At 66.3% G+C, this 57,671-nt stretch carries 50 protein-coding genes and 1 pseudogene (1 of these 51 only partly in view); 22 read left to right on the forward strand and 29 right to left on the reverse strand.

Annotated features, from left to right (window positions below; translation table 11 throughout):
* Positions 1–165: 165 nt before the first annotated feature.
* From ASG77_RS10190 to ASG77_RS10200, 3 genes are all read right to left on the reverse strand, one after another.
* Entirely contained in the window at positions 166–1,569 is a 1,404-nt protein-coding gene (locus tag ASG77_RS10190; RefSeq protein ID WP_056344691.1) for a GAF domain-containing protein, read from the reverse strand.
* 140 nt (positions 1,570–1,709) lie between these two features.
* A complete protein-coding gene (locus ASG77_RS10195) occupies positions 1,710–3,164 on the reverse strand; it encodes an FAD-dependent oxidoreductase (protein WP_056344694.1) in 1,455 nt (484 codons plus the stop codon).
* Between the two features lie 80 nt (positions 3,165–3,244).
* Entirely contained in the window at positions 3,245–4,240 is a 996-nt protein-coding gene (locus ASG77_RS10200) for a DNA topoisomerase IB (protein WP_056344697.1), read from the reverse strand.
* Between the two features lie 93 nt (positions 4,241–4,333).
* On the opposite strand from ASG77_RS10200, the gene rarD reads away from it, so the two are divergent.
* Entirely contained in the window at positions 4,334–5,320 is a 987-nt protein-coding gene (gene rarD / locus ASG77_RS10205) for an EamA family transporter RarD (RefSeq protein WP_056344699.1), read from the forward strand.
* 108 nt (positions 5,321–5,428) lie between these two features.
* Here the strand turns inward: rarD and gabT are convergent, their stop codons facing one another.
* Complete coding sequence (gene gabT / locus ASG77_RS10210; RefSeq protein ID WP_056344703.1) at positions 5,429–6,799, reverse strand: 4-aminobutyrate--2-oxoglutarate transaminase; 1,371 nt, start codon at positions 6,797–6,799, stop codon at positions 5,429–5,431.
* 93 nt (positions 6,800–6,892) lie between these two features.
* Positions 6,893–8,323, reverse strand: coding sequence for a gamma-aminobutyraldehyde dehydrogenase (locus tag ASG77_RS10215; protein WP_056345184.1), 1,431 nt, complete (start codon positions 8,321–8,323; stop codon positions 6,893–6,895).
* 158 nt (positions 8,324–8,481) lie between these two features.
* Between ASG77_RS10215 and ASG77_RS10220 the strand changes: the two genes are divergently transcribed.
* Positions 8,482–9,918: a PucR family transcriptional regulator gene (locus ASG77_RS10220; protein WP_056344706.1), complete on the forward strand. Its 1,437-nt coding sequence runs from the start codon at positions 8,482–8,484 to the stop codon at positions 9,916–9,918.
* A gap of 7 nt (positions 9,919–9,925) precedes the next feature.
* Here ASG77_RS10220 and ASG77_RS10225 read toward each other — a convergent pair whose 3' ends face one another.
* Positions 9,926–11,536, reverse strand: a complete 1,611-nt coding sequence (locus ASG77_RS10225) for a CYTH and CHAD domain-containing protein (RefSeq protein ID WP_056344709.1) — start codon at positions 11,534–11,536, stop codon at positions 9,926–9,928.
* A 166-nt stretch (positions 11,537–11,702) separates the two neighbouring features.
* Here ASG77_RS10225 and ASG77_RS10230 point away from each other — a divergent pair, with 166 nt between their 5' ends.
* Together ASG77_RS10230 and ASG77_RS10235 are read left to right on the forward strand one after the other, a co-directional pair.
* Positions 11,703–12,926, forward strand: a complete 1,224-nt coding sequence (locus ASG77_RS10230) for an MFS transporter (RefSeq protein WP_056344712.1) — start codon at positions 11,703–11,705, stop codon at positions 12,924–12,926.
* A gap of 6 nt (positions 12,927–12,932) precedes the next feature.
* Positions 12,933–13,613, forward strand: a complete 681-nt coding sequence (locus ASG77_RS10235; protein WP_056344716.1) for a FadR/GntR family transcriptional regulator — start codon at positions 12,933–12,935, stop codon at positions 13,611–13,613.
* 193 nt (positions 13,614–13,806) lie between these two features.
* Here the strand turns inward: ASG77_RS10235 and ASG77_RS10240 are convergent, their stop codons facing one another.
* Complete coding sequence (locus tag ASG77_RS10240; RefSeq protein ID WP_056344718.1) at positions 13,807–14,343, reverse strand: hypothetical protein; 537 nt, start codon at positions 14,341–14,343, stop codon at positions 13,807–13,809.
* A 228-nt stretch (positions 14,344–14,571) separates the two neighbouring features.
* Between ASG77_RS10240 and ASG77_RS10245 the strand changes: the two are divergent.
* Positions 14,572–15,254: pseudogene (locus tag ASG77_RS10245) on the forward strand (DUF1206 domain-containing protein).
* A gap of 92 nt (positions 15,255–15,346) precedes the next feature.
* On the opposite strand, the gene ASG77_RS10250 reads toward ASG77_RS10245, so the two are convergent.
* Together ASG77_RS10250 and ASG77_RS10255 are read right to left on the reverse strand one after the other, a co-directional pair.
* Positions 15,347–16,528 carry an acyl-CoA dehydrogenase family protein gene (locus ASG77_RS10250; protein WP_056344721.1) on the reverse strand — a complete coding sequence of 394 codons (1,182 nt, stop codon included), beginning with the start codon at positions 16,526–16,528 and terminating at the stop codon, positions 15,347–15,349.
* A gap of 123 nt (positions 16,529–16,651) precedes the next feature.
* The gene (locus ASG77_RS10255) at positions 16,652–17,563 is read right to left on the reverse strand and encodes a LysR substrate-binding domain-containing protein (protein ID WP_056345189.1); all 912 of its coding nucleotides are present in this window, start codon (positions 17,561–17,563) and stop codon (positions 16,652–16,654) included.
* A 174-nt stretch (positions 17,564–17,737) separates the two neighbouring features.
* Between ASG77_RS10255 and ASG77_RS10260 the strand changes: the two genes are divergently transcribed.
* The 7 genes from ASG77_RS10260 to ASG77_RS10290 all read left to right on the forward strand — a co-directional run bounded on the left by ASG77_RS10260 (position 17,738) and on the right by ASG77_RS10290 (position 24,584).
* Positions 17,738–18,991, forward strand: a complete 1,254-nt coding sequence (locus ASG77_RS10260) for a CaiB/BaiF CoA transferase family protein (RefSeq protein ID WP_082575937.1) — start codon at positions 17,738–17,740, stop codon at positions 18,989–18,991.
* Positions 18,984–19,424 (forward strand): acyl-CoA thioesterase, encoded by a 441-nt coding sequence (locus ASG77_RS10265; protein ID WP_056344724.1) that lies wholly within the window; start codon positions 18,984–18,986, stop codon positions 19,422–19,424. The genes ASG77_RS10260 and ASG77_RS10265 overlap by 8 nt, the downstream gene beginning before the upstream one ends.
* A gap of 41 nt (positions 19,425–19,465) precedes the next feature.
* Positions 19,466–20,620, forward strand: a complete 1,155-nt coding sequence (locus ASG77_RS10270) for an acyl-CoA dehydrogenase family protein (RefSeq protein ID WP_082575967.1) — start codon at positions 19,466–19,468, stop codon at positions 20,618–20,620.
* 33 nt (positions 20,621–20,653) lie between these two features.
* Positions 20,654–21,430, forward strand: coding sequence for a 3-oxoacyl-ACP reductase FabG (gene fabG, locus ASG77_RS10275; RefSeq protein WP_056344730.1), 777 nt, complete (start codon positions 20,654–20,656; stop codon positions 21,428–21,430).
* Positions 21,430–22,629, forward strand: a complete 1,200-nt coding sequence (locus ASG77_RS10280; protein WP_056344733.1) for a thiolase family protein — start codon at positions 21,430–21,432, stop codon at positions 22,627–22,629. The genes fabG and ASG77_RS10280 overlap by 1 nt, the downstream gene beginning before the upstream one ends.
* Position 22,630: 1 nt before the next feature.
* On the forward strand, positions 22,631–23,083 hold the full coding sequence (locus ASG77_RS10285) for a MaoC family dehydratase (protein WP_056344735.1): 453 nt from the start codon (positions 22,631–22,633) through the stop codon (positions 23,081–23,083).
* A gap of 124 nt (positions 23,084–23,207) precedes the next feature.
* On the forward strand, positions 23,208–24,584 hold the full coding sequence (locus ASG77_RS10290; protein ID WP_056344740.1) for an MFS transporter: 1,377 nt from the start codon (positions 23,208–23,210) through the stop codon (positions 24,582–24,584).
* Between the two features lie 67 nt (positions 24,585–24,651).
* On the opposite strand, the gene ASG77_RS10295 is transcribed toward ASG77_RS10290, so the two are convergent.
* The 13 genes from ASG77_RS10295 to ASG77_RS10355 all read right to left on the reverse strand — a co-directional run bounded on the left by ASG77_RS10295 (position 24,652) and on the right by ASG77_RS10355 (position 39,336).
* Positions 24,652–26,118, reverse strand: a complete 1,467-nt coding sequence (locus ASG77_RS10295; protein WP_056344743.1) for an FAD-dependent oxidoreductase — start codon at positions 26,116–26,118, stop codon at positions 24,652–24,654.
* A gap of 110 nt (positions 26,119–26,228) precedes the next feature.
* Complete coding sequence (cobA, locus tag ASG77_RS10300) at positions 26,229–27,515, reverse strand: uroporphyrinogen-III C-methyltransferase (RefSeq protein ID WP_056344746.1); 1,287 nt, start codon at positions 27,513–27,515, stop codon at positions 26,229–26,231.
* Positions 27,516–27,616: 101 nt separating this feature from the next.
* Positions 27,617–27,913, reverse strand: coding sequence for a putative quinol monooxygenase (locus ASG77_RS10305; protein ID WP_056344750.1), 297 nt, complete (start codon positions 27,911–27,913; stop codon positions 27,617–27,619).
* Positions 27,914–28,050: 137 nt separating this feature from the next.
* Positions 28,051–28,995 (reverse strand): PLP-dependent cysteine synthase family protein, encoded by a 945-nt coding sequence (locus tag ASG77_RS10310; RefSeq protein ID WP_056344753.1) that lies wholly within the window; start codon positions 28,993–28,995, stop codon positions 28,051–28,053.
* Between the two features lie 273 nt (positions 28,996–29,268).
* Entirely contained in the window at positions 29,269–30,261 is a 993-nt protein-coding gene (locus tag ASG77_RS10315) for an ABC transporter permease (RefSeq protein ID WP_056344756.1), read from the reverse strand.
* Positions 30,251–30,976: an ABC transporter ATP-binding protein gene (locus ASG77_RS10320; protein ID WP_056344759.1), complete on the reverse strand. Its 726-nt coding sequence runs from the start codon at positions 30,974–30,976 to the stop codon at positions 30,251–30,253. The genes ASG77_RS10315 and ASG77_RS10320 overlap by 11 nt, the downstream gene beginning before the upstream one ends.
* A 37-nt stretch (positions 30,977–31,013) precedes the next feature.
* Complete coding sequence (locus ASG77_RS10325; RefSeq protein WP_056344763.1) at positions 31,014–32,150, reverse strand: ABC transporter substrate-binding protein; 1,137 nt, start codon at positions 32,148–32,150, stop codon at positions 31,014–31,016.
* 112 nt (positions 32,151–32,262) lie between these two features.
* The gene (locus ASG77_RS10330) at positions 32,263–33,429 is read right to left on the reverse strand and encodes an RtcB family protein (RefSeq protein WP_056344766.1); all 1,167 of its coding nucleotides are present in this window, start codon (positions 33,427–33,429) and stop codon (positions 32,263–32,265) included.
* 154 nt (positions 33,430–33,583) lie between these two features.
* On the reverse strand, positions 33,584–35,017 hold the full coding sequence (locus ASG77_RS10335) for a sulfate adenylyltransferase subunit 1 (RefSeq protein ID WP_056344769.1): 1,434 nt from the start codon (positions 35,015–35,017) through the stop codon (positions 33,584–33,586).
* Entirely contained in the window at positions 35,018–35,965 is a 948-nt protein-coding gene (gene cysD / locus ASG77_RS10340) for a sulfate adenylyltransferase subunit CysD (RefSeq protein WP_056344773.1), read from the reverse strand.
* Positions 35,962–36,717: a phosphoadenylyl-sulfate reductase gene (locus tag ASG77_RS10345; RefSeq protein ID WP_082575938.1), complete on the reverse strand. Its 756-nt coding sequence runs from the start codon at positions 36,715–36,717 to the stop codon at positions 35,962–35,964. Before ASG77_RS10345 ends, cysD begins: the two co-directional genes overlap by 4 nt.
* Complete coding sequence (locus ASG77_RS10350; RefSeq protein ID WP_056344775.1) at positions 36,714–38,459, reverse strand: nitrite/sulfite reductase; 1,746 nt, start codon at positions 38,457–38,459, stop codon at positions 36,714–36,716. The genes ASG77_RS10345 and ASG77_RS10350 overlap by 4 nt, the downstream gene beginning before the upstream one ends.
* A 145-nt stretch (positions 38,460–38,604) precedes the next feature.
* Positions 38,605–39,336, reverse strand: a complete 732-nt coding sequence (locus ASG77_RS10355) for a sirohydrochlorin chelatase (RefSeq protein ID WP_056345198.1) — start codon at positions 39,334–39,336, stop codon at positions 38,605–38,607.
* 61 nt (positions 39,337–39,397) lie between these two features.
* Between ASG77_RS10355 and ASG77_RS10360 the strand changes: the two genes are divergently transcribed.
* Entirely contained in the window at positions 39,398–40,111 is a 714-nt protein-coding gene (locus tag ASG77_RS10360) for a trimeric intracellular cation channel family protein (RefSeq protein ID WP_056345203.1), read from the forward strand.
* A gap of 13 nt (positions 40,112–40,124) precedes the next feature.
* On the forward strand, positions 40,125–40,553 hold the full coding sequence (locus ASG77_RS10365; protein ID WP_056344779.1) for a hypothetical protein: 429 nt from the start codon (positions 40,125–40,127) through the stop codon (positions 40,551–40,553).
* A gap of 113 nt (positions 40,554–40,666) precedes the next feature.
* Here the strand turns inward: ASG77_RS10365 and ASG77_RS10370 are convergent, their stop codons facing one another.
* The 6 genes from ASG77_RS10370 to ASG77_RS10395 all read right to left on the reverse strand — a co-directional run bounded on the left by ASG77_RS10370 (position 40,667) and on the right by ASG77_RS10395 (position 47,524).
* Positions 40,667–41,506, reverse strand: a complete 840-nt coding sequence (locus ASG77_RS10370) for a type IV toxin-antitoxin system AbiEi family antitoxin domain-containing protein (protein WP_056344782.1) — start codon at positions 41,504–41,506, stop codon at positions 40,667–40,669.
* Positions 41,507–41,916: 410 nt separating this feature from the next.
* Complete coding sequence (locus ASG77_RS10375; RefSeq protein ID WP_056344784.1) at positions 41,917–43,017, reverse strand: polyprenyl synthetase family protein; 1,101 nt, start codon at positions 43,015–43,017, stop codon at positions 41,917–41,919.
* Positions 43,014–44,345, reverse strand: a complete 1,332-nt coding sequence (locus ASG77_RS10380) for a geranylgeranyl reductase family protein (protein ID WP_056344788.1) — start codon at positions 44,343–44,345, stop codon at positions 43,014–43,016. The genes ASG77_RS10375 and ASG77_RS10380 overlap by 4 nt, the downstream gene beginning before the upstream one ends.
* A 3-nt stretch (positions 44,346–44,348) precedes the next feature.
* Entirely contained in the window at positions 44,349–45,125 is a 777-nt protein-coding gene (locus ASG77_RS10385; protein ID WP_235564438.1) for a demethylmenaquinone methyltransferase, read from the reverse strand.
* A gap of 12 nt (positions 45,126–45,137) precedes the next feature.
* Entirely contained in the window at positions 45,138–46,154 is a 1,017-nt protein-coding gene (locus ASG77_RS10390; RefSeq protein ID WP_056344792.1) for an L-idonate 5-dehydrogenase, read from the reverse strand.
* Positions 46,151–47,524: an MFS transporter gene (locus ASG77_RS10395; RefSeq protein ID WP_056344794.1), complete on the reverse strand. Its 1,374-nt coding sequence runs from the start codon at positions 47,522–47,524 to the stop codon at positions 46,151–46,153. Before ASG77_RS10395 ends, ASG77_RS10390 begins: the two co-directional genes overlap by 4 nt.
* Positions 47,525–47,724: 200 nt before the next feature.
* On the opposite strand from ASG77_RS10395, the gene ASG77_RS10400 reads away from it, so the two are divergent.
* The 5 genes from ASG77_RS10400 to ASG77_RS10420 all read left to right on the forward strand — a co-directional run bounded on the left by ASG77_RS10400 (position 47,725) and on the right by ASG77_RS10420 (position 52,643).
* On the forward strand, positions 47,725–48,438 hold the full coding sequence (locus ASG77_RS10400) for a GntR family transcriptional regulator (RefSeq protein ID WP_056344797.1): 714 nt from the start codon (positions 47,725–47,727) through the stop codon (positions 48,436–48,438).
* 129 nt (positions 48,439–48,567) lie between these two features.
* Complete coding sequence (locus ASG77_RS10405; protein ID WP_056344800.1) at positions 48,568–49,914, forward strand: isochorismate synthase; 1,347 nt, start codon at positions 48,568–48,570, stop codon at positions 49,912–49,914.
* Between the two features lie 249 nt (positions 49,915–50,163).
* Positions 50,164–50,970, forward strand: coding sequence for an ABC transporter substrate-binding protein (locus ASG77_RS10410; RefSeq protein ID WP_056344803.1), 807 nt, complete (start codon positions 50,164–50,166; stop codon positions 50,968–50,970).
* 72 nt (positions 50,971–51,042) lie between these two features.
* Positions 51,043–51,834: an amino acid ABC transporter permease gene (locus ASG77_RS10415; protein ID WP_056344805.1), complete on the forward strand. Its 792-nt coding sequence runs from the start codon at positions 51,043–51,045 to the stop codon at positions 51,832–51,834.
* Positions 51,835–51,842: 8 nt separating this feature from the next.
* Positions 51,843–52,643, forward strand: coding sequence for an amino acid ABC transporter ATP-binding protein (locus ASG77_RS10420; RefSeq protein WP_327019615.1), 801 nt, complete (start codon positions 51,843–51,845; stop codon positions 52,641–52,643).
* Positions 52,644–52,802: 159 nt separating this feature from the next.
* On the opposite strand, the gene menD is transcribed toward ASG77_RS10420, so the two are convergent.
* Positions 52,803–54,566, reverse strand: coding sequence for a 2-succinyl-5-enolpyruvyl-6-hydroxy-3-cyclohexene-1-carboxylic-acid synthase (gene menD, locus ASG77_RS10425; protein WP_082575940.1), 1,764 nt, complete (start codon positions 54,564–54,566; stop codon positions 52,803–52,805).
* Between the two features lie 211 nt (positions 54,567–54,777).
* Here menD and ASG77_RS10430 point away from each other — a divergent pair, with 211 nt between their 5' ends.
* From ASG77_RS10430 to ASG77_RS10440, 3 genes are all read left to right on the forward strand, one after another.
* On the forward strand, positions 54,778–55,914 hold the full coding sequence (locus tag ASG77_RS10430; RefSeq protein WP_056344808.1) for a LacI family DNA-binding transcriptional regulator: 1,137 nt from the start codon (positions 54,778–54,780) through the stop codon (positions 55,912–55,914).
* A gap of 316 nt (positions 55,915–56,230) precedes the next feature.
* On the forward strand, positions 56,231–57,505 hold the full coding sequence (locus ASG77_RS10435; protein WP_056344811.1) for a sugar ABC transporter substrate-binding protein: 1,275 nt from the start codon (positions 56,231–56,233) through the stop codon (positions 57,503–57,505).
* A 23-nt stretch (positions 57,506–57,528) separates the two neighbouring features.
* Positions 57,529–57,671, forward strand: the start of a protein-coding gene (locus ASG77_RS10440) for a carbohydrate ABC transporter permease (RefSeq protein WP_056345215.1). The gene runs 787 nt beyond the window's last position; 143 of the gene's 930 nt are visible here — the first part of the coding sequence; it begins with the start codon at positions 57,529–57,531; its stop codon lies off the right edge, out of view.

Raw genomic sequence — 57,671 nt, forward strand, 5'->3', positions numbered from 1 at the left:
TAGCTCCTTTGCTCTGCATGAAAGGTGACGCCTGATGATGGCGGCCGCCGTTGGTTCCAGCGTAGGAGGGTGAAGGTTGCAGTCAGGTTGCGCCGGTGTGAGCCAGCTCACTGGGGATTCAGCCTGGGGCCACGCCTGCCGGGTTCCCTGGCCGAGCTTGCGAGGTTAGGGGGCAGGTGGGGAGGCGCTCAGTTCCGCTTCCAGCCGCTCAAGGTCCGCGACGACGGCGGCCCGCTTGGGCGAGCGCGCCGGCAGCAGCTTCAGGGCGGCAGTCCGGACGTCGACGTCGTCCCTTGCCTCCGGGAGGGCAGCGTACTTGAGCAGCGTCTCGGCACTGCCGTCCGTCAGGACCGCTTCGCGCATGAGCGAGGAGACCCTGTCGCGGAGGTCGATGATGCCCGGCGCGTCGGAGCGCGGCAGCACCGCGCCTCGGTAGATTTCCAGCGCAATCCGGTGGGCGCCGCGCTGCAGGCAGTTCAGCACCTGCCCGCTGTCCGGGACCAGGTCCATGGTGAGTTTGTACGGCCTGGATTCCGGGACGGCGGCCGGATTGAGCTGCTGGAGGATCTTGCGCAGCCGGACCATTTCCGCGCGGAGCGTCATCGTGGGGCCGTCGCCCGGGTAGAGCAGGACGCTGAGCTCCTCGGCGCTCAGCCCGGCGGGGTGCGTGCTGAGCAGGGCGAGGATTTCACTGTGCCGGGCGGACAGCGCCACCGTTTTGCCTTCGATGCTGAGCAACGCCTGGTCCCGGCCCAGAAGCTGGAGGCTGTTGCGGTACAGGCTGCCTTCCTTCGCGCCCCCGGCGCCTGCTCCCCCGGCAGAACCGGGCCTGGCCGCGGAACTGTTGTTCCGCCGTCGGGCCGGCCGGCTGGCAAGGATTGCCGCCAGCTGCAGCCGCTCAACACGGAGCTGCGCCTGCGCGGCAGCGACGGTCGCTTCAACGAGGGACAGCGTGTGGGGCGCCACCGCGCTGGCCTCGCCCGTGATGTCCACCACGCCCAGCAGCGCACCGGAATCCGGATCGTGGAACGGGACGGCGGTGCAGCTCCACGCGTGCACGGACCGCTGGTAATGCTCCGCCCCGGAAATCTGGATGCCGCGGCCCAGTGCCAGGGCAGTGCCGGGAGCGCTGGTGCCCACGGTGGCCTCTGACCAGTCGGCGCCCGGCACGAACATCATGCCTTCGGCACGGCGCTGCAGGGCCGGATCGCCTTCCACCCAGAGCAGCCGGCCCACTTCATCACCCACGGCAACGAGCAGGCCACTGTCGTGGCTGGGCTGGACCAGGAGTTTGTGGATCACGGGCATGATGCTGGCCAGGGGGTGCTGCCGGCGGTATTCCTCGAGCTCGTCGGTGTCCAGGGCAAGGGGCGCTTCGGGGTTGTCAGGGTTGGCTTTCAACCGGGCGGACCGTTGCCAGGATTCCCGGATCAGCCGCCGCAGCCCGGGCAGTTCCGGCGCGTCTGGAAACGCATGGGCGTCGAGCTGCTCATGGGCGGCCAGGGCATGACGCTGGGCCAGCGCTGGCGCTTCGCCGCCGGACGACGGCGGCAGGATCAGGTTCCTCATCGAACTCCCCTCGGTCCTGCCAGTCTACTGGCCGCTGGCGCGAACGCTCCAGTGCCAGCCCATTTGCGCGAACGGACACTTGGGGTCCCTTGGCTGGGGCCTCAAGTGTCCGTTCGCGCTGTTTGGTGGGTGACGCCGGGTCAGGCGCGGGAGATGCCGATCATTTCCTCGCGCGGGACTACTTTGATGCGTTCACGCACGACGGCGGCAGTCCCGTCGGCGCCGACCTCGCCTTCTGTCCACGCGGCGCCGAGGGCTGCTTCGTGCGCGTCCAGCTTGATCCAGCCCTCCCAGGTGGTGAACTCGATGCCGCGCTCCTGCAGGAGGTCGATGATGGCCTGCGGGTCCGGGTTCTGGGCGGGTGGCAGGGTGAGCCGGTCCTCGAGCAGGAAGCCGATGGTCTCCAGGGCGTCGCCCTTGGTGTGCCCGATCAGGCCGACCGGCCCGCGCTTGATCCAGCCGGTGGCGTAGATTCCGGGGACGGGGTTGCCATCGGCGTCGAGCACGCGGCCGCCCTCGTTCGGGATCACTCCGCGTTTGGCGTTGTACTCCAGCTCGTCCAGTGGCGAACCGTGGTAGCCGATGGCACGGTACACGGCCTGAACGGGGTAGTCCAAAAACTCGCCCGTGCCCTTGACGTTGCCGGTGCCGTCCAGCTCCATCCGCTCAAACTTGATGCCGGCCACCCGGCCGGAGCCGCCGTCGTCGGGGTCCTGGTAGATCTCCACCGGGCTGTGCAGGAAGTGCAGGTGCAGGCGGCGGGAGGACGGCTCTTCCGCTTCGGCGTGCTCCTCCACAAGCCAGTTGGTCAGCGTGTTCACCATGGTCTTGATCTGGTTGTTGCTGCGGATGGCGTCATCGGAGGCTTCGTCGAACTCGAAGTCCTCCGGGTACAGGACAATGTCCACGTCCTTCATGTGGCTCAGCTCGCGCAGCTCCAGCGGCGTGAACTTGACCTGGGCCGGGCCGCGGCGGCCAAAGACGTGGACGTCGGTGACCGGGGAGTTCTTCAGGCCCTGGTAGACGTTGTCCGGGATCTCGGTGGTGAGGAGTTCATCGGGGTGCTTGACCAGCATCCGGGCCACGTCCAGCGCCACGTTGCCGTTGCCGATCACGGCGATTTCCTTGGCATCCAGCGGCCAGTCGCGGGGCACATCCGGGTGGCCGTCGTACCAGGACACAAAGTCGGCGCCGCCGAACGATCCGGCCAGGTCAATGCCAGGAATGGCCAGGTCCGCGTCCTTGATGGCGCCGGTGGAGAAGATCACGGCGTCGTAGAAGGCCCGGAAGTCATGGAGGGTGAGATCGCGGCCGTACGTGACGTTGCCCAGGAAGCGGATGTCGCCGCGGTCCAGGACCTTGTGCAGCGCGTTCACGATCCCCTTGATGCGCGGGTGGTCAGGGGCCACGCCATAGCGGATCAGGCCGTACGGGGCGGGGTAGGCCTCAAAAAGGTCGATACTGACCTCAAAATCGCCGTCCTTGACGCCGTTGGACTTGGTCAGGATATCCGCCGCGTAAACACCTGCCGGTCCCGCACCCACAATGGCAACGCGGAGTGGACGTTTGGAGGTGGTTTCGCCTGGGTTGGACACCGGGAGCCCTTCTGGAAGGAGGATTTCGCGCCGGAGGCGCTTAGTGCAGTGCACAGTGCAGTTGCGCACAATGTCCCATTCTAAATGTGTTGCAGCGGCACCACTTCACCTTCCCGGTACAGCAGGGCCCGGAGCTCGGCTTCCGCGGAATCCAGGCGTTTGGGGTCGATGGTCTCGCCAGCGGCAAAGTGGTCCAGCAACCGGGGATCAACATAGCTTTTGCGGGCGATCGACGGCGTGTTCCCCAGCACCGCAGCGGCCGCCAGCATGGCCACGCTGATGGCGCCCTTCCGCGCGGCAATGGTCGGTTGCGGGCCGCTGCGCGCCAGGCTGACGGCGGCGGCCACCGTCCCGTGCAGCGTGCGGAAGTCCTTGGCGGTGAAGTCCAGGCCAGTCCGCTCCTTGACGTAGGCATTGATGTCCGCGCTGGTGACCGGCCGCCAGGTCCGGCCCTCCTTGAACGCCAGGAACCTGGCGTTTCCACCGCGGCGCTTGAGCGTCCGCACCAGGGCGGCGAGGTCGGCGTCGTGGATTTCCGACTCCCAGTCCTTGCCGCTCTTGGCCGGAAACTTCAGCTCGAGGCACTCCTTCCGGACGTGCACATGCGCACACAGGAGCGTGGCCAGGCCTCGGCTGCCGTTCTCGTTGGTGTACCGCTCGGACCCCACCCGCAGGGACCCGCTGTCCAGCATCCGGAAGGCCGCCGCCAGGACGCGTTCGCGGCTGGGACCGTCGCTGCGCAGGTCCAGGGTGACCAGCCGGCGGGCGGTGGGCAGCGACTCCGCCAGCTGCAGGGCGCGGTCGAACTTCACGCGGTCTTTCCGCTCCCGCCAGGCGGGGTGGTAGATGTACTGCCGCCGGCCCATCGCATCCAGGCCCGTCGCCTGGATGTGCCCGTTGTCGAATGGCGCAATCCAGACGTCCGTCCAGGCCGGCGGGATGCCGATGCTTTCCAACCGGTCCCGGACCGGCCCCGGCGGCAGTGTGGAGCCGTCCAGGTCCCGGTAGCTGAAGCCCGTCCCGGCGGGCACGCGACGGTAGCCGCGGCCGTTGGCGTTGCTGCGGCGGAGCCTCACGGGACGGCAACCTGCGGGGTCTTCGGTTCCATGAAGGACAGCGTACTTAGTCTTGACTGGAATACGCGTCCAGCAACTGGTGTTAATGGTTAGGTGCCTACGCCCCCTGAAACCACCTCCTTACCCACAACCGCCGTTACCGCGCCAGCAGGCCTCAAGGCTGTGGACAAGGAGACGACGGCGGGAGTCCTGTTCGGTTTCGGCGCGTACGGGTTGTGGGGGCTGCTCCCCCTGTACTTCTTCGCGCTGATGCCCGCCGGTGCGGTGGAGATCGTGGCCAACCGCGTGGTGTGGTCCCTGATTTTCTGCGTCCTCCTGATCACGGTCACCCGGTCCTGGCGTGCGCTGGCCGCAGCGTTCCGCGACCGTTCGGTGTTCGGCACCCTCGCCATCGCGGCCGCACTCATTGCCGTGAACTGGCTGACCTATACCTACGGCGTCACCACCGGCCAGGCCGTCGAAGCAGCCCTGGGCTACTTCATCAACCCCCTGGTCTCGGTCCTCCTGGGTGTGTTCGTCCTGAAGGAAAGGCTGCGCCCCCTCCAGTGGGCCGCCGTCGGAATCGGGTTTGTGGCAGTAGGCGTGCTGACCGTGAGCTACGGCAAACTGCCCTGGATCGCCCTGACCCTGGCCTTCAGCTTCGGGCTGTACGGGTTCGTGAAGAAGCGCGTTGGGCCGAAGGTGGACGCGGTGACCAGCCTCAGCGTGGAGACCATTGTGCTGGCACCGATCGCGGCGGCCACCATGGTGTTCCTCGGCGTCAGCGGCTCGGCCACCCTGGCCAGCCAGGGCCCCGGGCACTTCTGGCTCCTGGTGGCCTCGGGCGTGATCACCGCGGTGCCGCTGCTGTTCTTCGGCGCCTCGGCCCGCCGGCTGCCCATGACCACCATCGGGCTGCTGCAGTACGTCGCCCCGCTCCTGCAGTTCATCGTGGCGCTGGTGGTGTTCCAGGAAGCCATGACCGCCAGCCGCTGGATCGGCTTCGGCGTGGTGTGGCTGGCGCTGCTGGTGCTGACCGTCGACATGCTGCGGATGGCAGGCAAGAACTCGAGGGCAAGAAAGCGGGCCCGCACCTCATAAAACGAGCGCGAACGAACGAACACTTGAGGCCCTGGAAACGTGAGTTTCCAGGGCCTCAAGTGTTGTTCGCGCCGTTGCGAGGGGGCGCTAACTCTGTGTGGCGGCGTCCTAGGCGTTGGCCTTGATGGCCGCGGCCAGGACGTCCAGGCCGTCGTTCAGCAGGTCGTCAGTGATAACCAGCGGGGGCAGCAGGCGGATGACGTTGCCGTAGGTGCCGCAGGTGAGGATGATGACACCCTCCTTGAGGCAGGCAGCCGCTACGGCCTTGGTCAGCTCGGGGTTGGGTTCCTTGGAGCCGGCCTGGACCAGTTCGACGGCCAGCATCGCGCCGCGGCCGCGGATGTCACCGATCACGGACTTCCCGGCGCCGGCCAGTTCGGCCTGCAGTTCCTGCAGGCGTCCCGTGGCGAGCTGCTCGATGTGGCGGGCGCGTCCGGCGAGGTTGTATTCCTCCATGGACCCGATCGCGGCCAGCGCGGCGGCGCACGCCACCGGGTTGCCGCCGTAGGTGCCGCCCAGGCCGCCCGGGTGGACGGCGTCGAGCAGGTCCGCGCGGCCAGTGATCGCGGACAGCGGCATGCCGCCGGCAATGCCCTTGGCCATGGTGATGATGTCCGGGACAACGCCCTCGTGGTCCACCGCGAACCATTCGCCGGTGCGGCAGAAGCCGGACTGGACTTCGTCGGCGATGAACACAACGCCGTTGGCCTTGGCCCAGGCGGCCAGCGCGGGGAGGAAGCCCTCGGCGGGGACGATGAAGCCACCCTCGCCCTGGATGGGTTCGATGATGACCGCGGCAACCTGGTCGCCGCCGATCTGCTTTTCGATCATGGTGATGGCGCGCTTGGCGGCCTCGGCACCGGTGATCGAGAGGTTCTCCTCGCGGTACGGGTAGCTCATGGGCATGCGGTAGACCTCGGGCGCGAACGGGCCGAAGTTGGTCTTGTACGGCATGGCCTTGGCGGTCAGCGCCATGGTCAGGTTGGTACGGCCGTGGTAAGCGTGGTCAAAGGCGACGACGGCGTCACGCCCGGTGGCGAGGCGGGCCACCTTGACGGCGTTCTCCACTGCCTCGGCGCCGGAGTTGAACAGCACGGTCCGCTTCTCGTGGCCGCCCGGGGTCAGGCGGTTGAGCTGCTCGGCGAGTGCCACGTAGCTTTCGTACGGGGTGACCATAAAGCAGGTGTGGGTGAAGTGCTCCACGGCTTCCTTCACGGCCCCGACGACGGCGGGATCGGACGCGCCGACGCTGGTCACCGCGATGCCCGAGCCGAGGTCGATGAAGGAGTTGCCGTCGACGTCGTGGATGATGCCGCCGTCGGCGTCCGCAACGTAGACCGGAACGGCGGACGCGACACCGGCGGCGACCACTGCCTTGCGGCGCTCGGTCAAAGCGATGGACTTGGGGCCCGGGAAGTCGGCCTGGACACGGCGCTTTTGTTCCAGGCGGAAGGTGATTTCACTTGCTGTGGTGCTCATGGGGTCTTCTTTCTGCGTGGCGGGGTCTCGACAGGCTCGACCACCGGAACTCTTGATGCGGGGCGGGGTCTCGACAGACCACCGGGAGAGTTGCTAGGCGTCGAGTGCGCTCATGACATGCTTGATGCGGGTGTAGTCCTCGACGCCGTACATGGAGAGGTCCTTGCCGTAGCCGGACTGCTTGAAGCCGCCGTGGGGCATTTCGGCGGTGAGCAGGATGTGGGTGTTGATCCAGACGGCGCCGAAGTCCAGGTCCCGGCTCATCCGCATGGCGGTGCCGTGGTCCGACGTCCAGACGCTGGAGGCGAGGGCGTATTCGACGTCGTTCGCCAGCTCGAGCGCCTCCGCCTCGGAGGAGAACTTCTGCACCGTGATGACCGGGCCGAAGGTTTCCTTCTGGACGATGTCGTCCGTCTGCTTGGCGCCGGTGACGATGGTGGGTTCGAAGAAGAAGCCCTTGTCCCCGGCGCGGTGGCCTCCGGTGACAACCTTGCAGTTTTCCGGGAGGTGCTCCACCACGGAGGTGACGGCGTTGAAGTGGTTCACGTTGTTCAGCGGGCCGAAGTAGTTCTCTTCGTCGTTCTGCGAGCCGGTGTGCAGGGTCTTGGTGTGTTCCACCATGGCTGCCACGACGTCGTCGTGGACTGAGTCCTCCACCAGCACGCGCGTGATGGCGGTGCAGTCCTGGCCGGCGTTGAAGAAAGCGAACTCGGCGATGGCCGCGGCGCTCTTCTTGATGTCGGCGTCCTTGAACACAATGGCCGGGGCCTTGCCGCCGAGTTCCAGGTGGGCGCGCTTGAGGCCCTTCGCAGCTCCGGAGGCCACGGCGATGCCGGCCCGGACGGAACCCGTGATGGAGACCAGGCCGGGGACCCGGTGTTCCACCATCATGGCGCCGGTTTCGCCGGTTCCCAGCACGACGTTCAGCACGCCGGCGGGCAGGATGTCGCCGGCCAGGCGGGCCAGCACCAGGGTGGATTCGGGGGTGGTGTCGGAGGGCTTGAGGACCACGGTGTTGCCGGCCGCGAGCGCGGGGCCGATCTTCCAGATGGCCATCAGGAACGGGTAGTTCCAGGGCGCAACCTGGGCCACCACACCGATGGGTTCGCGGCGCACGTAGGAGGTGTGGCCTTCGAAGTACTCGCCCGCGGACTTGCCTTCCAAGATGCGTGCGGCACCGGCGAAGAAGCGGAGCTGGTCGGCGCCGGCGGCAATTTCCTCGGAGGCAATCAGGGAGCGGACCTGCCCGGTGTTGCGGTGCTGGGCCTCGACAAGTTCGTCGCTGTTGGCTTCAACGGCGTCCGCCAGCTTGAGCAGCATCAGCTGGCGCTGCCCGGGGGTGACGTGCTTCCAGGTCTTGAAGGCGTCCTTGGCCGCGGTCATGGCGGCGTCGACGTCGGCCTGGATGGAAACGGGAGACTGCGCCACTACCTCGCCGTTAGTGGGATTAACGATGTCCAGCAGGGCGGTGCCCGCGGGCGTAACGAACTCACCATTGATGAAGTTCTGCAAGGTTTGGACCACGGTGTACAACCTCTTTCATAAAGGAACATCAGCTGCGAAGCGGATGGTTGCGACTGCCTTGAGCCTATGCCAGCACCTTCCCCCCGGGGAATAGCCACCTGCACACCCTTGGCCGCAATGTTTAGTGCGGTTGACCAGCGTCCGTCTATCCTTGAGCCATGGCCATTTCCCTCGCCACCCTGCTCGGCGTGCACTCCCTCCACCTGTCCAATGCGGGCCTTGCCGAGACCACCTGGCACGAGGACATCAACTGGGTTGCCGTCACGGAACTGGAGGACCCGCAGCGTTTCCTCAGCGGCGGCGAACTGGTGCTCACCACCGGCATGCGCCTGAAGTCCGCGCCCGAGCAGCGACGCTTCGTCCGGCAGGTCCAGCGCGCCGGAGCCGTGGGCATCGGGTTCGGGACAGGTCTGACGCACGACGCCGTCCCGCCGGCCCTGATTGCCGAGGCCAACCGCTGGGGGCTGCCGATCGTCCAGGTGCCTTACGAGACTCCGTTCATTGCCATCGGCAAGCTGGTGGCGGAAGCGCAGGCCGCTGATCATGTCGCCAAGCTGGAGCGCCTGATCGCGGGCCACCAGATCCTGGCCCGCGCCCTCCTCACCGGCGGTGGCCTCACCCAGCTCCTGAAGCATCTGGGCGGGATGCTGCGGACTGAGATTGCCCTCACCCAGTTCACCGCCCACCTGTACAACAGCGGCGCCGAGCTCCCCTCCGCCAACACGTGGGCGTCCTACCCCATCCCCACCGGCCGCCGCGATGCCTGCACGCTGTGGGTCCGCCAGCCGTTCGAGGATTCGGGCATCATCGGCTACGCCCAGAACCTGATCAGCGTGGAGCTGAACAACATGGTCAAGCAGCGCCAGGCCCAGCGCGCCCTGTGCGGCCAGGTGCTGGAGGACGTCATCCACGGGGCCCTGGAGACCAGCGAGGCCCAACGCCGGCTCGCCGGTGTGGGCCTTAACAGCACACGCAAAAACGTGGTGCTGCTGGCGGTGTCCGCCGCCCATCACAAGGCCTTGGTGAGCACCTCGGTGCCGCAGCCGCTGGAGAACGCGGTGGCCGCCGTCGTCGGGAAGGACCTGGTGGTGGTGATAAACGACGACGGCGGCGCGGCACCTGCGCTGGCCAGGCGCCTCAGCGACCACCTGGCTGAGGCCGGGATCCACGCCACGATCGGCATCGGCGGCGCGTACACCAAGCCGAACGGCCTGCGCTGGAGCTACTTCGAGGCCCGCGATGCGGCCAGCCATGGGCTGCCGGTGAACGAACCGGAACGGCTGAGCCTGACCTCCCTGCTGCTGGCCAGCGAAGACGTTCCCCTGGCCGACATGGCCCACGAGTCGCTGAACCCGCTGCGCGCGTTCGACGCCGCCCACGGTGCGGAACTGGTGACCACACTGGAAAGCTACCTGAACAACAACGGTTCCGTGGCTGCCGTCGCCGAAGCCCTGACCCTGCACCGGAACACCGTGCGGTACCGGCTGGCGCAAATCACCGAACTGACCGGCTACGATCCTTCGGTCACGGCGGACCGTGTGCAGCTGTGGCTGGCGCTCGCCGTGTCGCGGCTCGGAGCGCGGCAGGCCAGGTAGGCCCGCCCTAAATGACCTTCCCCCGGAGGACCTTGCGGGACTTCTTGCGTTCCTTCCAGTAGTCAACTTCGGCGTCGGCCGCGAGCTGGACCTGCCGGGTATGGAGCGTGACGTAGGCCGACGCGACGGCCTCGGGCACGTCCGGCGCCGCCGCCAGCTTGGCCAGCAGGTCCCGGGCCACCACGCTGTCGTGGAAATCGCCGAGGATCTGCTGCTGGCGGCGCGCGGCCGTGGCGATTTTCGTGGCGTGCTTGCCGTGGACCGGCTCCACGGACTCCGCCACGTGCCGCAGCCGCTTGGCGTCCTTGCGCACCTGGTGCAGCGCCGTCTCGTGCTCGGCTCCCCTGTGTGTCCGCTTGGCTGTCCTGGCTGCGCGCTCCAGCCTCTTGGCTGCCTTGGCCACCAGCTTGACCGCCGCCTTGCGGGCCGGGGCAGCACCCTCCGGCCGCACCGGCGGATGGTCACGGAAAGCCTCCAGGTCATCCAGGAGCCGGAAATACCGTTCGGAAAGCAGCGCCTTCTGGAGTTTCCGGTAGGCGGTGTTCAATCTGTTGCCGAGTTCATCGTCCAGCCGGTCCTTCACCGCCGAGGCCAGCCCCGGGTGCAGTTCGGCCGTGTGCCCACGCAGGCGAGCCAGCATCACTTCGGCGTCGCGAGGTGTTCCCAACACCCTGCCGAGCCACTTCAGCTCATCCCGGAGACGCCGTCCGGCCACGGCGCTGTAGAGCCGGCGGTACGCTGCGAGCGCGGAACGCGCCCGGCGGGTGGCCGACCGCAGGTCGTGCACAGCCTCGGGTTCCTCCAGGCGGACGCCGGGATCGTGCGCCAGGATCTCGCTGATCTGCTCAGCCAGGTAGGCGGTCAGGAGGTCCGACACAGGCCCCTTTTTGCCAGGACTTTTTGGGCCCGCAGCGGCACCGGACTCCCTGGCAGGCAGTGCCAGGACCTTTGCCAGCTTGGAGCCGTGCTTGGCCGGGAGCGCCCCGGCGGCCGCCAGGATTTCCTCAGCGGCCGGGAACAGTTCAGGACTCCCGTGCACCAGCTCGAGCTCCCATTCACGCCACTGCCGCGTCCGGGCCTCCCCCTCGGGCGCTGCGGCGTCACCCGCGCCGCCCGCAGCGCCGAGCAGCTCTGCGCTCACGCGGTCATCCGCCAGGTCCGCCAGATGGACACCGTCCTCGCCATATAACGCATAGGTGGTCCGCTGGGTTTTCAGCCGGACCACCGGGGCGGCATCCTCGCCACGGAGGTAGGCCAGCACGTGCGCCAACAGGCTGTCAGGAACGACGCCGGGCTGGCCCAGTGGGGCGTGCAACTCGCGGCGCCGCCGGGGTTCCGAGCCGGAGCCGCCGGCTGCGTCGCCAGACTCCTCGTCGAATCCGGGACCCTCCGCCGTCAGCTTCAGGTGCCAGCCGGCGTCGACTCCGCCGGTGCGGCGGCGAAGCGTGATGTCACGGGAGGCGAGCGTGTGACTTTGCGTGTCGAAGTACACCGCTTCCAGGGTGTCCACGTGCGGCTCCCCCACGCGGGTGACCCCGGGGATCTCAGCGAGCGCCGGCACCTCGGCGTCCGGACCAATGTCGTACTTCTTTTCGACCTCGATTGCCTGCGATGCCATGACCGGCCGTCCTTCCAAGTTGATGGGCGCCAGATCCAGCGGGACGAGGTCTTACGAGCCCGTGACTGAAATCCTGTGGCCCGAGTCTATGCCCGCAACATTAACGGCCACGAGAGGTTCACCACAGAACCCTAGACATCAAACGTCAAACGTCTAACCTTAAGACATGACTGTTGCCCCTTCAGATGCCCCGACGCGGTCCGACGCGCCGCCCAAACCGCGCTCCGCCGTCGTCTTCGGAGTCATTGCGCTGGTGCTGATTGGGCTGAACCTGCGGGCGGGGATCGCGGGCGCGTCTGCCCTCCTCCATGATTTTCAGCAGGTCCTGGGCTACGGACCGCTGGTGGCGGCGATCATTCCGTCCATCCCGACGCTCTGTTTTGCGGTGGCGGGCGCAGCGACGTCGTGGCTGACCGGACGGCTCGGCGTCGAGAAGGCCATCCTGCTGGCGCTTGGATTCCTGGCCGGCGGGCTGCTGCTCCGCGGGATCCCTGCAACGGGCATGCTGGTGGCGGGCACCGTGGTGGGGATGTCCGGCCTGGCGGTCTGCAACGTGGCCATGCCGTCATTCATCCGCGAGCATTTTGCCCACCGGACGTCGGCGATGACGGCGCTGTACACCGTCACCATGACCACCGGCGCCACCGTCACCGCGGTCGCCGTGGTCCCGCTGGCCCTGACGCTCGGCTCGCCGTCCGCCGCGGTGGGCGCGATCGGATTCCTGGCGGTTGCTGCCTTCCTGGGATTCCTGCCCGTCGTGCTGCATGCGCACCGCACCAGCGTCCGGAGCACGGCACCCCGCATCTCCCCGTGGCCCCTGCTGCGTACCCGGAAGGGCCAGCTGCTTACCGCCATTTTTGCCCTCCAGGCGCTGCTCGCCTACTCACTGATCAGCTGGTTCCCGTCCATGCTGATCAGCATGGGCCTCAGCCCAGCGGACAGCGGCCTGATGTACGGGCTGATGCAGCTGGTCTCCGTGCCTGCCGGCATGGTGCTGCTCGCCATCGGCTCGCGGCCCCGGAGGCTCCGGCCGGCGCTGTATCTGGTCAGCATCACCATGGTGGCCGGCCTGGCGTCACTGCTGGTGGTGCCGGTGGGCCTGGCCATCGTTCCAACCGTCCTGCTCGGCTTCGGCCTGGGCATTTTCCCGCTGGTGATGGTGATGATCAGCCGGAGCGGGACAAGCATCGCCGAGACCACAGCCCTGTCCACCCTGGCGCAGTCCACCGGCTACTTGCTGGCCACGGCGGGCCCGTTCGGCGCCGGCCTGCTGTTCAGCGGCACCGGCGGCTGGTCGCTTCCCGTGGCACTCCTGCTGGGCCTTGCCGTAGCCCAAGTGATGGTGGCCCACCTGATCTCACGTGCCCCCTTGTCCGGCCTGAAGAAGTAGGACGCCATGACCCTGAGCACCTCGCACCGCCAGCCCCTCGCCGACGAGGTCACCGCCAAACTCCGGCAGATGATCCACTCCGGCGAGTGGCCCCTTGACCAGCGCATCCCCGCCGAGCCGGAACTGATGCAGGGCCTGGGCGTCTCGCGCGGCACTTTGCGCGAGGCCATCAGGGCCCTGGCCCACAGCGGGATGCTGGAGGTCCGCCGGGGCGACGGCACCTACGTCCGCGCCACCAGCGAGATGTCCGGCGCCGCCCGGCGCATGTACCAGGACCACTCGGACGAACACATCCTCGAGGTCCGGCTGGGACTGGACACCCAGGCCGCGCGCCTGGCTGCCCGGAACGCAACGGCCGACGACGTCGCCGCCTTGCGTGCCGTGCTCGCCACCCGGGAAGTCGCGTGGAACGCCGCGGACTTCGAGGGTTGGGCCCGCGCGGACTGGGACTTCCACGCGCGTGTGGCCCAGGCCACCGGGAACCCGCTGCTGCACGAGCTCTACGTCAGTTTCGGCGACGTGTTCCACCAGGACCTGCTCAAACAGCAACGCAAGGGCCGGCTGGACGGCCTCACGTACGAGGGCCACGGCGCCCTGGTGGACGCGATCGAGGCCCACGACGCCGACGCCGCGGTGGCCAGCGTCAACCAGAACCTGAACACGTGCGCGGAGTGGCTGCGGGCGTAGGTTCTGGCCGTCGACGCGCAAAGCCATTTTCGAGGCGCAAAGTGGCTGGCGCACGTGGAATATCGAGTGCGCCAGCTCTTCTGCGCGTCGCAAGCACAGTTCCGCGTCGCAACAACAGCGCCCGACGACGGTCCGGCACCTGGGTGCCGAACCGCCGTCGGGCGTTACCGCGTCTTAGTACTGCTGCTACCGCTTAGGGGCGGAGGCCTTGGAACACGTTCTTGGGCCGCTGCATTTCGCCATGCTTGGCGCCAAGGATAATCACGGCCGCGGCGAAGGCGGGAATGGCCCATTGCAGCAACTTGAGCTGCTCCTGCGCTGACTTCAACTTGTCCGAGGCTCCCGGCCTGGGTTCGGTGGCGCCCTGGCTGCCCTGGTCCGCGAGCTTCTCCACCTTCTTGCCAAGGATGCCGGCGTAGAGCGTCACGGCGGCACCGGCAACCGTCACCGCCGTCTTGATGGCGGTGTCGCGCGCCACTCCGTCCTGCTTGGCGATGCGTCCCTTGTTCTCCCAGGCGATGGCGAGGTCAGCCACCAGGTGGGAGGCGAATGCCGCCGTCTGGATCGGAGCCCACTTCATCCAGCCTGCGCTCGAAAGACGGGTGCGTTCCGTCGGATCCTTGGCCTCCGCCGTCGCCCCGTTCAGACCGATGGCTCCCATCAGCGCGCCGCCGAACCATGCCGCAGCGCTCAGATCGTGAATGGACCGGGCAAAAAGATTTCCTGCCATGTTGTGGCTTCCTAACGTCGAACTTGCTTCCGAGATGCCGCTGGTGCGGTCTGTACTGTCCTTTGTCCCATCGAAGTCATGGTCGTGCCATCGTAAGCACACTTAGTAATATTGCGAAAGCCCGACTTTCAGCTGGGCTGCGCGTAATATCGTCGCCATGCGTGACGCACATGACCTGGCCGCGGGTGCAGGCACCTTGCGCGCCAGGAAGCCCGCGAACGGCTAACCATGGCAGACGGGGAATCGGCCATCGGCGAGGCGGCGGATGTCGTCGAGGAGGCGTCGGACACCAAGGCGCTGGATGTTGTGGCGCGTTCGGGTTTTGCCGTGATAGCACTTCTGCACATCAGCAGCTGAGTGAAGCCACCCTGCGCGCCCGGCACCTGCCCAGTGCGAAGCGCTGGGGAAAACTGATCTCGTCAGGATGCCTGACCGTTGCCTACGGAAGCGTGGGGCTCAGCTTCACAGGATTCGCCGTGGGAATTCGCGCGGACTCCGGAGACACCACCCGGGATGTCAGCACCGCCCTCCTGGACACACCGTTCGGGCTGCCCGTGCTGGTGGCGATGGGCCTGACCACGATGGGCGTGGGTGTCTAATTTGTGGCCAAGGGTGTCCGTCGGGGGTTCAAGGAGGAACCCTTCCGGTTCGAGGGCACCCGCCGCGGCAGGCTCATCGACTCCCTCGGCGTCACTGGGCACATGGCTAAAGGAATCGCCCTGAAGCTGGCCGGACTGCTGTTTGATATCGCCGCAGGGAAGCAGAGTCCCGAGGAATCCACCGGCCTGGACGGCAGCCTGAAGGCGCTCCGCGACCATGCGTTCGGCCCGCACCTGCTCGTCGCCATCGGGGCGGGCTTCATCTGCTACGGCCTGTTCGCGCTGGTCCGGGCCCGGTTTGGCAGGATGTAACCACCAAGGAAAAAGAAAGCCATGTCAACCGTGAGCCAACAGTTCAACTCCCCGGCCGAGGGCGTCTGGAACGCGTGATTGCCGGCGGGTGCCTAGCGGAACGCTGACACCCCAGTGATGTGGTTTCCAAGAATAAGGGTGTGCACTTCGTCTGTTCCCTCGTAGGTGCGGACAGATTCGAGATTGTTGGCATGCCGCAGCGGTGAATAGTCCAGGGTGATGCCGTTGCCTCCGAGAATGGTCCGCGCCTCCCGGCAGATGGCAATGGCTTCGCGCACGTTGTTCAGCTTGCCTACGGAGACCTGGACCGGCTCCAGCGCTCCCGCATCCTTCAGCCGGCCGGTGTGAATGGCCAGCAGCGTGCCCTTCTGGATTTCCAACAGCATGTTGACCAGCTTCTCCTGCGTAAGTTGGTAGCCGGCCAGCGGCTTGCCGAACTGCATTCGCTCCTGCGAGTAGCCCAAGGCGACTTCGTAGGCATCGCGGGCAGCACCCATGGCGCCCCAGATGATTCCGTAGCGCGCCTCGTTGAGGCAGGAAAAAGGCCCCCTGAGTCCCTGGGCTCCCGGCAGTATTGCCGTTCCCGGCAACCGCACGTCTTCGAGGGTGATGTCGCATTGGATCGAGGCCCGCATGGAGAGCTTCGATCCAATGGGGGTGGCGGTAAACCCGGCGGTGTCCGTGGGTACGATGAACCCGCGGATCCCGTCGTCGGTATTAGCCCAGATGACGGCAACCTGAGCCACGGATGCGAGGCCAATCCAGCGCTTTGCACCGTTGATGATCCATCCGCCATGGCCGTCCGGCCGGGCCACGGTGGCCATGCTGGCAGGATCCGAACCCGCGGTGGGTTCGGTAAGTCCGAAGCAGCCGATCACTTCACCGCGCGCCATCGGCGGCAGGTGCTCGTTCTTCTGCTCCTCGGATCCCCACTTATGGATGGCGGTCATGGCCAGGGATCCCTGGACGCTGACGAAGGTTCGCAGGCCGGAATCGCCGGCCTCCAGCTCCATCGCGGCGAGGCCGTATTCGACGGCGGTCCGGCCGGGACATCCGTACCCTTCCAGATGCATGCCCAGGACGCCCAGCTCTCCCAGCTCAGGTACTAGGTCCAGCGGAAAATGGGCGTCTTCGTACCAGGCGTTGATGTTGGGCCGAATGCGCTCTGCCACAAAATCGCGGACTTCTCTGCGCAGTGCCAGCTCGTCAGTGGTCAGCAAACTGTCCAGGTTGAGGACGTCATCGTTCAGCGTTACGGTCGCAGCTGTGGTCACAGAATTCTCCTGGGGTGGGGCGGCAACCCGGTCGACTCCGGGTAGCCAGCGAGTGCTCACCACTGTGCCAGCCGAATTACTGCAGATCCAATACTTAATGGGACATCGACTGATACCGCGAAGTCATGAATCGGGTGACGCCCCGGGTGTCGGCAGCACTTCTTCCGAGAGCCTGAGCACTTCGCGCAGCGCGGGGCTGTTATTGTCTTTGCGCCAGGCCAGCCTCAGCTGGATGGGTTCTACGGGGTCGTCCAGCGGCAGGAACACCACCCCTGGGTATTGGAAATTATCCGGAACCGAGGAAACTGTCAGCGCCACTCCGATTTCTGCGGCCACAAGTGCCATCAGCGTCTGGGAATCCGGTGCCATATGCACTATTGCCGGAGCGTAGCCGGCGCCATTGGCCAGGAGGTGGAGAAAGTCGTGCAGGATGGCTCCCGGGTGCTGGGGCAGCGTGACAAAGGGCTGTCCCTCCAGGTCAGACATCAGCAGCGAAGTACGGTGGCTCAGCGGGTGCCCCTCATGCAGGGCAATGACCAGCCGTTCGTTGGCCACGATCCGTGATTCTAGGGCTGCCGGAATGAAGTTCCACCGGCCGAGTCCAACTTCCATGGCGCCGCTGATCACCTTGTCCATGGCCGGCAACGCGAAATTTGAACTGTAGAGCTGAAACTCGATGCCGGGATGGGTCTCCCGGACGAGCTTGGCGAGTTTGCCAATCAAAACGTGCGATGAAACTCCTGCGAACGCCACCCGCACGCGTCCCGTTTCACCCTTGCCCACCGATGCCACCGCAACGGCGGATCTCCGGCAGGCATCCAGGATGTCCCGGGCGGGTGCCAGCAGGGCCTCGCCTGCCGCCGTCAGATGGACGGTCCGGGTGCTGCGGATAAAAAGCGGGGCCTTAAGCTCGTGCTCCAGCCGCTGGATCGCGCGACTCAGGGGCGGCTGCGCCATGTGCAGTTTCGCTGCGGCTCTGCCAAAGTGCAGCTCTTCGGCGACGGCAAGGAAGGCCCGGATTTGGTGCAATTCCACTGCCTGGCTAGCTCCGGGCCCGGCAAACGACATTGTTCATGTGCCCAACATACCCAACAGTCCGCCGTCGTCGTAATGACTCTGGGGTATCAATCCAACACCGCATGTGTATTGGACGTGCATCAATAGTCTTGCGAGGGTTAGGTGACGTAGACCACACACCGGAGGAGACAGATGAAACAGCCGATCACCGACCCAACGAGCCGCGAAGGTGCGGGCCGTGGCGGCTCGCGAAGCAGACGGGGAGTTGATGAGGTTTTCGGCCGCTCAGGTTCCGGTCCGCTCAGCGGGATCGTCATCGCGGATTTCAGCCGCGTGCTGGCAGGCCCCTACGCCACCATGCTCCTGGCAGACATGGGGGCAACAGTGATCAAAGTCGAGGGCCCGGACGGTGATGACACTCGCACCTACATGCCACCGGTACGCGATGGTGAAGCCACCTTCTTCCTCTCCGTAAACCGCAACAAGCACTCCATTGCCCTTGACCTGAAGGACCTCAAAGACCTTGAGGTTGCACGGGATCTGGTGAGGGCCTCGGATGTGATGATTGAAAACTTCAAGCCCGGAAATATGGAACGGCTTGGGCTGGACTATGCCACAGCGGCGGAGCTGAACCCGGAGATCATCTACACGTCGATTACCGGCTTCGGCACTGGTGCCGGAGCCCACATCCCCGGCTACGACCTGCTGGTGCAGGCAGCCTCGGGCATGATGAGCCTCACCGGGGATCAGGACACGCAACCGTTTCGTGCTGGAGTGGCTCTCTTCGACGTCATCACGGGCCTGCACGCGGCTATCGGAATCCTGGGCGCCCTGCACCACAAGGACCAGACAGGCGAAGGCCAACTCGTGGAACTGAACCTCCTGAACTCCGCCCTTTCCGGCATGGTGAACCAGTCCGCGGCCTACGTCACAGGAGGCGTGGTGCCGACCCGGATGGGAAATGAGCACCCCAGCATGTACCCGTACGCGCCTATGCAGACGGGCGACGGCATGATCATCATCGCGACCGGCAATGACGCCCAGTTCGCGAGACTCTGTGCAGCGTTGGCAATGCCGGAAGTGGCCACGGACCCGAAGTTCACCAAGACGCTGCAGCGTAATGCCAACCGGGACGAGCTCCGCGACATGCTCCACAGCCGGCTGGCCTCCCAGTCTGCCGATCAGTGGTTCACGCAGCTCTCCGAGGCAGGGCTGCCGTGTGCCCCCATCCAGGATGTTCGCGGCGGCATCGAATTTGCCGAGCGGCTCGGCCTGGAGCCGGTGGTATTGGCGGGTACGGGATCGCGCAAGATCCCAACGGTCCGGCATCCAGTGGCCTACTCCCGGACACCCGTTGACTATGAGCTGGCGCCGCCGGAGCTGAACAACGGCTCGGAACTGGTCCGCGGCTGGCTCCAGTCTCAGAAAGCCCTGGCCCATGCCTGAACCGTTCCGAACGATGGTCTCCCCGCGCTGGTCTGACCAGGATCTCAACGGCCACGTTAACCATGCCGCCGTCGTCACACTCCTGGAGGAATCGAGGATTCGCTGGCGATCGGGCCTGCCGGGGCATCCGTGGCCGGCGGGCGCTCCCACAGTGGTGGCCGCGCTCGAGCTGAACTACCGCAGACCCGTGACCCATGGCGAGGACCTCACCGTGGACCTTTGGGTTACCAGGATCGGTTCGTCTTCCTTCACCCTCAACTGCGAAGCCAGGCAAAACGGCCTGCTTGCTGTCGACGGACGTACAGTTCTCGTTTCGGTCATCCCGCGAACCGGAGCTCCGCGGCCGCTTGAGGAACCGGAACGGCGTTGGCTTGAAAACTTCCAAACGGAAGCGCACCACCATTCCACCCGCAATCCAATGGAGCAGATGTGATCACACCAGACCAAGCCGACATCGGCACGGATTTCTACCTTATGGACGAGTTCCTCACCGCCGAAGAGCGCGAGCTGAGGGGCAGGGTCCGGAATTTTGTGGACAAGGATCTGCTGCCTGTCATCAATGGCTACTGGGAACGGGCTGAGTTCCCGTTCGAACTCATTCCCAAACTGGCGGCGCTCGGAATCATCGGGTCCACCATCCAGGGCTTCGGCTGCCCGGGGCTGAGCCGGCTCGCCGCAGGTATGGTGGCCACCGAAATTTCACGCGGTGACGGGTCAGTTAACACCTTCCTTGGCGTCCAGTCCGGTCTGGCCATGGGCACCATCAACATGCTGGGCAGCCAGGAACAGAAGGAGCGCTGGCTCCCGGAAATGGCTGCGCTGGGAAAGATCGGCGCCTTCGCGCTGACCGAACCGGACCATGGGTCAGATTCGGTGGCTCTGGAAACGAGCGCCCGGCGTGACGGCGACAGCTACATCATCTCCGGGCGCAAACGCTGGATCGGAAACGCCAGCATGGCCGACGTCGTGATTATTTTTGCCCGCGATGAGGACGACTCGAAGGTCAAGGCCTTTGTGATGGAAAGGAACGACGACGGCACGTACCCTGCGGGGTACAGCACCGAGGTGATCACCGGCAAGATCGGCAAGCGCGCCATCCTGCAGCCGGACATCACCCTGGACAACGTCAGGGTGCCCGCGCGGAACCGGCTCACTGAATGCCACTCCTTCAAGGACGTGACCCGGGTGCTGACGTCCACCCGCAGCGGGGCCTCCTGGGAATCGCTCGGTCACGCAATTGCGGCCTACGAAGCGGCCGTGGCGTACTCAAAATCCCGACAGCAGTTCGGCCGGCCGATCGCCAGTTTCCAGCTCGTGCAGAACAAACTGGCCAACATGCTGGCTGAGCTCACCGCCATGCAGCTGATCTGCTTTCGGTTGGCGGTGCTGGCCGAGGACGGCCGCATGACCGGCCCGATGGCCTCGCTGGCCAAGATGCACACGGCACAAAAGGCACGGTGGATCTGCTCGGAAGCAAGGGACATGCTGGGCGGAAACGGCGTGCTGCTGGAAAACCACGTGGCGCGGCATATGACGGACATGGAAGTGGTCTCCACGTACGAGGGCACCGATTCCATCCAGTCCCTCCTGGTGGGCCGTGAAATCACCGGGATCTCAGCCTTCAGCTAGGCCCCGGACCAAAACGCAAACGAAGGAAAAGCCATGAGCAGATTCAAGAACAGGGTGGCGATTGTCACCGGCGGCGCGCAGGGAATCGGCGCCGCCACCGCACTGAGGCTCGCCACCGAGGGCGCAACCGTCGTGGTCCTGGACCTCAACGCGGACGGCGCCAAGGCAACAGCGCAACAGATTTCCGCCCACCGCGAGGTGGTGACAGCGGGCGGCCAGGCCGTTGCCGCCGTCTGCGACGTCACGGATGAACCCGCCGTTGATCGTGTTTTCGAAGAAATCCACAACGAGTTCGGCCGCCTGGACATCCTGGTGAACAATGCCGGCATCACGCGCGACAATCTCTTCTTCAAGATGAACCTCAGCGAATGGGACGCCGTGGTCACCACGAACCTGACCAGCGCCTACCTCTGCTCCCGGGCCGCGCAGCGTTACATGGTGCCGGCAAAATACGGCAAGATCGTCTGCCTGAGCAGCCGCAGCGCACTGGGAAACCGCGGACAGGCCAACTATGCCGCGGCCAAGGCCGGCATCCAGGGACTGACGTCCACGCTTGCCATTGAGCTGGGCCCGTTCAGCATCAATGTCAACGCGGTGGCCCCCGGCTACATTGCCACGTCCATGACCGCGGCAACGGCGGAGCGCCTGGGGAGCAGCCCTGCCCAGCACCAGGAAGAGGTGGCCGCCCGGACTCCCCTGGGACGCGTCGGCCAGCCCGAGGAGATAGCGTCCGCCGTCGCCTTCTTTGCCAGCGACGACTCCTCCTACGTTTCGGGGCAGACCCTCTATATCAATGGCGGTGCCCGCTGATGACGGAAGCCTTTCTCGTCGGCGGCGCCCGCACGCCTGTCGGCCGCTACGGAGGCGCCCTCGCCGCAGTCCGGCCGGACGATCTGGCCGCCCTGGTGCTTCGGTCGGCCGTCGCCAGGGCTGGATTGGATGCGTCGTGCGTCGATGAAGTCATCCTCGGCTGTGTGAACCAGGCGGGAGAGGACAACAGGAACGTCGCCCGGATGGCCGTGCTGCTGGCCGGATTCCCGGACACCGTCCCCGCTGTGACCGTCAATCGTCTCTGCGCCTCCGGACTGACCGCCATCAGCATGGCCGCCCAGTCTGTGCGCAACGGTGACGCAGACATCGTGGTGGCGGGCGGTGTGGAATCCATGACCCGGGCACCCTGGGTGCTGGCCAAACCAGAGAAGCCCTTCGCCAAACCCGGTGAACTCGCGGATACCTCCATCGGTGCACGGTTCGTCAATCCGCGGATGAAGGAGCGGCCCAACGCCACCATGACGATGCCGGAAACAGCTGAGGAAGTGGCGGCACGGGAGCGCATCTCCCGGGCGGACGCGGACGCCTTTGCGTTGCGCTCGCATGACCGGGCGCTCGCCGCCATCGACGCCGGCCGGTTCCGGGACGAGATTGTGCCTGTACCCGTTTCTGGCCACCGGAGTGGGCCGTCGCTGGTTGATACGGATGAGGGGCCGCGGCGCGGTTCCGGTTTGGACGCGCTCTCCGCGCTGCGGCCGATTGTGAAGCCTGGCGGCATTGTGACGGCCGGGAATTCGAGTTCCCTCAACGATGGCGCGTCGGCCATTGTGGTGGCCAGTGGCGAGGCTGTTGCGCGCTGGGGGCTGACGCCGCGGGCAAGGATAGTCACCAGCCAGGTGGCTGGCGTTGCCCCGGAAGTGATGGGCATCGGGCCGGTACCGGCAACGCAGAAAGCACTGGCGAAGGCGGGCTGGACGCTTGACGGTATTGGCGCCGTCGAACTCAATGAGGCTTTCGCCTCCCAGTCATTGGCCTGCATACGTCTGCTGGGACTTGATGAAGGAACTGTAAATAACGACGGCGGCGCGATCGCTTTGGGGCACGCGCTGGGTTCCTCGGGATCACGGATCGTGGTCACGCTGCTGGGCCGGATGGAACGCGAAGGCTCGTCCCGGGGCCTGGCCACGATGTGCGTGGGCCTTGGCCAGGGCGTGGCCATGCTGCTGGAAAGGGTATGAGATGAGGATTTTCGAGAACGCCGCGGAGCTTGAGGATGCGGCGGGCCAGGAGCTCGGCGTGAGCGGCTGGCACCAGCTGCAACAGGAACAGATCCAGGCGTTTGCGGACGCCACGCTGGACCATCAGTGGATACACGTTGATGCGGAGCGCGCAGCCAGCGGACCCTTCGGCGCCACGGTGGCACACGGGTACCTGAGCCTGTCGATGCTTCCGTATCTCGCGGCCCAGGTGTACAGAGTCCAGGGCGCGGCGATGGTGATCAACTACGGGCTGAACAAAGTCAGGTTCCCGGCTCCGGCCACGGTCAATTCGCGTATCCGGGACCGGCTCACGTTGAATTCCGTGACCGCCACCGAGCATGGGCGGCAGCTGGTCTTCCTGCATGAGATCGACCTTGAAGGCTCGGCCAAACCTGCCTGCATCGCGGAGACCGTTGCCCTGCTGAGGAGCTGACCCGCCAGCAGGACCGCAAGACATTTACTGCCCGCTAGGTGGATTTTCCCCTCGCCCGGGCCACATCCGAACAATGACGTTACGGCAGAGCCTGTTAACTGGCTCGTCGCTAAGGAGAACCTTCGTGGCTACAGAAAACCTGCAGTTAGAAAATGCGGCCTCACCACCGCAGACCACCGTCCAAGAACCGAACGTGCCTCCGGCTGAACTTCGCCGCACCTCCATCTCCTCGTGGCTTGGCTCGGCACTGGAGTACATGGACTTCACGCTCTACACGCTGGCGGCTGCCTTGGTTTTCGGGCCGCTGTTCTTTCCGAACGCGGACCCGGCCATGGCGCTACTGGCCAGTTTTGCAGCCTACGGTTCAGGATTCCTGGTCAGGCCCCTGGGCGGCATTTACTTCGGCTATCTGGGTGACAGGTACGGCCGGAAGTTCGTCCTGATCATCACGCTGGCCATGATGGGGGTGGCCACCCTGGGCATGGGCCTGTTGCCAACGTACGCCCAGATCGGCGTCGGGGCGCCGATCATGCTGGTGTTGCTGCGCTTGATCCAAGGGTTCGGTGCGGGCGCGGAGCTCTCCGGCGCGTCGCTGCTGTTGGTGGAGTCCGCACCCAACGGACGCCGCGGCTTTTACGGTGCTGTGGTGGCCATGGGGACCGCCACCGGTGTCCTGCTGGCCAGCTCCATGTGGCTGTTACTTTCACAACTGCCCAAAGACCAGTTCCTGAGCTGGGGCTGGCGCATTCCGTTCCTGCTGAGCATCGTCACTACCCTGATGGCTCTGTACCTGCGGCGCTCCATCAGTGAATCCCCGGTCTTCGAGAAAATCAAGGAACGCAGGGCGGCGCTGCGTGCGGAAGAAAATCAGCAGGGCGTGTGGCGGGATGTGGCCGATGCCCGTAAACCGTTTCTCGTGTCTTTGGGCATCAAGCTGGGTGAGAACGGCTCGGTGTACCTGGTGAAGGGCTTCCTGATCGGCTGGACCGTGTCTGTGGTCAAGATGGACGCCAACGTCGTCACCACGGGCGTCATGCTCGGTTCGATAATGGGCATCGCCACGGTCCTGCTGACAGGCAAGCTCACGGACAGGTTCGGCCGCAGAAAAGTATGGCTATGGCTTTCAGCGTTCCAGTTTGCGTTCACTATTCCGGCCATGCTCCTCATTGAAACCCGGAACCCCGTACTGGTGGCGCTGGTGTTCGTGATCTACATTGGCGGCCCCATTCCCAATATGTACGGCGTTGAGTCCACCTGGCTGGTGGAAATGTTCGGTTCCAAGCGCAGGTTCTCCTTCATGACCACAGTCAAGGAAGTGGGATCAGTGCTCTCCGGCGGGCTTGGCCCCATCATTGCCGCCGCTGTGGTGGCCGCCACCGGCCCCGGCTGGCTTCCGGTTGCCGCCATACTCATGAGCTACGCCGCCATCGGCTGGATTTCCGGGTACTTTGCACCCGAAACCAGAGGGCGGGACCTCAACTCGGAAGCGGACGCCTGCTGACGCCGTCGACGGTTAAACGAAGCAGCGCGTGGCCGGTGTGGCCCCGCGCTGCTTGCTTGTTCAGAAACTAGACGTTCGCGGCGACGCCGTCGCGGGAGATGGCCACCATGTCCTCGCGCGGCACCACCTTGATGCGCTCACGCTTGACCTCAACACCGTGCGATCCGCCGGCCTCCGTGGCCGCGGCACCAAGGGCGAGCTCGTGCGCGTCCAGGGCCAGCCAGCCTTCCCAGCTGGTGAACTTCACGCCGCGGGCGTCGAGGAGGTCGACGACGGCATCCGCCTCGGGAACTGCGGCGACCGGAAGGTTTTCGCGGTCTTCCAGCAGGTACGTCACGGTCTCGAGGGCGTCGCCCTTGGTGTGGCCGATGAGGCCGACCGGTCCGCGCTTGATCCAGCCGGTGGCGTAGATGCCCGGCACGTGGGTGCCGGCGGCGTCCAGGACGCGGCCGCCGTCGTTCGGTACTACGCCCTTCTTGTGGTCGAACTCGATCTCCGGCAGCGCCGAGCCGAAGTAGCCGATCGAGCGGTAGACCGCCTGGACCGGGTAGTCCACGAATTCGCCGGTGCCGCGGGCGTTACCCGTACCGTCCAGCTCGGTGCGCTCGAACTTCATGCCGGCAACCTTGCCCGGCGTTGCGGCGTCGTCGTAAATTTCCACCGGGCTGTGCAGGAAGTGCAGGTGCAGGCGGCGGGAGGCGGTCAGCTCGGAGAGGTCCTCGGGCTGCTCGGCGATCCAGTTGGTGAGCGTGCCCACCATGGTCTTGACCTGGTTGTTGCTCTGGATCAGCCGGTCCGATTCCTCATCGAACTCGAAGTCCTCGGCGTAGAGGATGATGTCCACGTCCTTGGAGTGGGACAGCTCGCGGAGCTCCAGCGGGGTGAACTTCACCTGGGCCGGGCCGCGGCGGCCAAAGACGTGCACGTCCGTGACCGGGGAGTTCTTCAGGCCGGCGTAGACGTTGTCCGGGATTTCGGAAACCAGCAGGTCGTCGGCGTGCTTGGAGAGCATACGGGCCACGTCCAGCGCCACGTTGCCGTTGCCGATCACGGCGATTTCCGTGGCGTCCAGCGGCCATTCACGGGAGACGTCCGGGTGGCCGTCGTACCAGGAGACGAAGTCGGCGCCGCCGTAGGAGCCGTCCAGCTCGACGCCCGGGATGTTCAGGTCCGCGTCCTTGATGGCGCCGGTCGCGAAGATAACGGCGTCGTAGTGGGTGCGGAGGTCCTCGATGGAGATGTCCGTGCCGTAGTCCACGTTGCCGAAGAAGCGGATGTCGCCGCGGTCCAGGACCTTGTGCAGGGCGTTGACGATGCCCTTAATGCGCGGGTGGTCCGGGGCCACGCCGTAGCGGATCAGGCCGTAGGGTGCCGGGTAGCGGTCGAAGAGGTCGATGCTCACGGTCAGCTCGCCGCTCTTGACGGCTTCGCTCTTGGTGAGGATGTCCGCGGCGTAGACGCCGGCCGGGCCGGAGCCCACAACGGCAACGCGCAGCGGACGCTCGGCAGATCCTACGGAGGTGCTTGATGACACGGCTGTGTTCCTTTATCTTCTGCATCGGTTGCTCCGTAGGTGCCCTTTTGAGGCTTCATAAGGGCAGTTGCGGAGCAATCGATGGGTTTCAGGGGGCTAAACGTGGGTGGCTAGGTGGTGAGGGCTCTTGCGGTAGTGCTGGCTCTTGCGGTGGCGCGGGGGCTGTTCGGGGTGGTGGTGCTGTAGTCCGCTGTCCTGAAGTGCGACGGCGCGAACGGGCTGACGCGGACAACGTCGCCGATCACAATCACGGCAGGATTTGCGACGCCGGTGGCTTCCGCCTGGTCGGCGATGGAACCGAGCGTGCCGATCGTCACGCGCTGATTCGGCAGATAGCCGTTCTCAACGATGCCAACTGGAGTGTCCTGAGGCAAACCGGCGCCGGCCAGGGCAGCGGCGGAGTCGCGAAGTGCGGCCACGCCCATCAGCAGGATGATGGTGTGGTCTGCCCGGGCGGGGACCTCGGACAGCTCTTCATGGCCGGTGACCACGCTGAAGCCCTTGGCCAGGCCGCGGTGAGTGACGGGGATGCCGGCGGCGGCCGGGACAGAGATCGCGGACGTGACGCCGGAGACCACTTCAACCTCGACGCCGTGCTGCCGGCAGTATTCGGCTTCCTCGCCGCCGCGGCCCAGGACGTACGGGTCGCCGCCCTTGAGCCGGACCACGCGGTGCCCCTTCAAGGCTTCGTCCACAAGGATGCGGTTGATCTCGGACTGCGGCACGGGATGGTGGCCGGGGGTCTTGCCCACTTCGATCACGCGGACGTCGGGGGCAAGTTCGTTGAGCAGTTCGCGCGGGCCGAGGCGGTCTGCCACCACGACGTCGGCCTGGCCGAGCAGCCGGCGGCCGCGGACGGTGATGAGGCCGGTGTCGCCGGGCCCGCCACCCACAAGGGCGACGGAGCCCGCAGACGCACGACGGCGGCGCAGCGGAAGGTCGCCGGTTTCCAGTGCGGTGGCGACGGCGTCGCGCAGGGCCATGGCGCGGCGCGGGTCTCCCCCGGCGTTCACGGCGATCTGCACGTCATCAACCACGGCGACGGCGGGCGTCCAGGCGGCCGAGGCTTCGTGGTCGGAGGCGTTGACGCACCAGATGCGCTGCGCCTCGGCGTCTTCCGAGACTTGGGTGTCCACGGCGGGATCGCCGGTGGCCGTCTGGACGAACCAGACGCCGTCGACGTCGGACGGAAGGTAAGTGCGCCGCTCCCAGGTGAGGAGGCCGGCGTCGGCCAGTTCGCGGAGCGCGGCGGAGGCAACGGGAGCCACGACGGTGACCCGGGCACCGGCGTCGAGCAGACCCTTGGCGCGGCGGGCAGCCACGGGGCCGCCGCCCACCACCAACACGGGGCGGCCGAGCAGCCGCAGTGCTGTGGGGTAAATATCCTGAATTGCCATGAATCAACGGTAGGGCCGCGCAGTTTCCCCAACAACGGCCGTGGAAACACCAGTTCACGTAAGGTAACCCTGCGTCACATTCTGTGCAGTTCCGGTCCGGTCTACTTCACGGCTATGAGCTCGATCAGCCGAATGTTGGGATCCTTAGCCAAGAGGCTTGGGCCGTGTTCGCCGAGCGCCGCCGGGATGGCACCGTTGAGATGGTCCTGCCGCGCTTCCTCGGTCTCGAAAGTGTCGAAGATGCCGAAGGTGTTTTCGTCGACGCGGAAGGCGTACCAGGTCTTAGTGCCCGGTTCGGCAGCCACGATGTCTCGGCCGCCGCTGAGGAAGTCCCAGACGTCCTGCTCCTTCCCCGGCTTGGCCTCGACCAGTGCCAGTACTCCAAAGTTAAGCGCCATTGCAGTCTCCTCAAGAACATCAGCGGAATCGGCCGTCTGCCGGCCTATTCCAGAGTTTAGGAAGATGCCCGGACCAGAACAAGGGTGCGCCGGAACGATGGGATCCCGTGTTCCGGCCGGAGCAATGCGAGTCCTGGCTACCGCCCGTAAAGACCGGTGCTGAGATAGCGGAAGCCGGAGTCGACCATGACGGTGACAACGGTTGCGTCTGGACCGAGCTGTTCGGCCACGCGCAGCGCGGCCACGACATTTCCTCCGGAGGAGGTGCCGGCGAAGATGCCTTCCTCGCGGGCGAGCCGCCGGCTCATCGCCATCGCTTCGTCGGATGAGACCCGTTCAATCGCATCCACCTCCGCTGGCTCCCAAAGCGGGGGAATGAAGCCGATGCCGGTCCCCTCGATCCGGTGGGATCCCGTCGGGCCCCCGGAGAGCACGGCAGACTCGGCGGGCTCGACGGCGACGACCCGCAGCCCGGGAAGGTGGGTGCGCAGGCCGCGCGCCGTGCCGTGGATAGAGTGCGCGGTGCCAACGAACTGCACAAACGCATCCACCCGGCCATAGGACTGCTGCCAGATCTCCTGGCCCATCGCGAGGTAGCCCGTGATCGCGTCGCGGTTGTTGAGCTGGTCGCAGGCCCAATGGCCCGGCTGCGCGCTCAGTTCACCCGCCCGGGCGATCATCGCTCTGATCAGCTGCTCCGTGATTTTTCCGTGGTCGCTCGGCACGTCCTCCACCGTTGCGCCCAGCGCCTCCATGGTGCGGCGTTTCTCGTCACTGAACGCGTCCGAGAAGACAACGTGGAGCCTGTAGCCTTTGGCTGCGCAGACCAAAGCAAGCGAGATGCCTGTTGTCCCGGCGGTGTACTCCACGACGGTGTCTCCCGGGCTGAGATCGCCGCGGGCTTCTGCGCCCCTGATCGCGGCTACGGCCATCCGGTCCTTCATGCTCCCGGTAGGGTTCGCAAACTCCAGCTTGGCCAGTATCCTGGCTGACCCTGGCGGCACCACTTCTCGCAGTTCGATCAGCGGAGTGGAACCGATCCCCGCCAGCACGCCCTTGCCTATACCCGCAGCACGTGCCATGTGTCCGCCTCACGCTCAAATGCCCGCCCCGGCTTGCAAGATCAAGCTATACCACCCGGAATGCTGGCGCCAGTAGTCACATCCCCCCGAACTCCAGGCCGCCGTCGTGGGGCACATTGGCGTGGATTGAGGCGCAGACCATCCCAGAACGCGGCGTGTCCGTGTCAAAGTGCCCCACTTCGGCGGGTCGCACCCACGCACAGCAAAGCCCGACGGCGGGACTCGCCGTCGGGCTCTGCTGTTAAGTTTTCGCAGGGCTTGGGCCTGTGCGGCCTAGCGGGTGCTTCCCGAGAGGAGGCCGCGGCTGCGGAGGAGGCGCTTCTCGATCGGGGCGAACACCAGCAGCTCGATGAGGATACCGACGGCCAGGATCAGCAGGATCGCGGCCATTACAACCGTCATGTCAGACAGGACACGGCCCTGGTCAAGCAGCGAGCCGAGGCCGAAGCCGATGGTGCCGCCCACGGCGATGATTTCCGCGGCCATCAGCGACCGCCAGGAGAACGCCCAGCCCTGTTTCAACCCGCTGAGGTAACCGGGCAGCGCGGCAGGCAGGATGATCTGCACGGCCATCTGGAAACGGTTGGCGCCTAGGACCGTGCCGACGCGGCGGTACTGCGGCGGGATCTGGTCCACGCCGGAGATCAGCCCGTTGATGATGGACGGGATGGCACCCATAAAGACCACGAAATAGACGGTGGCATCCGTGAGGCCGAACCAGATGATGGCAGCGGGCACCCAGGCCACGGACGGCAGCACCTGCAGGCCGGAAATCAGCGGCCCGAAGGCTCGGCGCAGCGGCGCAACCTGGGCCAGCAGCAGCCCCACCGGGGTGGCGATGGCAACGCTGATCAGGAACCCGACCAGTCCGCGCTGCAGCGAAGTCCACACCGCTTCCTGCAGCTTGGCCTCGCCCCAGAGCGCACCAATCTGGCCCAGGACGTCGAGCGGACCGGGCACCAGGTCGCGGCGCTTGACGCCCAGGGAGACGTAGAACTGCCAGACCAGGACCAGGACCACAAGGGCGGCGACGGGCAGGAGCACACGGCTCCAGTCGATCCGGTGCTTGCGCGCCGCGTCCGACTGGAGCGAATCCAGCCCGGCCTCGAGCTCGCGCAGGTCCTCATGCCCGGTGGAAGAGCGGGTCAAAGCGGCGTGGACTTTGCGGGTTTCCGGCTGTCCAGTGATTGAGCTGGTCGAAATCCCGGTCTCGTCAGCCTCGACCACCGGGTCGCTCTCGGCGAGGGGTGTGGGGTTATTTGGCATGGCGGCGAATCTCCTCCCGCAGCCGGGCGGTGATGACCCCGGTCAGCTGTCCGGCCAGGCCGGCGTCGGTTCGGTGTTCCTCGGAAACAGCCCACTCCTGGACCACACGGCCGGGACGGGACGACAGCAGCAACACACGCTGGCCCAGCCGCACGGCTTCGCGGACATTGTGGGTCACAAAAACGATGGTCCGCCCCGTTTCCTTCCAGATGCGTTCCAGCTCGTCGTGCAGGAGGTCGCGGGTGATGGCGTCCAGGGCGGCAAACGGCTCATCCATCAGCAGCAGCTGCCGGTCCTGCGACAAGGCCCGGGCAAGTGCCACGCGCTGACGCATGCCGCCGGAAAGCTCGTGCGGACGCTTGTCCCCGGCCTCGCCCAAGTGCACCAACTCGAGCAGCTCATCGGCCTTGATCCGGCGATCGGCCTTCCCCACACCGCGCAGCTTCAGGGCCAGCTCGATGTTCTCCCGCGCCGTCAGCCACGGGAAAAGGGCGGCGTCCTGGAACATAAAGGCTGCTCCGTCGCTGGGCACTTCAAGGGCGCCCGACGTCGGGACCTCCAGTCCCGCCATGATGTTCAGCAGGGTGGATTTACCGCAGCCGGACGCACCGAGGAGGGCTACGAATTCGCCCGCGCCGATGTTGGCGTTGACGTCGTCCAGCACCGGGGCGCCGTCGCCGAAGCGCTTGCCCAGGTTTTCCAGTACGACTGGCATGGTCCCGTCCTTAGGTAGTTGGTGCGGTAGGTGGCGGTCAGTCCTGGCCGAGGCCGGCCGCGGAGACCCGCTCGGCGGTTCCGGTGACTTCGTTCAGGGCACGGAGGTCGAACAGTCCGGTGATGTCCGCCTGCTTGGTGGTGCCGGCTTGCACCCCGTCTTCGAGGAGCTTGGGGTAGGTTCCCGCGAGCGGATCCACCGTGAAAACCACGCTTTGCAGGGCTCGGTCAAGGACATCGGCGGGAAGCGCCGCGCCTGCCGATTCCTGCAGGGCGTCATTGATGACGCTCGTCTTCTCTGCGGCGGGCGTGTCATTCAGCCACGCCACGGACTCTGCGTGGCCCTTGAGCAGCGCCTTCACGGTGTCCGGATGCTCGGCGGCAAACTTCTTGTTCACAATCAGGATGGTCGTGGGGAACTCGCCGGCCTTGCCGGAAAGGGAGCCGTCCCAGAGGTCCTTTTCGTCCACCAGGACCTTGGCGCCGGCCTGGAGCACCAGACGGGACGCCCACGGCTCAGGCAACCACGCGCCGTCGAGCTTTCCGTCCTGGAACAGTTTCAGCGTCTGGGCGTTCTCCGTGGGGTTGATGGCGACGTCGCCGCTGCCGTCCACGTTGGTCTTGTAGCCCTGCGAGCCGAGCCACGCGCGGAGCGCAACATCCTGCGTGCCGCCCAGCTGCGGCGAGGCGAGGGTCTTGCCCTTCAGGTCCCCCGCCGAGTTGATTTCGGGACGCACAACCAGCTGCGCACCACCCGCGGCGGCACCGGCGATGACGCTCACTGATTCCCCCTCGCTCTTGACAAACGAGTTGATGGCCGGGTTCGGGCCGATGTATGCCGCGTCGATGGCTCCGGCGTTCAGCGCCTCGATGGCGGCAGGCCCCGCGTTGAAAGTTTCGGTGCTGAGCTTGGTGTCGCCCAGGTTCCGGGCCAGGATCCCCTGCTTCACGCCCACCAGGGCGGGGGCATGGGTCAGGTTTCCGAAATAGCCAAGCTTCAGTTCTGCGGCCGGAGTGGGCGCCGGGATGGCTGCCTCTGCCGCCGTATTACGCGAAATGGACGACGCCACTACGGCACCGGCGGCGATCAGGAAGACGAGCCCGATGGCCAGGGCCGCCTCGATGGCACGCTTGCGCTTGGGTGCTGCGCTTTCGCCTGCCACGATGCGGGTCATCCCGGGCTTGGAACTAGTCATTGTTTCACCATAGGGAGTGACATAAACCCATTCAATGAAGCAGAAACGGGGGGTCACGCGGGTTCATGCAACGTCACATTCCGGGCCCCGCTCAGTCCCCCTTGACGTTGATCAGCTGCCGCAGCTTGTGCCGCACCCTGACGAGGTCCGCAGCGTCGCGCATCACCACATCAATGGGTTTGTAGGCCGCCGGAATTTCGTCGATGAACGCCTCGGTGACGCGGAACTCGATGCCCTGCATGGCCGTCTTCAGCTCGGCCAGCGAGAACGTCTTGCGGGCAGCCGTCCGGGAATACTCGCGCCCGGCGCCGTGCGGGGAGGAGTTCAGCGAGACAGCGTTCCCGAGCCCCTCCACAACGTACGACGCCGTCCCCATGGACCCGGGGATAAGTCCCGGATCGCCGTGCTCGGCTCTGATCGCCCCCTTCCGCGATACCCACACGGATTTGCCGTAATGGGTCTCCTGCTGCGTGAAGTTGTGGTGGCAGTTGATCCGCTCGCGCTCCTTGACATTGCCGCCCACCCAGTGCCCGAACTGCGTGATGACGCGGTCCATCATTTCCTCGCGGTTCAGGAGGGCGAAATGTTGCGCCCAGCGTAGTTCCTTGATGTAGCGGGCGAACTCGCTGGTACCCTCCTCCAGGTAGGCGAGGTCCGGGTCGGGCAGCCTGGTTCCGCGTTTGCGGGTCACCTGCTGGGCGACGCCGATGTGGTGCTGCGCGATCTTGTTGCCCACGCCCCGCGAGCCCGAGTGCAGGAACAGCCAGACGGCGTCCGTCTCGTCGACGGAGACCTCGATGAAGTGGTTGCCCGAACCCAGCGAGCCCAGCTGAAGTTCCCACTTGGCCACGTACTGGGCAGGGTTGAATCCGGCCTGCGCCGCCCGCTTCCGGAGCTCGGCAAGGCGCGGTTCGGCAGTGTGCTGGACGCTCCTGTTGTTATGCCCGGCGGACAACGGAATGGCCCGTTCGATGTCCTCGCGCAGCCGTTTGCGGTCCTTGGGCAGGTCCTTGACCGAGTACTGGGTCCGCACGGCGATCATGCCGCAGCCGATATCCACACCGACGGCGGCCGGAATGATCGCGCGCAGGGTGGGGATCACCGAGCCCACGGTGGCGCCCTTCCCGAGGTGCGCGTCCGGCATCAGGGCAAGGTGCGGGTAGATGAACGGCAGCGTGGAGGTGGCCAGGGCCTGTTCAAGGGTCTTGGCGTCGAGGATCGAGGCCCAGCTGATGAGCTTGCTGTTGATGGTTTCCATGCCGCAGCCTCCCACTCACGATCATGGTCCGGCGCCTACCGGCCCGCAAGGCCAGGCCCGCAAGGCCAGGCCTGCAAGGCCCAGGGACGGCTCTGCCCCGCATAACCGGTGTGGGGCAACCGGTTATGCGGGGCAGGGCCGCTCAAGCGAAGGCTCAGATCGAGTAGCGCTCGTCCTCGTGGTCTCCCGGGTGGTCCTTGACCAGGCCCGCGGCCAGCGTGTTGCCGTCCAGCGGGTCGATGACCAGGAACGCGCCGGTGCGGCGGTGGTGCAGGTAGTTCTCCAGCGGCAGCGGCGCGGCGAGCCTGAGCTGCGCGTGGCCGATGTCGTTCAGCTCCAGGCTGGACGCGCCTTCGAGCTTGAACGTGGCCAGGTCCAGCTTGCCGCTGACGCTGCGGACCAGCGCCTGGACGGTGCGGGTGCCGTGCTTGACCAGCACCTTGGCACCTTCACGCAGCGGCTTCGGCGACAGCCAGCACAGCGCGGCGTACAGGTCGGCGGTGGACTCCGGGAAGGTGCCGGCGGCCGCGATGGTGTCACCGCGGGCGACGTCGAATTCCTCGGCCAGCCGGATCGCCACGGACTGGGGAGCGAACGCTTCCTGCAGTGACTCACCGGCGAAGTCGATGCCGGTCACCGTGGTGGTGCGGGCCGCCTGGCCGGGCGTCAGCACAGAAACCTTGTCCCCCACCTTCACCGAACCCTCGGTGATCTGGCCGGCGTACGCGCGGTAGTCGCGGTAGGCCTCCACGTCCAGGCCACCGGCCACGGCGTCGGGAGCCAGCGCACCCTGCGGCCGGATGACCAGCTGCACCGGGAAACGGAAGCTCTCCAGCTGCGTGTCGATCTCGTCCGCGGCCGGGAGCGTCTCGAGAACCTCCAGCAGGGCCGGGCCGTCGTACCAGGGGGTGCGCTCGGACCGGTCCACCACGTTGTCGCCGTCGAGGGCGGACACCGGGATCACCAGCAGGTCGTCGATGTGGTCCGCCGTCCCCAGCGCAGCCGCGCCGATGCCCAGTTCGCGGGCCACCTGCTGCACGTCGGCCTGGATTTCACGGAACACAGACTCGCTGAAGTCCACCAGGTCGATCTTGTTCACGGCCACAATCACGTGCGCCACCCGCAGCAGCTGCAGCACGGACAGGTGCCGGCGGGTCTGCTCCAGGACACCCTTGCGGGCGTCAATGAGTACGACGACGGCATCCGCCGTGGACGCGCCGGTCACCGTGTTTTTGGTGTACTGCACGTGCCCGGGGCAGTCGGCCAGGATGAAGCTGCGCTGGTCCGTGGCGAAGTAGCGGTAGGCCACGTCGATGGTGATGCCTTGCTCCCGCTCGGCGCGCAGGCCGTCGGTCAGGAGGGCCAGGTCGATGCCGCCTGCCGAGCCGCCGAAGCCCCGGTCCGCGGAGGTGCGGGCAACGGCGTCGAGCGTGTCAGCAAGAATCGCCTTGGAGTCGTGCAGGAGGCGGCCCACCAAAGTGGACTTCCCGTCGTCGACCGATCCGGCGGTGGCGAAGCGGAACAGCGTGGTGGGCAGGGCTGTTTCCAGCTCGGCGGTGATTCCGTGCAAATTTGCGTTAGTGCTCATTTAGAAGTACCCATCCTTCTTGCGGTCTTCCATGGCTGCCTCGGAGATGCGGTCATCTGCACGGGTGGCGCCACGTTCGGTGATGGTGGAGGCGGCAACTTCGATCACAACGTCGCTCACCGTGGCTGCGTCCGACTCAACGGCACCGGTGCAGGACATGTCGCCCACGGTGCGGTAGCGGACGGTTTTGACGATGACTTCTTCGTGCGGCAGCGGCTGGGAAACCTCGCCCACCGCACGCCACATGCCGTCGCGGGCAAACACTTCGCGGTCATGGGCGTAGTACAGGCCCGGCAGCTCGATGTTCTCGCGTTCGATGTAGCGCCAGATGTCCAGCTCGGTCCAGTTGCTGATGGGGAACGCGCGGACATGCTGGCCCACGGTGTGGCGGCCGTTGTAGAGGTTCCACAGTTCGGGGCGCTGGTTGCGCGGGTCCCACTGGCCGAATTCGTCGCGGAGGCTCAGGATGCGCTCCTTGGCGCGGGCCTTATCCTCGTCACGGCGGCCGCCGCCGAAGACGGCGTCGAACTTGTTCTGCGAGATGGCGTCCAGCAGCGGGACGGTCTGCAACGGGTTGCGGGTGCCGTCGGCACGCTCGGCCAGCTCGCCGCGGTCGATGAACTCCTGCACGGAGCCGACAACCAGCTTCAGGCCTAGGCGCTCCACGGTCCGGTCGCGGAAGTCGATGACCTCGGGGAAGTTGTGGCCGGTGTCCACGTGCAGCACGGGGAACGGGACCTTGCCCGGCCAGAAGGCCTTGGTGGCCAGATGCAGCATCACCACGGAATCCTTGCCGCCGGAGAACAGCAGCGCGGGCTTCTCGAACTCGGCCACGACTTCGCGGATGATGTGGATCGCTTCGGACTCGAGGGCGTCCAGGCTGGAGAGGCGCGTCGATACGGCGGCTTCAGTCACCTGGGTGGTCTCCTCAGTTAGGAAAGTGCTCATACGTGTAGTCCGCATTCTGTCTTGTCGGTGCCTGCCCAGCGGCCGGCGCGGGGGTCGTCTCCGGGCGCCACCTTGCGGGTGCAGGGCTGGCAGCCAATGGAGGGGTAACCCTGGGAAAGCAGCGGGTTGACGGGTAGGAGGTTGTCGTCGGAGTACTGGACCAGCTGGTCGAACGTCCACGCGGCCACCGGGTTGACCTTGACCAGGCCGTTGACGTCGTCCCAGGTCACCAGCGGGGTGTTGGTGCGGGTTGGGGCTTCGTCGCGGCGCACGCCGGTGAACCAGAGTTCGTAGCCGGCCAGGGTGCGGCGCAACGGGGCCACCTTGCGGAGGGCACAGCACTGGGCGGCGTCGCGGGCAAAGAGGTCCTTGCCCAGGAGCCGGTTCTGCTGTTCCACGGTGTTCTCGGGAAGCACGTCCACCACGTTGACGCGGAGGTTCGCGGCCACCTCGTCACGCGTGGCGTAGGTTTCCGGGAAGTGGTAGCCGGTCTCCAGGAACAGGACGTCGACGCCGGGCATCTGGTCCGCGACCAGGGCCGGCAGGACGGCGTCGGCCATGGAACAGGCGACGGCGACCGCGGAGAGGTCGAAGTTGCGCTCCACCCAGGCGATCACGTCGCGGGCGGGGGCGTCCCAGCCGAGCTCGGCGGCGCCGGACTCGGCGATGGCCTTCAGTTCGTCATGGGTGCGGAGCTTTGGAGTTTCGACGGGCTCAGCCACCGGGTCAACTCCCAGTGCGTGCTTGCTCACTGGAGGGCCTCCTCGTCTGCTGCGTGGGCCCACTCGGCGAAGGTCTGGCCTTCGGCGCGCTGGGCCACGAAGGTGCGGACAACGCGTTCCACGTAGTCCGGCAGGTCCTCGACGTAGACCTTCAGGCCGCGGACGGTGCGTCCCAGGCCAGCCTCTTCGCGGCTGTTGGATGCCAGCCCGCCGCCCAGGTGGACCTGGAAACCCGGGGAGGGGTCGCCGTCGGGCGTTGGAAGCATCATGCCCTTCAGCCCGATGTCCGCGGTCTGGATGCGGGCGCAGGAGTTGGGGCAGCCGTTGATGTGCAGGGACAGCGCGTGCGGCAGCTCGCCGGACTCGGCCAGGTCCGCCAGGCGGCGTTCCAGGTCCGCGACGGCGGTGGCGGCCGTGACCTTGGTTTCCACGATGGCCAGCTTGCAGTATTCGATGCCGGTGCAGGCGATGGTGCCGCGGCGGAACACGGACGGGCGGGCGGAGAGGCCCAGGGCGTCCAGCTCGGCGACCAGCGGTTCCACGTGGTCCTTGGCAACGTCCAACACTACGAGTTTCTGGTGCGGCGTGGTGCGCAGGCGGTAGGAGCCGCGGGCCTCGAGGGTGTCCGCGAGCTTGAGCAGCTGGGCGCCGGACAAGCGGCCTGCCAGCGGGGTGGCGCCGATGAAGAACTTGCCGTCCTTCTGCTCGTGCACGCCGATGTGGTCGCCCGGAGTGGTGGGCTTGGGCGCGGCGGGCCCGTCGGCCAGCCTGTAGCCCAGGTATTCGTCCTCGAGGATCTGACGGAACTTCTCCGGACCCCAGTCAGCCATCAGGAACTTCAGGCGGGCCTTGGTGCGCATGCGGCGGTAGCCGTAGTCGCGGAAGATGCTGGTGACGCCGAGCCAGACTTCGGCGGCTTCCTCGGGCTTCACGAAGGCACCGAGCCGCTTGCCGAGCATCGGATTGGTGGACAGCGCGCCCCCGGCCCAGAGGTCGTAGCCGACGCCGAGTTCGGGGTGGCGGACGCCCACCAGAGCGAAGTCGTTGATCTCGTGGACCACATCCTGGCTGGGGTGGCCGGTGATGGCGGTCTTGTACTTACGCGGCAGGTTGGACAGCAGCGGGTTGCCGATGAAACGCTCGCCCAGCTCCGCGATAAGCGGCGTGGGGTCGATGATCTCATCCTTGGCGATGCCGGCCACGGGCGAGCCCAGGATGACACGGGGCACGTCGCCGCAGGCCTCGGTAGTGGACAGGCCAACACCCTCAAGCCGGGTCCAGATCTCGGGGATGTCCTCCACCCGGATCCAGTGCAGCTGGATGTTCTGGCGGTCCGTGAGGTCGGCGGAATCCCGGCCGAAATCAACGGAAATCTGGCCGATGACGCGCAGCTGCTCGGTGGTAAGCGCACCGCCGTCGATCCTGACCCGGAGCATGAAGTACTTGTCTTCCAGCTCGTGCGGCTCGAGCGTGGCGGTCTTGCCGCCGTCGATCCCGGGCTTGCGCTGGGTGTACAGGCCCCACCAGCGGAACCGGCCGTGGAGGTCCTGGCTGGGGATGGAGTCGAAGCCGTCCTTGGAATAGATGGTCTCGATACGCTCCCGCACGTTGAGGCCGTCGTCTTCCTGTTTCCAGGTTTCGTTGGCGTTCAGCGGGGTTTTGCCGTCCACTTTCCACTGCCCGTGCGGCTTTGCAGCGGGGCGGGAGGCGCGCGCGGGGCGCTTGGCGGCGGCGGGGTCCACGGACGCTCCGGCTAGAGCTGTATCAGTCATGCATCGACTGTAGGTGCCCGTCGAAGCGCGTCACAAAGGTCCGGAAACGGGAGGTCACCTAGGGAAACAATTCGTCACGAACCGCCGGAGAGCCTTGAAGATACCCGCCTGCTGTGCTTGGTTGCGGTTCCCGGGCGGGCGGCTATTAACCGTGTACGACGGCGGCGTCGAACCGTTCCAGCGCGATCTCGGCGAGCACCGGCGACGGCAGCAGTGGTTCCGTCACGAGATCGGCACCGGCTTTGGCCAGCTGGTCGTGGAAGAACCCCGGCGCGAGGAGGTAGGAGGCAATCACCACGCGGCCGCCGTCGTCCACGGCACCGGCGGACTCCCCCGCCCCGGCACCCCCTGCCAGTTCCAGTCGGAGGATGGCGACGGCGTCGGGCACCGACGGCTGGGCAGAGGCACCGTAGGCGGGCAGAATCCGGTTGCGGCGCAGCACCCTGAGCTGGTCGGCGAGCTCTTCCACGCTGACCGCGGCGTTGGGGTTGGAGGATCCCGCGGCAGCGAGGACGATCGCGTCGCGGTCCGTGACGCCGGCCTCCCGAAGGCGTTGGTCCAGCAGTGCCGCGAGCCGCGGGTCCGGGCCGAGCGGCGCGGCGGCCAGGCTGCCCGGCCGGCTCTTAACGGCCCGGGCGATGTCCACCTTGACGTGATATCCCACGCTCAGGAGGAGGGGCACGACGACGGCACTTGAGTCTGCGGGCAGTCCCGCCACCACATCCACGAGGTCCGGCTGCTGGACGTCCACGTAGGCTTCGCGAACGTCCAGGCCCGGGCGCAGGGCGGCGACGTTTGCGCGCAGGGCGTTGACCTCCGCGGCGCCCTGGGGGCTGGACGTCCCGTGGGCACAGGCGATCATGATCGGGTTGTTCATAGGGGCTAGCGTAACGTTGGAGCCGCCCTGTCCGCCCACCATGAAACCGCCGGGACGCCTCATGACACTGCCGTTCGACACATTGCCGTTCGACATCGACCTGGTATGGCTGGACCTGGCCGGCGTCTTCTTCTTCGCCGTCTCCGGATCCCTGCTGGCGGCACGGAAGCAGTTCGACCTGGTGGGCTCGCTGCTGTTGGCGTCCCTGGTCTCCCTTGGCGGCGGCGTCATCCGCGACATCATCCTCAACACCACCCCGGCGGCCTTCTCCAACCCCGCCTACTTGGTGCCCCCGGTGCTGGCCACCGTCCTGGTGTATTTCCTGTACTCCAGCGTGCAGCGGTACACCTCGCTGCTGGTGCTGTTCGACGCCGGCGGGCTGGCCCTGTTCTGCATCACCGGAACGCTGAAGGCCCTGGCCCTGGGGATGAACCCGGTGGCCGCCGTGCTGCTCGGCGTGACCACCGCGGTGGGCGGCGGCCTGCTGCGGGACATCACCGCCAACGAGGTGCCCCAGCTTTTCGACCCCCGGGACCTCTACGCGCTGCCGGCCTTCAGCGGGGCGGCCTTGACCGCGCTGCTCTGGGTAATAGGGGCCTTCAACGTGCTGACGGCGTGCGCGGTGGCGGCCGTGGTGTTCGCGTTCCGCGTAGTTGCCTGGCGGCGGTCCTGGTATGTTCCGCTCGCCGTACATGGCTTGCACCGGCGGGGTGGGGACTCGGGAGGTGGCTCCGGCGCCGGGGCTGGCGGCGGCTCGGGAGCACGCCGCAGTTAGCTAGGATATGAGCATGACTGACATGTTCCTCGAGAAGTTCCGCGCGCTTGTTCCGACCTACCTCGAGGACGAATGGCAGGAAGAGGATGGCCTTCCCGCGGACGAGCTGGACGCGGCCCTCGCCGAACACCAGTTCCAGGTTCCCCTGGTCCTCCGCGAGTTTTACCTGGCAGTAGGCGGCTGCGAGGACATCATGGAGGCGTACCACTACTTCTGGGACCCCGAAGAGCTGGAAGTGGATGACGAAGGCTTCCTGATGTTCCTCGAGGACGAGGAAGAACAGTTCACCTGGGGCTTCCGCGTCGGCGACCTCGGCATCCCCGACCCCATCGTGTACCGCCGCAACAACGCCCGCGGCCAGTGGAAGAGCGAAGAAGGCACGTTCTCCGAGTTCGTCTTCGACATGTTCGAGTGGGCCTTCAACGACGAAGAAGAAAACTAGGCTCCTCCCCCGGCCGGCCCGCGCACGTAAACGGGGCACTTCGACACGGACACGCCGTGAGCTGAGCCATTTTCCTGGGTTTCGTCGCCCAAAGTGCCCCACGACGGCGCGACTCACCTCGCACCGAAAGCCCCCTGCCGCGACAGTTCCAGTACAGCCAACACCTGGTCCACCATGCGCTCAGGGTGATAGACAACGTCGTCATAGCCGAACCTAAGGCCAAGACGACCACCGATGAGTGTGGCGTTGTTGCGCTTTCGGTCCTTTTTTACTTGCCGGGGCTCGAGATGAGTGTCGCCGTCGGTTTCCACTACGACACACCCCTCGATAAGAAAGTCCACCTCCCCAACCCCTGGAAGCTCTACATGTCTGCGGACATGCAGCCCCGCCCGCCGGAAGTGGTAATCGGCCAGCACTTCCAGAAGGGAATCCGCCCTAGGGATCACGCTGTCCAGGACGGACCTGGCGCGGGCGTTGCGGTTTCCGGGGAGCTTTCGCCGCAGGAATTCCAGGCTGATGTCGCCCCGCTGTGCTGCGCACTGAAGCATGACCAACGATTCCACTGCCGGCAAGCAACGCAGCGAATGAATCAGGACGTCGGCCAAGCCGGCCACCGGCAGCCATGAGTGGTACGGGTGGAGGCATCGGCCGTGGGTCAACATCCCCGTTGGAGTCTTCTTATGCCCGGGACTCAGGTGCACGAGGTCCGCATCGTGAAGTGTCCACAGGCCATAGATCGGCGCCGCGGAGAGGCAGGTCAGCAGAGCGTTGTGCTGCAGCGCCAGGCCGAACACGCCTGCCTCTCGCGGCATGCTGTAGATGCCTCGTCGGATCCGCACAATGCGTCCAGCGGCCAAAGCTTTGTCGAGGGATGTCCGGGAAAATCCGGCCCCGCGGAGCGTCGAGGCCCGGGTTACGCCGGCCCGCGTGCCGAGAAAAGTCACAATATCCATCGTTCCACCGTGCACTCGGACAACAGCAAAGGGCAGACCCAAGATGCCGCATGTGGACAACTGCGCCGTCGTGGGGCACTTCGACACGGACACGCCGTCTCTGCGGCCCGGAATGTCCATCGGAGGCCCCAATGTGCCCCACGAATGAGACGAAGAGAAGAAGAGAGGCCTGTGACACACGCAGTAACAGCAGGCTTGCATCCTGTGACAAACCTGTCATAGACTGTTCACGGATCCGCTAAACGCCTCCGGCGGGTCTGATGCGAACGGAGATATAGCCCCGGTTCGACGCAACGTGTGACTGGTAACGTTGCTGAGAACCGGGGCTATTGCATTTAACGAAATCCCCAAGCAAACAGCAGGGCCCCGGCCAGGTTCACCCCGCCGCGGCCCCGCTGCAAACAAGAGAATCAGCTGGCGCGGTCCACCACAGCCAGGGCAAAGTTGGCCAGCGACGACTTCACAACACCCTCGGGAAGCGGCGCCAGCGCAGCAATTGCTTCGTCGGCCCAGCGGCGGGCAATCACCCAGGACTCGGCGGTGACGGGGTGCTCGCGCAGCCCGGCCACGGCTGCGGCCAAGGCAGCGTCGGAGGTCAGGTCCCCGTCAATGAGCTTCAAGAGTTCGACGGCGGACTGGTCACCGGCCGCAGCATCGCGCCGCAGGAACAGAACGGGCAGCGTGGGCACACCCTCGCGGAGATCCGTGCCCGGGGACTTGCCGGACTTCACCTTGACGCCGGTGACATCAATGACGTCGTCGGCGAGCTGGAAGGCCACGCCCACCTTTTCGCCGTACTCCACCAGGAGGTCCTCGTAGGCCTCGTCGGCACCGGCGAAGATGGCACCGAGCTGGCCGGAGGCGGCCACCAGGGAACCGGTCTTGTCCGCGATGACGGACAGGTAGTGCTCCACCGGATCCTCGTCCGGACGCGGGCCTACAGTCTCGTGCAGCTGGCCCAGGCACAGCCGCTCGAAGGTCCGGGCCTGGATGCCCAGCGCCCGGGAACCAAGTTCGGACACCAGGATGGACGCGCGGGCAAAGATGAGGTCGCCGGTGAGGACCGCCACGGAGTTTCCCCAGACCTCGTGGGCCGTGGGGGCGCCGCGGCGGAACGGGGCCGAGTCCATCACGTCATCGTGGTACAGCGTTGCCAGGTGGGTCAGCTCCACCACGACGGCGGCCTGCACCACGGCGGGCAGCGAAGCGTCGCCGAGGTGGGCACACAGCAAGGTCAGCAGCGGCCGGATGCGCTTGCCGCCGGCTTCCACGAGGTGACGCGACGTTGCGTCAGCCAGGGGATCCGAGTTGGCAATGGCTTCGCGCAGCTTCTTTTCCACCCGCGCCAGGTTGTTGGTGATGGCGGGGCCCAGCTCGGCGTCCTCCGCGATCGCCGCGAAGCCTGCGGGCAGCTGAAGTCCCGTGGCAATGGCGGTGGTGTTGAGGCTGGGTTCGGAGTCCGGCAGGCCGTGCCCGGCGTGCGTCCAGCTGTGGTCTGCGGAGTTGGTCACGGGTTAACCCTAACTTTTTGTTGCGGATACCGCTGATTCGAGGCCGGTGGTGTATTGGATGTGGCCGGAACCAGCGACTCCAGGACGCGGATGGCCCGGTCCTCGAAGCCCTTCGCGGACGGGTCGGTCAGGTTTGCGAGCAGCCGCACCACAAAGCGCATCAGCATGGGAATGGGCATCCCGGTCCGCAGCGCGAGCTTCATGACGGCGGGCTTTCCGATCAGCGCGGCAAACGCCCGTCCCAGCGTGAAATGCGATCCCCACTGGCCCCGCACATAGTCCGCGTACCCCGCGAGGTGCGCATCGGCGTCGTACATTGCCCCCGCGGCAGAGGAACGGGCGGACGCGTCAATGATGAACTCCGCCGCGAACCGTGCCGATTCCATCGCGTAGGAGATGCCCTCGCCGTTGAACGGGGAGACCATACCGCCGGCGTCGCCCAGGAGCAGGAGGCCGGGCGAGTAGTGCGGGGTGCGGTTGAAGCCCATGGGCAGCGCGGCGCCGCGGATTTCACCCATCTGGTTATCCGGGGTGAAGCCCCACTCGGCGGGCATGGCGGCGGTCCATTCGCGCAGGACCTGCTTGTAGTCGAGCTTGCCGAATTCCCTGGACGAGTTCAGGATGCCGAGGCCCACGTTGGAGGTGCCGTCGCCGACGCCGAACACCCAGCCGTAGCCGGGGAGCAGTTTTCCGTCGCGGCCGGGGAGCTCCAGCCAGCCTTCCATCCAGTCGTCGTTGTGCCGGGGGGACGTGAAGTAGGTGCGGACGGCGACGCCGAGGGGGCGGTCGTCCCGCTTGTGGATCCCCAGCGACACGGCGGTTCGCGTCGAGTTGCCGTCCGCGGCGAGTACGACGTCGGCGCTGAAGTCGCGCGACTCCCCCGTCTTGCGTCCGGACTCGTCCAGGAGCGCTGCGCGGACACCGGTCACGCGGCCGTCTTCAGACCGCAGGGCTTCGGTGACGCTGTGACGCTCGAGGATTTGTGCGCCGGCAGCCTGGGCGTGGCGGGCCAGTTCCTCGTCGAAGCCCAGGCGGGTACGGATGAGGCCGTACTGCGGAAAGTCGGAAACCTCGGGCCAGGGCAGCTCAATAGTGCGGCCGCCGGCAATAAGGCGGAGGCCCTTGTTCCGGCGCCAGCCGTCCGCTTCAGGGTGCGGCAGGCCGAGCTTCTGGATTTCGCGGACCGCCCGCGGGGTGAGGCCGTCGCCGCAGACCTTCTCGCGCGGGAAGCTGGTTTTCTCCAGGACGGTCACACTGATGCCGGCCTTGGCAAGGTAATACGCGGCGGTGGAGCCTGCTGGCCCCGCGCCGACAATCAGAACATTCACAGGTCAGCGCTGGATGTTTCGGCGGAGCTTTGCCACGGGGCCCTTGTGTGCGGCGATGGCCTCCGCGGCGCCCTCGGGCGTAGATTCCAGCGGCTTGGTGGCACGGTGGACGGCCACGATCCCGCCGGTCAGGTTGCGGTACGTGACCTTTTCCCAGCCGGATTCCTGCAGCCAGGCGGCCAGGTGGTCCTGGTCCGGCCAGGCGCGGATGGACTCGGCGAGGTAAACGTAGGCGTCCGGGTTGGAGGCCACCTTCACGGCGATGGCCGGCAGGGCACGCATGAGGTATTCCGTGTACATGGTGCGCCACAGCGGAACCACGGGCTGGGAGAACTCGGCGATGACCAGCTTGCCGCCGGGTTTGGTGACGCGCAGCATTTCGGCCAGCGCCTTCTTGGGCTCGTGGACATTGCGCAGCCCGAACGAAATGGTGCTGGCGTCGAAGCTGTTGTCCGCGAACGGCAGGTTGGTGGCGTCGCCGGCAACGAAGTTGATGTCCGGGCGGCGGCGCTTGCCAACTTTGAGCATGCCGAGGGAGAAATCGCAGGCGATGACATCTATGCCCGCATCGGCATATGGCTCGCTGGAGGTGCCGGTTCCCGCGGCCAGGTCCAGCACGCGCTGGCCCCGTTTCATATCCATGGCTTCCACCACGATCCTGCGCCAGCGGCGGGTTTGCCCCATGGAGAGGACATCGTTGACGACGTCGTACTTAGGTGCGACGTCGTCAAACATCGTGGCTACTTCGTCCGGACGCTTTTCCAAGGATGCTCGGTTCACCATGCAATTGTCTCAGACAAACTTGAGAAGGACTTTCGACGAGCCCGTCCCCCGGTCCGAAGCCACGACAAACGCCTCGGCCACGTCACCGGCGTCGAACGTGTGCGTCAGCAGCGGCTCCACATCCAGCCCGTCCGCCAGGTACGCGAGGGCGTCATCCAGCTCGTCCGCGAAGCGGAAGGTCCCGCGGTAATCGATCTCCCGGAAGACGAGTGCGGCGAGCTCGGCCGTCACGGGACCGGCCGGCAGGTTGCCCACCTGGACCACGGTGCCCCCGCGGCGCACGGCCGCGAGGACACCGCCCAGCGCGCGGGCCGCGCCGGAGGCTTCGAACGCAACATCCACCTCGGGAAGCTGCGCGCCGGAACCCACCAGCACGACGTCGTCGGCTCCCATCCGTTTGGCGATCGCCAGCGAAGTCTCGGACAGATCACTGGCGACGACGCTGGCTGCGCCGGCGCGCCGGGCGGCGGCCACCAGCAACGCGCCGATCGGCCCGGCACCATTGACCAGAACGTCCTTACCAGTGAGGCTGCCGGCCCGGGCAACGGCGTGGATCGCCACCGCGAGCGGCTCGGCGACGGCGGCCTGCCGGGTGGTGACGCCGGCGGGCAGTCGCCGCAGCTGTCCCGCCGGAACGGCCTTGCGGGAGGCGAAGGCGCCGTCCGTGTGGGGCCGGTGCGCGGCGCTGCCGTAGTATGTGACCTGCGGGCAGAGGTTCGTGCGACCCGCCAGGCAGCCGGCGCAGTCGCCGCAGTACACGGCCGGGTGGACGGTCACGGCGTCGCCCACCGCGAAGCCGCTCACGCCCTCGCCGAGAAGCGAGATCCGGCCGGCGACCTCGTGGCCCAGGACCATGGGATCGGCCAGGATGCTCAAACCGGAGGCGCCGTGGCTGACGTAGTGCAGGTCCGAGCCGCAGATCCCGCCGTATTCGACGTCGACGATCACCGAGCCGGCCGGGCAGGCCGGGTCCGGGCGGTCCTCGAGACGCAGGTCTCCGGCGGCATGGACAACTACGGCTTTCAAACTGCATCCTCCACGAGGGTCAGGTCGCGTCCCTTGGTTTCAGGGGCGAAGAAGGTGGCCACAAAAGCGATGGCGGAGTAAAGGACCATCATTCCGGCCACCGGCCACCAGGAATTGGTGAACAGTGCCAGCAGGCCTGCGGCGATGATCGGGGCCAGTCCGCCGGAGAGCACACCGCCGATTTCCTTGGCCATAGCCAGCTGGGTGTAGCGGTTGCGGGAGCCGAAGAGTTCGTTCACGTAGGCGGACTGGACCGAGAACATGCCCAGCACGGAGACGGACAGGCCGATGATCAGGGCGAGCGAGACCAGGAACGGATCGCGGGACTGCATCATCAGCAGGGCCGGGATGGCGAAGCACATCTGGAAGCCGGACAGGGCGCGGTACATGCTGCGGCGGCCCACCTTGTCGGAAAGCCAGCCGGCCAGCGGAACCGTGGCGAAGCCGAGGAACGAGCCGATCAGCAGCGCGAAAGTGCCCACGCTCTTGTCCATGCTCAGGCCCGTGACGATGTAGCCGATGAGGAAGGTCTGGATCATGGCCGAGTTGCCGGATTCGCCGATCCGCAGGGCCATCGCCAGGAAGAACGCCTTGCCCTTGCGCTTGGCCTTGGCGGCCGGGGCGGACTGCCCGACGGCGGTGCCGGACTCAGCAGCGAAGGCGGCGGCAGCAGCGGCGTCGGCGATTTCCTGCGCACGGGCGGCCTCGAAAACGGGGCTTTCCTTCAGGTTGCGGCGCATCCAGAGGGCGTACAGGGTAATGCCGATGCTGGCGATGAACGGCAGGCGCCAGCCCCAGCTCATGAGTGCTTCTTCGGGCAGGAGCGTCAGCAGGACCCAGAGGCCGGAGGCCAGCAGTGTGCCGGAGTTGGTGCCGAGGCAGACGAAGGAGGCGATCAGGCCGCGCTTCTTGGGCGGGGCGTATTCGGCCAGCATGACCGATGCGCCGGAGAGTTCGGCGCCGGCGCCGAAGCCCTGGGCGAGGCGGAGGAACACCAGGATGATCGGCGCGGCCAGGCCAATCTGGGCGTAGCCGGGCAGGAAGCCGATGAGCATTGTGGACACGCCCATCATCATGATGGTGATGACCAGGACCTTCTTGCGGCCCACCCGGTCACCCATGCGGCCGAAGAACCAGGCACCGACCGGGCGGGCCAGGAAGCCCACGCCGTAGGTCATGAAGGCGATCAGCAGGCCCACTACGGGGTCGAAGTTGGGGAAGAAGATTTTGGGGAAAATGATGGCGGCGGCCAGCGAATAGAGCTGGAAGTCCATGTATTCCATGGCCGTTCCGAGCCAGCCGGATACTGCAGTCCTGATCAGGTCTTTGGATGAGCGCTGGGTGGCGCCTACCTGGATTGTTGCCGTCATGAACCCCTCTGTTCTACGGGCCTGGCCGGATGCACAGCTTCAATGATGCGGCATGGCCAGACGTCTTTCCTTGTCCCTTCATTGGGACAACGACTGCCATTCAAGCACTGCCATACAAGTGTGTCAACAGATGACGCAGCTCCATTCCTGGACCCTTGCGGACTGTGCCCGAGGCCTGACGGCACAGCTACTGTGGAAGCATGGCCGCCCCCGACACCACCCCGCGCATCTCCGCCCGGATGATGGCGTATGCACAGATCCGCGAGCGGATCATCTCCGGCGAGGACGCGCCCGGGACGCTCCTTTCCGAGAACGAGCTCGCGCACCACCTCGGCACCAGCCGCCAGCCCATCCGCGAGGCCCTGCTGCTCATCGCGCAGGAAGGTCTGGTGGAGATCCGCCCGCAGAGCGGCACGTACGTGACCTACCTGGACGCGGACATCGTGGCGCAGGCCCAGTTCATCCGTGAGGCCATTGAAGTGGCGTCGCTGGCCGACTGTGCCCGCAACATCACCCCTGAAGCCGCGGCCGCGCTCTACGAACTCCTGGACCGGCAGGACGCCTGCACCACCCGCGAGGAGTTCTACCCGCTGGACGAGGACTTCCACCGGACGCTGCTGGCCATCGCCGGCCACGAAACAGCCTGGGCCACCGTTTCCAATGCCAAGGGCCACCTGGACCGCGCCCGCTATCTGGGGCTCAGCGGCTACCGCCGTATCACCGAGTACGCCGCCGATCACCGCCACATGCTGGACGCGATCCTCGTCGGCGACCTTTCTGCCGCGGAAGACGGGCTGCGCAGCCACCTGCGTTTCATCCTTGACGACGTCGCGAGCATGCGTGCAGTCCGGCCGGAACTGTTCACAGCCCCTGCCGGGCCCGAGCGGCGCACCGGCCGGCCGGCCCGGGTCTGAGTCCTGGGACTTCAGCGGGCGCTTCCCAGCGCATCTCTGCCGCTCCCCGAGCATCCCTGCCCCTCCCCCAAGGCGACCGGCACGGCCCAACGCGGCCGCACGCATACGCGGGAGTAATGTTGTCTCATCATGACGAGCACGTTCCGCACCCTCACAGTCCCCCTGGATGGCAACGCATCTGCCGGCGGACTGCCGCAGTTCCTGGTCCGGGACGACGTCCTTTGCTGGACCCGCCGCGAAGCCGGCCTGGTGGGCTTCGGCGAGATCGCCCGCTTCACGGCCACCGGCCCTGAGCGCTTCCTCGAGGCCGACATCTGGTGGCGCCACCTGGTCCTCGAAGCGGACATCAGCGACTCCGTGGAGCTGCCCGGCACCGGCCCGGTGGCTTTCGGCTCCTTCGCATTCTCCAAGAAGTCCACCCACGTATCGCGGCTGATTGTGCCGGAGATCGTGGTGGGCGTCCGGGACGGCCAGTACTGGCTCACCCAAATGACGTTCGACGACGGCGAACTCACCGAGGCGGGTGCACTCACCGCACTTGCTGGGTGGCTGAGCGGTGGCAGCACCCCCGGCGACGTACCCGCCGGTGGTGAGGCCGGCGCCGTCGTACGTCCTTTGCCTTCCGCCGACGGGGCCACACTGCACACCGGCTCGCTCAGTGAAGAAGACTGGATGGCCGCCGTCGCCGCTGGTGTGGCGGAGATCCGGACCGGCGCGTTGGAGAAATTAGTGCTGGCACGGGACATTGTGGCCACGGTGCCGTCGGGCGTGAACGCCGCGCAGGTGCTGCGTGAGCTGGCCGTGCGGTACCGCGAATGCTGGACGTATGGCGTGGACGGGCTGGTGGGCGCCACCCCGGAGATGCTGATCCAGGTGGAGGGCCGCACCGCCCAGGCGCGCGTGCTGGCCGGGACGCTGGACCGCCGCGACGCGCACGGCGAGGCCGGGATACCGATGGACTATGCCGAACGGGTGCTGGCCGGGTCCGAGAAGCAGAGGCATGAGCACGAGATCGCGATCCAGTCGCTGACGTCGCAGCTGGCACCGTTTTCCGAGGCCATGAACGCACACGACGAACCCTTCATTTTGGAGCTGCCGAACGTGTGGCACCTGGCGTCGGACGTAAAGGCGGAGCTCGCCGAGGTGGAGGGCCACGTGCCCACGTGCCTCGCACTGATCAACGCACTGCACCCCACAGCCGCGGTCTGCGGCACGCCCACACTGGTGGCCGGCGCCCTGATCCGCAAGCTTGAGCACCTGGACCGCGGCCCGTATGCGGGGCCGGTGGGCTGGCTCGACGCTGCCGGGAATGGCGAGTGGGGCATCGCGCTGCGTGGCGCCGTGATCGAGGATCCGCATACCGTGCGGTTATATGCCGGTTGCGGCATAGTGGATGGCTCCCAGCCTGAGGCTGAGCTTGCGGAGACGTGGGCGAAGTTCCGGCCGATGCTGGAGTCACTGGGGATTTCCAACTAGGGTCACCATTCCCCACCCACCTGACTGGCAGTTAACGTCCCGAGACCGCGTTTTCACGACGTTAAATGCGAGCTAGATTGGCGGGGTGTCCGAAATTCCAGACACGGGTGGCTTCCCAGGTCTTGATTTATGCTGTGATTTAGTTATCCAATAGTAAAACTAAGTTTCATGTGATGCACATCTCTCATTCGGCGCTACACTATGAACCGATTTAGTACCGCATACTCCTGCAACAAAAGGTAAAGAACCATGCAGCTCAAGTCCCTCGCCTCGGCAAAGCTGGCCGCCAAGGCAGCCGCAATCCTCGCCGTCGGCGCCCTTTCCCTTACGGCCTGCGGCGGGAGCTCAACGCCCGCAGCGTCCCCGGGCGGCGTCGCGCTGTTGGAGTCAGGCAAGCTGACCGTCTGCTCGGACATTCCGTACGAGCCCTTCGAATTCGTCAAGGACGGCAAGAACGTGGGCTTCGACATGGATCTGGTGGCCGAGATCGCCAAGGATCTCAAGGTTGAGCCCAACGTCCTGACAGTCGGCTTTGAAGGCATCCAGTCCGGCCAGGCACTCAACACCGCCCAGTGCGACATCGCCGTGTCCAGCATCTCCATCACGGACGACCGCAAGACGGTTATGGACTTTTCCACTCCGTACCTGGATGACGATCTGTCCCTCCTGGCCACCAAGGCCTCAGGCCTGAAGAATATCGACAGCCTCAAGGGCAAGAAGGTGGGCGTCCAGCAGGGGACCACCGGCGAAGACTATGCGACATCCAAGGGCCTGGAGACCGTCCAGTACGAGAACACCGGTCTGCTTGTCCAGGCCATCAAGACCGGCGGCGTCGACGCGGCAATCGGCAACCAGTCAGTGCTGGGCTATGCCGCCAAGGGAGACGACTCGCTGGTGTTCGCCGAGACCTACAAGACCGGCGAACAGCTCGGTGTGGCAGTCAAGAAGGACAACAAGGCCATGGCGGACGCCGTCAACGGCACGCTGAAGCGCCTGACCGACGACGGCACCATCACCAAGCTGAAGTCCACCTGGTTCGGCGAAGCAGTCAAGTAAACCATTTCACCCATTCAGGTGGCCCGGCCAAGAGCCGGGCCACCTGATGCGTTCAACAGGGCGGTAACCCCCATGGCAATGACAGTTCGTCAACGTACGCGCGTCAGCAGATCCATCCAGTACGGCATATTGATCGCGGCGTTTCTGGCGTTTGTGCTGCTGGCCGACTGGAGCAAGATTTCCAGCGCATTCCTCAACGTCAATGCGGCCGTGAATCAATTCCCCACGATCATCACCGTTGCGCTCAAAAACACCGTGATCTACACGGCCCTCAGCTTTGTAGTCGGTGTTTCGGGCGGCCTGCTCCTGGCCCTGATGAAGCTGTCCCCGGTGGGCCCCTACCGCTGGCTCGCAACGATTTACATCGAGTTCTTCCGCGGCGTGCCTGCCCTGCTGGTCTTCATCGCTTTCGGCTATGGCATTCCCACTGCTTTCGGCATCCGCTTCGACATCTATGTCACGGTGATGCTGGCCTTGGGGATGGTGGCCGCCGCTTACATCGCCGAGACCCTGCGCGCAGGCCTGCAGGCCGTGCCGAAGGGGCAGCTTGAGGCGGCCCGGTCGCTGGGAATGCCGCAATGGCGCGCAATGGTTTCCATTGTGATTCCCCAGGCCTTCAAGATCGTGCTGCCGCCGCTGACCAACGAAATTATCCTGCTCACCAAGGATTCCTCACTTGTCTACGTGCTGGGCATGGCAGTTTCCCAGTACGAGCTGACCAAGCTCGGCCGTGACGGCATCACCCAGCCCGGAGCCGGCCTGACGCCGCTGGTCGTTGCGGGCGCCTGCTACCTGATCATCACCATCCCGTTGGGAATCCTGGCTCGCCGCTTTGAATCCCGAACCGCAAAGTCGAATCGCTAGGAGCCACCATGACTGAACAGATGTCATCGGCTGCACCCAACGCCCGGATCCACGCCGCCGGAGTTTCCATCAAGGACCTCCGCAAGTCCTACGGCTCCAACGAGGTCCTCAAGGGCATCAGCCTCGAGGTGAAGCCCGGCGAGGTTGTCTGCCTCATCGGCCCGTCCGGGTCCGGCAAGTCCACCCTGCTGCGCTGCGTGAACCTGCTCGAACAGCCCAACAAGGGAACCATCCACGTGGGCGGCTTCGAGGCCACGGACCTGGACGTAGACATCGACAAAATGCGCCGCAAGGTGGGCATGGTGTTCCAGCAGTTCAACCTGTTCCCGCACCTGGACGCCAAGCGGAACTGCACCATCGCGCAGACGAAGGTCCTGAAGCGGTCCCAGGAAGAGGCCGACAAGGTGGCCCAGCACAACCTGGACCGCGTGGGCCTGGGGCACCTGTCCGACCGTTTCCCGGACCAGCTTTCCGGCGGCCAGCAGCAGCGCGTCGCGATCGCCCGGGCGCTGAGCATGGACCCTGAACTGATGCTCTTTGACGAGCCAACCTCCGCGCTGGACCCCGAGACCGTCGGCGATGTCCTCTCGGTCATGCGGAACCTGGCAAAGGAGGGCATGACCATGCTGGTGGTCACCCACGAGATGGGCTTCGCCCGCGAGGTTGCTGACCGCGTGGTGTTCATGGATGGCGGCGTGGTGGTGGAGGAAGGCGTGGCCGAGCAGGTCATTTCCGCACCCACCCAGGCCCGCACCAAGGAGTTCCTGCGCCGAGTCCTGGACCCGACGCACATCGAGATCGAAGAGTAGGCCGGGGCCGCGCGCCGAGAACCGCAGAACGCGCACGACGCCGGGGCACGCCTGTGACGCACCGGCAGGTTCGTATTCGACGCGCACACTCTCTGGCGCGCCTGAATATGGTCTGCACAAGCGATTATCCGAGTCGCCATTGGACAACCGCGTCGGGAACTACCCTGCCAGGACTCCTCCGACGGCGGCGGCCACGGCCTTCTTGATGCGGGCGTGGAGGGCGCGAAGGCCAATACGGTCGGTGCGGACTTCGATGATGCTGCGCCCCTTCAGCGGTGCGGCGAGCGCCTCGGCGAGTCCCGCCGTCGTACTTACCGAGCAGTGCCCGACGCCGTACGCTGCGGCAAGTGCCGCAATGTCCACGGTGTGGGGGGTGCCGAAGAGCCGCTCGACGGCGTCCGTGTAGCGTCCGGATTCACGCACAGCCCCGTGCTCCAGCAGATCAAAGATGGCCCCGCCGGCGTCGTTCAGCACCACGATCCGGAGCCCGGGTTCGGGTTCGCCGGCGCCCAGGAGCAGCCCCCCGGCGTCGTGCAGGAAGGTGACGTCACCCAGCAGCAGCGTGGTGTCCTGGCGGCCGCCGAGGGCAATCCCGGTGGCAGTGGAGATGGTGCCGTCGATCCCGGCGAGGCCGCGGTTGGCGTACACCGTGGCCGCCGGCTCGGCGGCGGGAAGGCCGGCCAGGTCAACATCGCGGATGCCGTTGGAGGATCCCAGCATCAACTGGCCGCGGGCGTGCTGCCAGACCTGGCCGCCCACGGACGGTCCGGTGGCGGCGGGCTCGGCGGCCAGGACGCCGTCGAGCGCGTGCTGCGCGGCGGCACCGGCCAGCAGCCAGGTATCCAGCCAGTCGGACGGGCCGCGGCCGGCGAAGTCGGCGAGGTCGGCCAGGTTCTCCAGCGGAAGTTCCGTGCGCCGGCCCGGCTGGTACCAGGCCACGGGAACCGGCTGGTACAGCGCGGATGGCACGTCGGCCCGCTCCAGCAACGCAGCAACCGGGCGGGATAACGTGGGCCGGCCGAACATCACCACCCGTTCGATGGGCTGTGCCGCGGACGGTCCGAAGTGTTCCAGCAGCAGCCGGTACGGGCCCACGGCGTTGGGGCCGAAGCGGGCGTTTGAGGACGGCTCCGCAAGCAGCGGCAGGCCGTGGGCGCGGGCAAACGCCTCGGCGACAGGCCCGGCGTCGTGCCCTGCCAGCACCACGGTGCGCCGTTCCTCCAGGGAGGCAGGGGCGGGCGGCAGTGTCATGGTGAGCGGGTCGGTGCCGATCCGGAACCGGGAGTGCCCGGCCGCCGTCGGAAGCCCCTCCCCCGGAGCGGGAACCAGCGGGTCGCGGAACGCCAGGTTCAGCTGGACGGGCCCGGGTGCGAGGTCGGAAAACGCTCCGGTGGCCGCGGCCAGCGCCGTTTCCACTGCGCGCACCGGGTTGCTGCCGGCCGGGACGTCGGCGGCGAAGCGCACGTGCTCACCGAACAGGTCCAGCTGGATGGTGGTCTGGTTGGCGCCGGTCCCCTGCAGCTCTTGGGGCCGGTCAGCTGACACCACCACCAGCGGAACGGCGGCGTGGTTGGCCTCCATTACTGCGGGCATAAGATTCCCGACGGCGGTGCCTGAGGTGGTGAGGACGGCCGCCGGGGAGCCGGTGGACAGGGCGAGGCCAAGGGCCGTGAAGCCGGCGGAACGTTCGTCGATGCGGACCAGGAGGTCCACGCGGCCGGCCGCTTCGGCCTCGGCCAGGGCGTAGGCCATCGGGGCGGAACGCGATCCGGGCGAGACCACCACGTGCTGGACGCCGCCGTCGATCAGGGCGTCGACGGCGATCCGCGCCGCCTCGAGCGAGGTCAGGACGGGTGCGGCCGGGGGTGGGGAGGCGCCGTCGTCGGATGCGGGATGGAAGGCGGAGTCATTCGGCGAAGTCACCGAACCAGTCTGCCACCCTGAAACGCTCTCTCACTTCCTGTCGCTTAAACCCGAACGCTCTCTCACTCGACGCCCGGCGGCGGACACGTACTGATAGAGCGTTGGCCAAAAACCTGCAGGAAGTGAGAGAGCGTCCTGGAAGGAGAGCCGGGCCGGAACTCCCCCCGCACCCGTACTAAGCGCATAGACTCGGACCAGAAGGAGTATTCACATGGCAAAGGGTCCCACTGTTTACCACGTCGCGGAACGCGCCGGCGTCTCCATAGCAACCGTCTCGTTCACGTTCCGGCAGCCGGAAAAGGTCAAGGCCTCGACCCGCGAACTGGTGCTGGCGGCCGCCGACGAGCTCGGCTATGTGCCCAGCGCGAGCGCCCGGGGCCTGGCGCGGGGCAGGACCGGGGCTTTGGGCCTGTTTGCCTTTGACTACCTGCTGGACCCTTCGGGCGGACCGGGCGGACCGGGCGGACCGGGCGGAACCGGCGGACCCGGCGGAACCGGCGGACCCGGCGGACTGTCGCAGGATGTGGACGCACCGGGTGACCGCGAAGACGGGAACCTCCGGCTGTTCCCCCTGTACGTGGACGAGGTCCAGCGCGGTGTTGAACTGGAATGCTGGCGCCGAGGGCAGGCACTGCTGGTTGGCGGCGGCAACCCGGCGAACAACGAGGCCGTGCTGTCCGATATTGCCGGGAGGGTTGACGGGCTGGCCGTGTTCCCGCGTTCGGTGCCGGTCGAAGCCCTGGCGCGCATATCCCGCCGCATCCCCGTGGTGGAGGTTTCCGAGAGCCAGCGCAACCGCAGCGTGGACCACGTGACCGTTGACAATGCTTCCGGTGCACGGGCGATCACCGAACACCTGATCAACGCGCACGGACTCACCGAACTGCTGTTCATCGGCGCCATGCCGTCATCCGACAACGATGAACGGCTCGAGGCCTTCCGCGGCGCCCTCACCGACGCCGGTGCGGGCCTTCGGCACGAGCCCCAGTATCCAGCAGGCAGCGAGCCCGCGGTTGCGGAAATCGTCCGGACCATCTGCCAGCAGGGCGTCCTGCCACAGGCGTTTGTGTGCGCCACCGACCAGGACGCACTGGTGGTCATGGATGTGCTGGCCGAGGCCGGGGTTGCGGTGCCGAAGCAGGTGGCCGTCACCGGGTTCGACGGCATCGCCGCGGGACGCGTCATCCGGCCGTCGCTGACCACAGTCCGCCAGCCCATGGAACGGATGGGGCGGACCATGGTGGAGCTGCTCCTGGACCGGCTGGATCACCCCGACAAGCCTCCGGTGGAGCTCCGCCTCCCCGTCAGCGTCCTGCTGCGCGAAAGCTGCGGCTGCACGCCGGCCTAGGCATAGGAGCATCGCGCGCCGGGATCGCGGGGCAGCGGTCCGGAAGTAACGTACGACGGCGGCCCGGGGGCACCTGCGGGCGCGGACGTCACCAGCAGGGCCGGCGCAGGGACGTCGGGGCCACAACTGTCCGTTCGCGCCCGGTGGTTCAAAAAACTTAGCGCCAGCTGTTGCCAAGATCACATTCAATGCGCTTAGATTGATCTTACGTAAAGAATCAAAGCGCTTAGATATCTCCTGGCGGGATGGCTCCACCTCTCCTGCTCCCTCCGCGCCGTGCCACCTGCCGGCCCGCGGAACCACGAAAGGAACAATGATGATCCATCCGAATGCGAAGAAGGCAGCAGCCGTCGGCATCGCAGCCGTACTCCTGCTCACAGCCTGCGGGCGGGACTCCGCCAGCCCCACCGCATCGTCCCCTGCCGAAGCCATTGCCTCCGGGCCGGCGTCGGGCACCATCACCCTGTGGGCGCAGGGCGCCGAAGGCGAGGCGCTGCCCGCGCTGCTGAAGGAATTCGAAGCCGAGAACCCGGGCGTCAAAGTCAACGTCACGGCCATCCCCTGGGACGCGGCCCTGAGCAAGTACCAGACCGCCATCGCCGGCGGCACCACCCCGGATGTGGCCCAGATGGGCACCACCTGGATGGGCGACTTCGCCAAATCCTTCGACCCCACACCCAAGGAGATCGAGTCCGGCGACTTCTTCCCCGGTTCGGTGAAGTCCACCGAGGTGGAGGGAACCACCTACGGCGTGCCCTGGTACGTCGACACCCGCGTGGTCTACTACCGCAGCGACCTGGCGGAAAAGGCCGGAATCACCAAGGCACCCGAAACCTGGGACGACTTCAAAGCCCTGGCCAAGGGTCTCCAGGAGAAGGCCGGGGCAAAGTACGGAGTCCAGCTGCCCGCCGGCGTCGCCGGCTCCTACCTGGACACCCTCCCCTTCCAGTGGTCCAACGGCGCGAAACTGATGAACGACGACGGCACCAAGTGGACCCTCGACACCCCGGAAGCGGCAGAGGCGCTGAAGTACTACGCCAGCTTCTTCGCTGACGGGCTCGCATCCAAGGCCGTGTCCACCGGCACCACTGCCGAAGCTTCCTTCGTGGACGGTTCCGCCCCCATGATGATCAGCGGCCCGTGGCACGTCGGCCTGCTCAACAAGGCCGGCGGCGCAGGCTTTGAGGACAAGTACAAGGTCGCCCCGATGCCCAAGGAAAAGACCTCAACGTCCTTCGTCGGCGGTTCAAACATGGTGGTCTTCAAGAAGTCCGAGAACCGCGATTCGTCGTGGAAGCTCCTCCAGTGGCTGTCCAAGCCGGAGGTTCAGCTCAAGTGGTACGAGGCCACCGGTGACCTGCCCTCGCAGCAGAGTGCCTGGAAGGACCCGTCGCTGGCCGGCGACAGCAAGCTCTCTGTCTTCGGAGACCAGCTCAAGTCCACCAACAACCCGCCGGCCGTAACCACCTGGACCCAGGTTGCCGCAGCCGCGGACAGCGAAATCGAACAGATCGTCAAGGCCGGCAAGGATCCCGCCGAGGCCCTGAAGTCGCTGCAGCAGGCCGCAGATTCGATCGGCACCGGGAAGTAACAGTGGCTGCCACCACCAACACGATGCCTGCCGGCACCTCCAGGGGTGCCGGCAGGCCTCCGGCCAGGCCCGGGGGCTCGCGCCGGCGCCGGAATGCCATCACCGCATGGCTGTTCGCCGCGCCGTTTGTCCTCATCTTCGGCATCTTTATGCTGGGTCCGCTCGT

Source organism: Arthrobacter sp. Soil762, assembly GCF_001428335.1.
In the GTDB taxonomy this organism is placed as follows: Bacteria; Actinomycetota; Actinomycetes; order Actinomycetales; family Micrococcaceae; genus Arthrobacter.

Coding starts and splice junctions, on each gene's coding strand:
- ASG77_RS10355 (WP_056345198.1), bottom strand. CDS start 39,336: ATGAACAACCCGATCATGATCGCCTGTGCCCACGGGACGTCCAGCCCC.
- ASG77_RS10260 (WP_082575937.1), top strand. CDS start 17,738: ATGAAACAGCCGATCACCGACCCAACGAGCCGCGAAGGTGCGGGCCGT.
- ASG77_RS10395 (WP_056344794.1), bottom strand. CDS start 47,524: ATGACGGCAACAATCCAGGTAGGCGCCACCCAGCGCTCATCCAAAGAC.
- ASG77_RS10235 (WP_056344716.1), top strand. CDS start 12,933: ATGACCCTGAGCACCTCGCACCGCCAGCCCCTCGCCGACGAGGTCACC.
- ASG77_RS10360 (WP_056345203.1), top strand. CDS start 39,398: ATGACACTGCCGTTCGACACATTGCCGTTCGACATCGACCTGGTATGG.
- ASG77_RS10320 (WP_056344759.1), bottom strand. CDS start 30,976: ATGCCAGTCGTACTGGAAAACCTGGGCAAGCGCTTCGGCGACGGCGCC.
- ASG77_RS10365 (WP_056344779.1), top strand. CDS start 40,125: ATGACTGACATGTTCCTCGAGAAGTTCCGCGCGCTTGTTCCGACCTAC.
- ASG77_RS10435 (WP_056344811.1), top strand. CDS start 56,231: ATGATCCATCCGAATGCGAAGAAGGCAGCAGCCGTCGGCATCGCAGCC.
- ASG77_RS10405 (WP_056344800.1), top strand. CDS start 48,568: ATGACGAGCACGTTCCGCACCCTCACAGTCCCCCTGGATGGCAACGCA.
- ASG77_RS10420 (WP_327019615.1), top strand. CDS start 51,843: ATGACTGAACAGATGTCATCGGCTGCACCCAACGCCCGGATCCACGCC.
- ASG77_RS10400 (WP_056344797.1), top strand. CDS start 47,725: ATGGCCGCCCCCGACACCACCCCGCGCATCTCCGCCCGGATGATGGCG.
- cobA (WP_056344746.1), bottom strand. CDS start 27,515: ATGGCAATTCAGGATATTTACCCCACAGCACTGCGGCTGCTCGGCCGC.
- cysD (WP_056344773.1), bottom strand. CDS start 35,965: ATGAGCACTTTCCTAACTGAGGAGACCACCCAGGTGACTGAAGCCGCC.
- ASG77_RS10315 (WP_056344756.1), bottom strand. CDS start 30,261: ATGCCAAATAACCCCACACCCCTCGCCGAGAGCGACCCGGTGGTCGAG.
- ASG77_RS10240 (WP_056344718.1), bottom strand. CDS start 14,343: ATGGCAGGAAATCTTTTTGCCCGGTCCATTCACGATCTGAGCGCTGCG.
- ASG77_RS10305 (WP_056344750.1), bottom strand. CDS start 27,913: ATGGCGCTTAACTTTGGAGTACTGGCACTGGTCGAGGCCAAGCCGGGG.
- fabG (WP_056344730.1), top strand. CDS start 20,654: ATGAGCAGATTCAAGAACAGGGTGGCGATTGTCACCGGCGGCGCGCAG.
- ASG77_RS10330 (WP_056344766.1), bottom strand. CDS start 33,429: ATGGAAACCATCAACAGCAAGCTCATCAGCTGGGCCTCGATCCTCGAC.
- ASG77_RS10335 (WP_056344769.1), bottom strand. CDS start 35,017: ATGAGCACTAACGCAAATTTGCACGGAATCACCGCCGAGCTGGAAACA.
- ASG77_RS10310 (WP_056344753.1), bottom strand. CDS start 28,995: ATGGCACGTGCTGCGGGTATAGGCAAGGGCGTGCTGGCGGGGATCGGT.
- ASG77_RS10280 (WP_056344733.1), top strand. CDS start 21,430: ATGACGGAAGCCTTTCTCGTCGGCGGCGCCCGCACGCCTGTCGGCCGC.
- ASG77_RS10325 (WP_056344763.1), bottom strand. CDS start 32,150: ATGACCCGCATCGTGGCAGGCGAAAGCGCAGCACCCAAGCGCAAGCGT.
- gabT (WP_056344703.1), bottom strand. CDS start 6,799: ATGAGCACCACAGCAAGTGAAATCACCTTCCGCCTGGAACAAAAGCGC.
- ASG77_RS10285 (WP_056344735.1), top strand. CDS start 22,631: ATGAGGATTTTCGAGAACGCCGCGGAGCTTGAGGATGCGGCGGGCCAG.
- ASG77_RS10220 (WP_056344706.1), top strand. CDS start 8,482: ATGGCCATTTCCCTCGCCACCCTGCTCGGCGTGCACTCCCTCCACCTG.
- ASG77_RS10410 (WP_056344803.1), top strand. CDS start 50,164: ATGCAGCTCAAGTCCCTCGCCTCGGCAAAGCTGGCCGCCAAGGCAGCC.
- ASG77_RS10370 (WP_056344782.1), bottom strand. CDS start 41,506: ATGGATATTGTGACTTTTCTCGGCACGCGGGCCGGCGTAACCCGGGCC.
- ASG77_RS10350 (WP_056344775.1), bottom strand. CDS start 38,459: ATGACTGATACAGCTCTAGCCGGAGCGTCCGTGGACCCCGCCGCCGCC.
- ASG77_RS10430 (WP_056344808.1), top strand. CDS start 54,778: ATGGCAAAGGGTCCCACTGTTTACCACGTCGCGGAACGCGCCGGCGTC.
- ASG77_RS10225 (WP_056344709.1), bottom strand. CDS start 11,536: ATGGCATCGCAGGCAATCGAGGTCGAAAAGAAGTACGACATTGGTCCG.
- ASG77_RS10265 (WP_056344724.1), top strand. CDS start 18,984: ATGCCTGAACCGTTCCGAACGATGGTCTCCCCGCGCTGGTCTGACCAG.
- ASG77_RS10270 (WP_082575967.1), top strand. CDS start 19,466: ATGGACGAGTTCCTCACCGCCGAAGAGCGCGAGCTGAGGGGCAGGGTC.
- ASG77_RS10415 (WP_056344805.1), top strand. CDS start 51,043: ATGGCAATGACAGTTCGTCAACGTACGCGCGTCAGCAGATCCATCCAG.
- ASG77_RS10230 (WP_056344712.1), top strand. CDS start 11,703: ATGACTGTTGCCCCTTCAGATGCCCCGACGCGGTCCGACGCGCCGCCC.
- ASG77_RS10190 (WP_056344691.1), bottom strand. CDS start 1,569: ATGAGGAACCTGATCCTGCCGCCGTCGTCCGGCGGCGAAGCGCCAGCG.